Below are 56598 nucleotides of genomic sequence, written 5' to 3'. Positions count from 1 at the left end.
ATGACAATATTGAACTTGGTGGCCTTGGCCTGCATCGATAAACTCACGGATTTTCGCCGTTCTCCGGCGCTGCTCTGGTTCTGGTGACGCACTGTAAGCGGCAGACGACGCCAAAACCAGATGCGAGATTGGAAAACCGCTGCGGCGCGCCCAATTCTGAACGCGACGCAGGAACTCAAACAGGCCTGGACATGTTTGTCATCAATGGCGGCAGGTAGGAGGCAGACGAGTCATTTGGCGCCTGGGACTGGCTGCGCTGTCCGTCGAATACCCGCTGTCCCACCGCTGCAGGTGATTATTGGACCATGTACGGAGTTTAACTCGAAGATTTTTCTCGAATAGTTAAATTTGACCAAAAGCAAATAAAAACAAAAAACTATACGGTGAAGTTGAGGTCGTTCTCTCAGCTTTTTCGACTTTTTGGTGATTTTATAAATTTTACCAATTGATAAAAAATTAGTTTGTGGCAAGCTGAGGTCACAATAAACATATCTACAGGGAGTAGAGTGATGGCACAGGGCCAGATGGTCCCCGGTATTGTCGCCGGGCGGCTTTCCAGCGATGAGCTGACCTCGAATTTCACGGATCTGCATCCGCCGCTGGCCGCGCATGAGGCGGCTGTGGCGGCGGATCGGTGCTATTTCTGCTATGACGCGCCATGCGTTACCGCTTGTCCCACGGACATCGATATTCCGTTGTTCATGCGCCAGATTCAGGCCGGTCAGCCGGAAGCGGCAGGCCAGACCATTCTGGAACAGAACATTCTGGGTGGCATGTGCGCCCGGGTCTGTCCGACCGAAACATTGTGCGAGGAGGCCTGCGTACGCGAAACCGCCGAAGGGTCGCCGGTTGAGATTGGTCGACTGCAGCGTTACGCCACGGACAGCGTCATGGCGACCGGGGTGCATCCATTCGAAAGGGCGCCATCGACCGGCAAGACAATCGCCGTGGTTGGCGCGGGCCCTGCGGGACTGGCTTGTGCCCATCGTCTGGCCATGCATGGCCACGACGTGGTGATCCACGACGCCAGGCCCAAGCCGGGCGGGCTGAACGAATATGGTATCGCGGCCTACAAATCGACCAACAATTTTGCTCAGGCCGAGGTGGACTGGCTGCTGAAAATCGGCGGTATCGTAATCGAGACGGGTTCCGCACTGGGTGACACCATCTCGCTGGACGGGCTGCGCCAGAATTATGACGCGGTTTTCCTGTCGATCGGTCTGGCCGGGGTGAACGCACTTCGCGCACAAGGGCATGATCTGGACGGAGTGCGCAATGCGGTCGACTTCATCTCGGACGTGCGGCAGGCAGATTACCTTGCGCATCTGCCGGTAGGGCGCAACGTCGTGGTGATCGGTGGCGGCATGACTGCCGTGGATGCGGCAGTGAAATCCCGCCTTCTTGGCGCCGAACATGTGACCATCGCATATCGTCGCGGTCGCGAAGCGATGGGAGCCAGCCGGTATGAACAGGATCTGGCGGCCTCTCATGGTGTTCGAATTCTGTGCAACGTTCAGCCTGTGGCCATTCATGGAAATGGCTCCACCGCCGAGATCGAGCTTGAATATACCGAATCCCGCGAAGGCAAGCTGAGCGGAACCGGCGAAACCATTCGTGTTCCGGCGGATCAAGTCCTCAAGGCAATTGGTCAGACACTGGAAGGGGCACCTGAAGGTTTGGATCTGGACGGCAACAAGATCGTCGTTACGGACGCGGGCCGCACATCCATCGAAGGTGTCTGGGCCGGTGGCGACTGTGCAACCGGTGGCGAAGACCTGACCGTGACCGCGGTGGCCGAGGGCAGGGATGCCGCAATGGACATCCATGCAACGCTTGTTTCGTGATACAGTGAGGCATTGATCTTTCAATCGCATTGCTGAGGTGTTGCCATGTCCCGGATCGAAGAAGCCGTTGCCCGCCACTATACGACAGGTGAACTGACAGAACGCGTTCGCGATGCGCTACGGCAGAGCGGTATCGACCCGGACGCGGCCACGGTTGCCGATCTGAAAGCGGGCGACGAATTCCACACAGGCGGAGTTGCTGCGACGGATCATCTGTTTGCGCAACTTTCGCCGACCCACGCAACGCGGGTGCTGGATATCGGTTGCGGTATCGGTGGAACGTCGCGCTACATTGCGGACCGCTACACCTCGACCGTTACGGGCATCGATCTGACCCCTGAGTTCGTCGAGACGGCAACCGCCCTCAGTGCGATTGTCGGTCTTGAAAGCAAGGTGCGCTTTCTGACCGGAAGCGCTTTGGACATGCCGGTGCCGAACGCCAGCTTTGACCTTGCCGTCATGCTGCATGTCGGCATGAACATTCAGGACAAACAACGCCTGTTCGCCGAAGTGGCCAGGGTGCTGGCAAAAGGCGGCACCTTTGCGCTGTTTGACGTGATGGGCGGTGCGGTGGATGAACCGATGGTCTTCCCATTGCCCTGGTCGACGACGCCCGACACCTCGTTCGTGGACACGCCTGGTGCGTACAGGGACGCGGCCTCGGCTGTTGGATTTGAACTGATCACGGAAAACGACCGCTCGGAATTCGCGAAAGCGTTCTTTGAAGAGGTCTTTGCCCGCACGGCCGAAAGCGGCCCCGCACCGCTGGGGATCCATCTGATGATGGGTGATACTGCCCCTGAGAAGTTCAAAAACTATGTCGCAAACCTTGACGCCGGGCGCATTCGCCCGACCGAGATGATTTTCAAGAAAACCGGTTAACCCGGTAAGGAGAACCCATGGCCAATCTGACAACTGACTTTCTGGGAATTTCCAGCCCCAACCCTTACTGGCTGGCATCCGCGCCGCCGACGGACAAGGAATATAACGTACGACGCGCATTCGAGGCTGGATGGGGTGGTGTCGTGTGGAAAACGCTTGGTGCCGAAGGGCCGCCGGTCGTGAATGTGAATGGTCCGCGCTACGGGGCCATCTACGGCGCAGATCGTCGCCTGCTGGGCCTGAACAATATCGAACTGATCACCGACCGCCCGCTTGAAGTAAACCTCGAGGAGATGGCGCGGGTCAAAGCAGACTATCCTGACCGGGCGCTGATCGCCTCGATCATGGTACCGTGCGAGGAAGAGGCATGGAAAGCCATCCTGCCGCGCGTCGCAGAAACCGGAGCGGACGGGATCGAGCTGAACTTCGGTTGTCCACACGGGATGAGCGAGCGTGGAATGGGGTCGGCCGTCGGGCAGGTTCCGGAATATATCGAGATGGTTACCCGGTGGTGCAAAAAATACTATGACCGCCCGGTCATCGTGAAGCTGACACCGAATATCACCGATGTCCGCAAACCCGCTGCTGCGGCCAAGAACGGTGGTGCGGATGCCGTATCGCTGATCAATACGATCAACTCGATCACCAGCGTCAATCTGGACACGTTCAGCCCCGAACCCTCGATTGACGGTAAGGGCAGCCACGGTGGTTATTGCGGGCCGGCGGTCAAGCCGATTGCCTTGTCGATGGTGTCCGAGATTGCGCGCGCGGAGGCAACGCATGGCCTGCCGATTTCAGGCATCGGTGGCGTGACCACCTGGCGCGATGCTGCGGAATTCATGGCGCTGGGGTGCGGCACTGTTCAGGTCTGCACGGCGGCGATGACCTATGGGTTCAAGATCATCGATGAACTGACGGCCGGTCTGTCCAAATGGATGGATGAAAAGGGCTATTCCGACGTGTCTGAAATCGTTGGTCTGGCGGTGCCGAATGTCACGGACTGGCAATACCTGAACCTGAACTACGTGGCCAAGGCCAAGATCGATCAGGACCAGTGCATCAAGTGCGGCAGATGCTATGCCGCCTGCGAGGACACCAGCCATCAGGCGATTTCGATGTCCGCCGATCGCGTTTTTGAAGTGATGGATGATGAATGCGTGGCCTGTAACCTGTGCGTCGATGTCTGTCCGGTCGAAGGATGTATCTCGATGGAGCCGATGGCAGCAGGGGAGATCGACCCACGCACACAAAAGGTCGTTGAGCCCGGCTATGCGAACTGGACCACGCATCCGAACAACCCAATGGCGAAAGCGGCTGAATAATCCAGTATCTTTTGGACGAAAACCTGATCCGAGAAAACGCATCGAGTTTCTTCGGATCAGAAAATCGATCGGCCCTTTGTGACAGCTGAAGGTTCATTGGTTGGCGGTGCGGATAAGATGATATCCGCGCCGCTTTGTTTCATTTGGAAACCACACGCGGCCAGCTTTGCGTTTAATCCAGGGTTCCGGGTTGGGTCTGGTGCAAGAAGAAGACTCTTCCTTAAGTTTGTTAACTGCTTCTCAAGGGGTTAACAGTTTGCGGTACAAGGTTTCCATGAAGGGCGCTGCGCCTTCGAACGGGTCTTCCTCACCTAGAATTGCCCGGACCTGCACTTCAAAATCGGCGTAGTGCTGGGTCAGGGACCAGATGGAAAATATCAGATGATAGGGGTGAAGACGGGCAATTTTGCCCTGATCCATCCAGGTGGTCAAAACAGCAGTTTTTTGGTCGACCAGAGACTTCAGGTCATTGGACAGATTATCCCGGATACGAGGCGCGCCCTGAACCAGTTCATTGGCAAACAGGCGGCTTTCACGGGGTAACTCCTGGCTCATCTGGAGCTTGCGGTTGATGTAAGACAGGATCTCTTCCAGCGGATCGCCGTTTTCGTCCAGATCGTGAAGCGGAGCCAGCCACACGTCCAGAAGCCCGGACAGAAGGGCGGTGTGAATCGCCTCCTTCGAAGGGAAGTAATACAGAAGGTTCGGTTTGCTCAATCCGGCTTCGGCTGCGATTTGGTCCACCGTCGCACCGCGGAAACCGTGGGCTGAAAAAACGTTCAGCGCCGCCTCGAGAATCGCTGCGCGGTTCTTTTTCTGAATTCGGGTAGGCGCACGGTCTTTTGGCATTGATCCCAGTTACCCCAATTTTTGTCCGACGGGTGCTGATTATGCTTAAATTTCCGTCGACGCGATGCAATTTCTTGACTGATGTCGAACCCGTGATAGCGTGAGTTTGACCAGATGGTCAAATCAAGACACCAAAAGCGAGCCAAATCGCAAGCAACAGGGGAAAACAGATGGCAGCTCCGGCGCAGAATCTCAGAATTAATGGAGACAGGCTGTGGGATAGTCTGATGGAGATGGCAAAGATCGGCCCCGGCGTTGCGGGCGGCAATAACCGCCAGACATTGACGGACGAAGATGCCGAAGGGCGCGCGCTGTTCCAGAAATGGTGTAAGGAAGCCGGTTGCACCATGGGACTGGATCAGATGGGCAACATGTTCGCCCATCGCGAAGGCTCTGACCCTGATGCTCTGCCGGTCTATGTTGGGTCGCACCTGGATACGCAGCCGACCGGCGGGAAATACGACGGTGTGCTGGGTGTGCTGGGCGGGTTGGAGATCATCCGGACACTCAATGACCTGGGGATCAAGACGAAGCACCCGATCGTTGCGACCAACTGGACCAACGAGGAAGGCACCAGATATGCGCCGGCCATGTTGTCCTCGGGCGTGTTTGCGGGAATGCACACGCAGGACTGGGCCTATGACCGGGAAGACGCGGAAGGCAAGAAGTTTGGCGATGAGCTGAAACGCATTGGCTGGCGAGGAGACGAGGAAGTCGGTGCGCGAAAAATGCACGCCTTTTTTGAACTGCATATCGAACAGGGCCCCATCCTGGAGGCCGAGGAAAAGGACATCGGCGTTGTCACGCATGGCCAGGGCCTGAGCTGGACCCAGATCACGGTTACCGGCAAAGACGCCCATACCGGGTCGACCCCGATGCCGATGCGCAAGAATGCGGGTCTGGCCATGGCGCGCATCCTTGAGAAAGTGGACGAAATTGCGTGGTCCCACGCGCCCCACGCGGTTGGGGCGGCAGGGCATATCGACGTCTACCCCAATTCCCGAAATGTGATCCCGGGCAAGGTGGTGTTCACGGTCGATTTCCGGTCGCCCGAACTGGACGTGATCACCGACATGGAAAACCGGTTGCGTGTTGCTGCCGAGGATATCGTGGATGAAATGGGGCTTCAGATCGAATTTGAGAAAGTCGGCGGTTTTGACCCGGTGAAGTTCGACGAGACCTGCGTTGCAGCGGTTCGAAGCGCGGCTGATCGTTTGGGGTATTCCCATACAGATATCATATCCGGCGCCGGGCACGACGCCTGCTGGATTAATCGCGTTGCCCCGACGGCGATGGTGATGTGTCCGTGTGTAGATGGCCTGAGCCACAACGAGGCCGAAGAGATCAGCAAGGAATGGGCTGCTGCCGGGGCGGATGTTCTGTTTCACGCGGTCGTCGAAACTGCGGAGATTGTGGAGTAGGGGGCTCTGCCCCCGTCGCCCGCTGGGCGTCTCCCCCGGGATACTTTTGGCCAGATGAAGCAAGCGGCGCAGACCGCAACAGGGAGTTTGACATGAGCACTGTTATCAGGAACGGAACAATCGTCACCGCCGATTTGACGTACAAGGCTGACGTAAAGATCGAAGCCGGTGTAATCACGGAAATTGGCCCAGATTTGAAAGGCGACAAGGAACTGGATGCAACCGGGTGTTATGTCATGCCCGGTGGAATTGACCCGCATACGCATCTGGAAATGCCGTTTATGGGAACCTATTCCAGTGACGACTTCGAAAGCGGCACGCGGGCGGCGCTGGCCGGCGGGACCACCATGGTCGTCGATTTCGCATTGCCGAATCCAGGGGAAAGCCTGCTGGATGCCCTGAAACGCTGGGACAATAAATCGACGCGTGCAAACTGCGACTATTCCTTCCACATGGCAGTAACATGGTGGGGCGAGCAGGTCTTTGACGACATCAAGACCGTGATCGAGACGCGGGGTATCAACACGTTCAAGCACTTCATGGCCTACAAGGGCGCGCTGATGGTGAATGATGACGAGTTGTTTGCATCCTTCAGGCGTCTGGCCGAACTGGGCGGGACTGCGTTGGTGCATGCCGAAAACGGTGATGTAGTCGCGGAACTCAGCGCCAAACTGCTGGCTGAAGGAAATACCGGCCCCGAGGCGCACGCCTATTCCCGACCGCCTCAGGTCGAAGGCGAGGCGACCAACCGTGCCATCATGATCGCCGACATGGCGGGCGTGCCGCTCTATGTCGTGCACACCTCGTGTGAAGAGGCGCATGAGGCCATCCGCCGGGCCAGAATGCAGGGCAAGCGCGTCTGGGGCGAGCCGCTGATTCAGCATCTGACGCTGGATGAAAGCGAGTATTTCAACCAGGACTGGGATCATGCGGCGCGCAGAGTGATGAGCCCGCCGTTCCGCAACAAGCAGCATCAGGACAGTCTGTGGGCAGGCCTGCAATCAGGATCGCTAAGCGTGGTGGCAACTGACCATTGCGCCTTTACGACCGAGCAGAAGCGGTTCGGTGTCGGCGATTTCACCAAGATCCCTAATGGGACCGGCGGGTTGGAAGACCGGATGCCAATGCTTTGGACCCATGGTGTCGAAACAGGGCGGCTGACGCCGAACGAGTTTGTGGCGGTTACATCGACAAACATCGCCAAGATATTGAATTGCTATCCGAAAAAGGGCGCAGTTTTGGTGGGGGCGGATGCCGATCTGGTCGTCTGGGACCCCCAAAAGACCAAAACCATCAGCGCGGGCACGCAACAATCCTCGATCGACTACAACGTCTTTGAGGGCAAGAAGGTCAAGGGTCTGCCACGTTTCACGCTCAGCCGTGGGCAAGTCGCGGTGCATGATGGCGAGATCAAAACGCAGGAGGGGCACGGTCAGTTTGTTGCGCGTGAGGCCAATACCCATGTGAACAAGGCGCTGAGCACCTGGAAAGACCTGACTGCCCCACGACCGGTGGAACGCACGGGTATTCCGGCGACAGGTGTGTGATTTGCGCGGACTACTTTGTTCCATGGCTTCGTTGCTATGTAGCGGAACTGTCGCGTATGCGCAGTCAGGTTTTCCGGTATATGGCAACAACTCGGGATGCGACGTTCACTTTGAACGCAGCACCGCCGAGGCAACAGACATGGCCTTGTTGAAAGAAGGGCGGTTGCTGTTTTACGAAACCGCCTGCGATGTCTTGGTTGTTGGAAATCAAGATGGACAGATATCGACACTGACGGCGAAATGTATCGGTTATGAAGAAACCTATGACTTTACATGGGATTTCTACAGCGATGGGCACGAGGGGTTTGTCCTTGCAAACCCTGACCAGACCTACGCGACGGTTTTGAGCGTTTGTCGGTGAAAGGACAAATATGACAAGTAATGAACAGCCCGTCATTCAGGCAAAACAGCTGGACCTCACCTTCCAGACCAATGACGGGCCGATCCACGCATTGAAAGATGTAAACCTGTCGATCGACAAGGGCGATTTTGTCAGTTTCATCGGCCCCTCGGGCTGTGGCAAGACCACCTTCCTGCGCTGTATCGCGGCACTTGAAACCCCGACCGGGGGAACCCTGACAGTAAACGGCATGACCCCGGATGAAGCGCGGCGGAACCGGGCCTATGGCTATGTGTTTCAGGCGGCGGGGCTGTATCCCTGGCGGACCATCGCCAAGAACATCAAGCTGCCGCTTGAGATCATGGGGTACTCGGCGGCCGAGCAGGATGAGCGTGTGAAGAACGTTCTGGAACTTGTTGATCTTGAAGGGTTTGGTGGCAAGTTTCCTTGGCAGCTATCCGGTGGGATGCAGCAACGTGCCAGTATTGCCAGGGCGCTGGCTTTTGATGCCGATATCCTGCTGATGGACGAACCTTTCGGCGCTTTGGACGAAATCGTGCGCGACCACCTGAATGAACAGCTTCTTGCGCTGTGGGCGCGGACGGAAAAGACAATCGGGTTTGTGACCCACTCGATCCCCGAGGCGGTGTATCTGAGCACCAAGATCGTAGTGATGAGCCCGCGTCCGGGACGGATCACGGATGTGATCGACAGCCCGCTGCCCAAGGAACGGCCTTTGGACATCCGGGATTCTCCGGAATTCATTGAGGTGGCCCACCGCGTGCGCGAGGGGCTGCGTGCCGGTCACGGGGATGACGTCTGATGCCGGGTGAATCTATCAGACGGGCAGAGCGGGACGATGTCCCGGCCTGCGCACAAGTTATCTCGACTTGGATGAAGGCAACATGCTGGATGCCCGAAGAACTGCCCGTGGAAAAGCTTGCCGGATTGATCAATGAGGCCTTTCCGCAACGCGAAATCTGGGTCGTGGGCGACCCGGTAGACTGCTACATGTCCGTTGATCCCGTGGCGTGCAAGGTCGGCGCATTATACTGCCTGCGAACCGGCAAGGGGATTGGTAAGCGGTTGTTGGACAAGGCCAAGGAAAATCGCGATTTTCTGTGGCTGACAACACATGAGCCGAACAAGGCAGCGCAAAGGTTCTATCGCCGGGAAGGGTTTGTCGAGGCCGGAACGGAGCCGCCCGTGCCGCCCGAAACCCTGCCAGTGATCCGGATGGAGTGGCGTGCATGAAGCAGATTGTTGCCGTGTTGACAGTCGTGGCTGCTATCGTTGCCATTTGGTACGCCGCCTGTGTTCCGATGAACATCAAGGGTGTGCTGTCCGAGCTTGAGCGCGGCGGGGCCGAGGTTCAGCCACCGACCGCCAGCGCGCGCCGCGACATGGGAGAGGCCAGGCTGGTTTTGAGCAACAGCTTTGCGATCCCCGCCACGTGGGAGCAGAAAAAACCGCGCCTGCCATCCCCGCACCAGGTCGCGATCGAGCTGTGGGAGACCACGATAGGCAAGAATATCACCTCCAAGCGGTCGCTGGTGTATCATGGTTGGGTAACCTTAAGCGCCACGATTCTGGGTTTTGTCATTGGTACCGGGCTTGGCATTTTGCTGGCCGTTGGGATTGTCCATAGCCGGGTCATGGACCTGTCTGTTATGCCCTGGGCCATTGTCAGCCAAACGATCCCGATCATTGCGTTGGCACCGATGATCATCGTCGTTCTGTATTCGGTGGGTGTTCAGGGGATTATTCCCAAGGCGATCATCTCGGCCTACCTGAGCTTTTTCCCGGTTGTTGTCGGCATGGTCAAAGGCTTGCGCAGCCCGGATGCCATGCAACTTGACCTGCTGCGGACCTACAATGCCAACACGTCGCAGGGGTTCTGGAAACTGCGCCTGCCCGCATCGATGCCGTACCTGTTCGCTTCGCTAAAAATCGGCATCGCAGCGTCGCTGGTCGGCGCAATTGTCGGAGAACTGCCGACAGGTGCGGTTGCCGGTCTGGGCGCGCGGCTGCTGGCAGGCAGCTACTACGGTCAGACCGTTCAGATCTGGTCAGCCCTGTTCGCGGCGGCCATTCTGGCGGCTTGCCTGGTGGGTCTGTTGGATCTGATAGAACGGGCGGTACTGAAACGCATGGGGATGGCGCAATGATACTGGTTTTTGGTGCAGTCCTGTTGTGGGTGTTCGGCTGGTGGCTGAACAGCCGGCTGGCCAGTGGTCCCTGGGCGGACACGCGCATGGTCAGGTTTCTGGCCCCTCTGGTTTTCGGGCTGACGGTTGTTGGCATCTGGGAAATGCTGGTGCGTGGGCTGGATGTTCCTCTGGTCATTCTGCCCGCACCGTCGGTTATCGCGCTGCGGTTTGCGGACAGTTTGCCGATCCTCTGGGCCGATTTCGTGCAGACGATCATCAAAGGCGCCTTCAGCGGATATGTGATTGGTTGCGGCGCGGCGTTTCTGATGGCGATTGCCGTGGACCGGTGGGATTTCCTGCGCCTGGGTCTGCTGCCGGTTGGTAACTTCGTTGCTGCGCTGCCGATCGTGGGCACCGCACCCATTCTGGTGATGTGGTACGGGTTCGACTGGCATTCCAAGGCCGCCGTCGTGGTTGTGATGGTGTTCTTTCCCATGCTGGTCAACACCGTGGCTGGCCTGCGCGAAGCGACAACCATGCAGCGCGACCTGATGGAGACCTATGCGGCGACCTATTGGCAGAGCTTTGTGAAACTCCGCCTTCCTGCGGCGATGCCGTTCATTTTCAACGGACTAAAGATTTCTACCACCTTGGCCCTGATCGGCGCTATCGTGGCCGAGTTCTTTGGTTCGCCCATAGTCGGGATGGGCTTTCGAATTTCGACCAGCGTCGGACAATTGTCGCTGGATATGGTCTGGGCCGAGATTGTTGTGGCCGCGCTGGCCGGAACGGCTTTTTACGGGCTGGTGGCTATGATCGAAAAGGCGGTGACATTCTGGCATCCGTCACAACGAGGATAACGCAGGAAAGAATTCAACAGACCCCGAAAACGGGGCACCAATAGCAACTAGGAGAAATGAAGATGAATAAGCTACTCAGCGGGGCGGTTACAGCCTTCAGCCTGGCAGCCACTACGGCGCTGGCGGCGGACGAGGTAACGCTACAGTTGAAATGGGTCGGTCAGGCGCAGTTCGCGGGCTATTTCGTGGCCGAAGCAAAAGGCTATTATGACGAAGAAGGGCTGGATGTCACGATTAAGCCCGGCGGCCCTGATATCGCGCCGGAACAGGTCATCGCAGGGGGCGGGGCTGACGTCATCACCACATGGATGGCAGCCGGACTTGCGGCGCGTGAGCGGGGCGTACCCTTGGTCAACATCGCGCAGCCCTTCAAGACCGGCGGATTGCAGGTCAACTGTTTGAAGTCCACCGGCGTTGAATCTCCGGAAGATTTCCCGGGGCGGACGATGGGTGTCTGGTTCTTCGGGAACGAATACCCGTTCTATGCATGGATGGCATCTCTGGGAATCGAGACGGATGGTGCGGATGAAAACGGTGTTACGGTTCTGAAGCAGGCGTTTTCGGCAGATCCTCTGATTCAGGGGCAGGCTGATTGCATTTCGACCATGACTTACAACGAGTACCGCCAGATCCTGCAGGCCGGTATCACCCCGGAAGAACTGGTGACCTTCAACTACCTGCAGATGGGCTTTGGTATGCTCGAAGATGGTCTGTACGTCATGGAAGAAAACCTGGATGACCCGGCCTTTGTCGACAAGATGGAGCGCTTTGTTCGGGCTTCGATGAAAGGGTGGAAATACGCTGCCGAGAACCAGGAAGAAGCAGCCGAGATCGTGCTGGAGTTTGACGAAACCGGCGCACAGGAACTGGATCATCAGGTCTATATGATGGGTGAAATCGCAAAGCTGATCGAAGGATCGGATGGCGCGCTTGACCCCAGCGACTATGAGCAGACCGTGAAGACGCTTCTGTCGGCCGTGTCCGCGGAAAACCCTGCCATCACGAAGGAACCGGAAGGGGCATGGACTCATAAGATCACGGATGCAGCATTGAACTGACAACCGGATTACTTGAAACAACGAAACGCGGCTTGGAAACGGGCCGCGTTTTTGGTTTGAGGTGCCGCAAAAGTGTCTGTACTTACAATCATTTCCGATTAGTATTTCGTTGTGAATTGATGCAATTCGTACGAGTTGGCGTTCAAGTGGGATGAAATGCAGGATTTTGCATCAGAATTCAGCAAGGCGATGGCTCTGATCCTGAACGGGGATACAGAGCTTTGGTCGATTGTCCTGCTATCCCTGCGCGTTTCGATCTTTGCCGTGTTGATTTCAGCCGCCATCGGCATGCCCTTGGGTGCTGCTCTTGCCGTGGCTCGGTTTCCGGGACGCCGAGTGCTGATTGTTCTGATGAACGCCCTGATGGGTTTGCCGCCCGTGGTGGTCGGGTTGCTTGTCTATCTGATGTTGTCACGGTCAGGGCCATTGGGCGTCTTGCAGCTGCTTTACACACCAACCGCGATGATCATCGCGCAGGTGGTTCTGGTCACGCCCATCGTCGCAGCATTGACACGACAGGTGGTCGAGATGCTGGCCGAAGAGTATTCGGAGCAGTTGCGCTCGCTTGGCGTGTCGCGACTGGCCTCGGTTCCGGTCTTGTTGTGGGATGCCCGGCTGGCACTCGTCACGGCGTTGCTTGCGGGTTTCGGGCGCGCGATCGCCGAAGTTGGCGCGGTGATCATCGTGGGCGGCAATATCAATCACGTGACGCGGGTCATGACGACCACCATCGCGCTTGAGACATCCAAGGGCAATCTGGCGCTTGCGCTGGCCCTTGGGGCGATCCTGATCGGAATTGCGGTAGCGGTAAATGCCATGGTCAGCGCGCTGAGCCTCAGGGCCGAGCGGGAAGGATTACGCCATGCGTGATCTGTCCGGTGAAATGTATAGAAAACTGCAGGTGAAGGATCTCAGGATCGCGCGTGATGGCAAAGATCTGCTGAATGTGCGGGAACTGACTTTGGACGGGCCTGGCCCGACGTTGATCCTCGGGCCGAACGGGGCGGGTAAAAGCCTTCTTCTCAGGTGCCTGCATGGGTTGATCGCGCCGGACGGTGGTCGAGTGTTTCAGGACAATGTGCCGCTGAATGCCGAACACAAGGCACGTCAGGCGATGGTTTTTCAGCGGCCGGTTCTGTTGCGCCGCTCTGTTGCGGGCAATTTGGGCTTTGTGCTGAAACGACAGGGGCTGAACCAGGCTCAACGCAGGGACCGAATTGCAGAGCTGCTGACCGAGGGCGGGCTGGAAGCCAAGGCGCGTCAAGCGGCACGATCCCTTTCCGGAGGTGAGGCGCAGCAATTGGCCATTCTTCGGGCACTGGCTACAATGCCCGATACCTTGTTTCTGGACGAACCGACCAGCGCACTTGACCCAGGCGCGACGCAGAAAATCGAACAGATGATCTTGCGGGCTTCCATGCGGGGCGTCCGCATCGTGATGGTGACGCACGACATCGGTCAGGCCCGGCGATTGGCGGCAGATGTGGTCATGATGCAGGCCGGTCATGTGGTTGAACATGGCGCCGCCAATCAGGTACTTGAGGCGCCGACAAGCGAAGCCTCGCGACGTTACCTTGATGGCGGACTGGTCACTTGAAAACTCGACGGAGAACTGAATGATCCGAAACTTCATTCGGGCAGCGGTTGTAGCGTTTGGCCTGCAGCTTGCCCCCGCGCAGGCGGAAGCGCCGTTTATCATCGTTCAATCGACCACATCGACGCAGAACTCGGGCCTGTTGGATTACATCCTGCCGGGTTTTGAAGCGGAAACCGGAATTGATGTTCGGGTCGTGGCGGTCGGCACAGGGCAGGCGATCAGGAATGCGATCAATGGGGACGGCGATGTCCTTCTGGTGCACTCAAAGCTCGCCGAAGAGCAGTTCGTTGCTGACGGCTGGGGCGTCGAACGCTTTGACGTCATGTACAATGACTTTGTGCTTGTAGGCCCCAAGTCGGATCCGGCCGGTATTCGCGGCGGCTCCGATGTTCTGGCCGCCCTGTCTGCGGTGGCCGAGGCCGAGGCCCCCTTCGCCTCGCGCGGGGATGACAGCGGAACCCACAAGGCCGAAATGCGTCATTGGGCCAGTGCAGGGGTTGATCCGACCAAAGCGTCGGGGAGGTGGTACAGTGAAACGGGATCGGGAATGGGCGCCACGCTTAATGTGGCAAGCGGGTTGCAGGCCTATGCGCTGACGGATCGGGCCACCTGGCAGTCATTCGGAAACAAGGGCGATCTTGAAATTCTTGTCGAAGGTGATCCGCGCCTTTTCAACCAATACGGCATTATTCTGGTTAACCCGGAAAAGTACCCGGGTGTCAGGGCCGCTGCCGGACAACGTTTTATCGATTGGCTGACAGGGCCTGACGGACAGGCCGCCATCGAGTCCTACCAGTTGGACGGACAACAGCTGTTCTTCCCAAACGCCAGATGAAAGCAGGCGCTCAGCCACTGGCCCCGTTATGATGGACTGTTCCCATACGGGACAGATCGTATCCACCGAATTCGGCTGCTCTGGTGGCAAATCGTTCTGATCGCAGGAATTCCAACAGCTTCTGCAGGGGAGCGTCAAAATAAGCGCGTCGCCAGATTGCAAGGTCCAGCCTCTCGGTATGCGTCGGGACAAAACCAAGATTATACAGTCCGGCCAAGGCCCCCAATCCGAATCCGACCTCGGCTTTGGCATCGTGCAGGGCCACAGCCAGTTCTTCCTCGGTTCGGGCGCAGGATGGCAGCGCGTCCAGATCATCCCGAGTGAGGCCGCAGGTGGACAGTTGACCGTCGAACAGATGTTGGCTTGCCGCACTATCCTGACGGAGTATGACCCGCCGCGCTTTCAGGTCCCCAAATTCCCTGATGCCCGACACGCCTGGGGCCAGCAACAGCCCGCGCTGTCTTTGCGCGATCTCGATAAGGACAACCGGTGCTTCGCCGAAGGTGTTGCGCATCGCCTGGGTGTTGAACCCGTTTTCTTCGTGGATATGCAACACGGCAGCCTGCGCGCTGCGATCTTTCAGGCGGTTCAGGCCGTCGAAAGACCCGTCGTAATATGTTGCCAGCCCCGATCCGCTTTCCCGCAAGGCCCAGTCCAGTAGGGGATCGTGACTTCCTGCGACAATCGGCGGAAGGGGCGGTTCCGCGACCTGCGGCCCGGATCGCGACGCGTTCAGCCAGGCGATGACCTCGGCCCGGGGGAACAGCAGCTTGCCCATTGCGCGCACACAAGGCACCTCGCCCGAGGAGGCCAGATCATAGGCCTTCCGCTCACCAATGCGCAGCAGGTCGGCCAGTTCTTTTGTGGTAAGGTAGTGGGACATTCAGTCGAGGCGCACCGCGGAACCAGACCCTGCGTCCGCAGCACTGAACCCGGCCTGTTTCAGAGCATAAGGCGCGCTGACAGTGATAACGACCATCGCCGCAACGGCGGCAAGAAAGGCTTTCATGGTTCCCTCCGGCTCAGTTTTCCGGTGCGGTGGCGTGGCGCAGAAAGTCGATCAGATCCACTCTGTCCTGTGACCCGGCGATCCGCTGCATCGGCATCTTCGATCCCGGAATGTAATGGTCCGGACCCTGATCGAACAAGGCATTAATTGTGTCCTCATTCCAAACGATATCAGAGTCTTGCAGCGTGTCCGAGTAGAAATATCCGGGCAGGGTGCCCGCCTGCCGGCCAAAAACGCCGTGCAAAGTCGGTCCGGCCCGTCGTTCACTGTCGGGGGTCAAGCTGTGGCAGATCGAGCATTTTCGGGCAAACTGGCGTTCGCCATTGCTCATCTCATCGGGGTTTTTAAGGAAGCTGGGTTCGGCTGCCGCCATTTGTTCCTGATCCCCAAGGGCGGCGACGGGCCAGCTGTACATCGCCTCGTCAATGCCGCCGGCATGGAGGTTCTGACCGTCCGACGAGAAGGCCAATGCCCAAACCGGCCCGCGCAAGGTTGCACGGAAATCCTGCGCGATGCGCCATTCGACCGTGTCGATCACCATGATGTAGCCTTCGCCGTCGCCGACCGCCAAAAGTTTGCGATCGGGGCTAAGCGCCAGGGCAAGGATTGGACGGCGGTCGAGCGTAAAGTCGCGTTCTTCGTCGGTTGTCAGGTCCAGGATGCGCGTCACACCGTCCACGGCGCCATAGGCGATCCAGTTGTCAGTGGAGTTCAGAACCAGTTCGTTAATACCGAACCCGTGTTCGACCATCCGGTCAGTTTCCTGTCCACTGGCAACGTCCCAAACGCGCAATGTACCGTCCATGCCTGCCGAGTATAACGTGGCCCCATCCGGCGAAAAGGTGACGGCATTCACGCCGCTGCCCGCCTGAAGTGTCAGCGAGGCCGAACCATCTTCTGGCCAAATCCCGATGGTTCCGTCCCAACTGGCCGTGGCCACATGCGTCTTCGAGGCGGCAAGCCCAACGATCTTGCCTTTGTGTTGGCCAACGATCTCTCCGTCCGGCCAGCGACGCAGCGTGAAATCGTCTCCGGCGGAATAGACAGCACGGCCGTTGAAGGCGACGGAATTGACGGCGGCCTCGTGCCCTTCAAGCCATTCCGGCTTGCGGTCCGACCACAGCCCGACCGAGTTGTCGAAACTGGCAGTCGCAATCCGTCCGTCCGGCGCAGCGGCGATCCCCATGATCGGCCCGCCGTGACCCTTGAGCGTGAAAAACTCGGCCAAAGCCGGGAAGGGGATCAGGGCCAGTGCTATGACCAGCTTGCGCATCTATTCCGCGGGCGAGGCCGCTGCCTTGCCAGCCTCTTTTTCCTGGACGTCTTCCAGCCACAGCGAATGATGCTCGCGCGCCCATTGTTCCTCGACCTCGCCCGTGCCCATAGCGTCAAATGCGCCTTCCATCCCGACCGAGCCCAAGTAGATATGGGCGATGATGATGGCGATGAACACATACGCGACCATCACGTGCCAGACTTGGGCATACTGCATCTCTTCCTGCGGGGACATCTGCTCGGGCAGGGTCAGGCCCAGCATTTGCGGAAGCCCGGTCGCGTTGGCGACCGAGAAGGTCTTTGCGAACATCGGCAGTTCAAAGGGGAACAGAAGCGACAGACCGGACAAGCTGATCGAGACGCCAAGCAGGATACAGGCCCAGAAGATGATTTTTTGGCCCGCGTTGAACTTCCAGGCGGGCGGGTGACTTCCTTTGGTAAACAGACCTCCTCCGGCAGCGAGCCATTTCAGGTCGGTCCGGTTGGGGATATTGTGGGCGATCCAGTTCACCGTGACGATGATCAGGCCCAACATGAAAGCCCATGCGAGGTTGTTGTGCAGCCATTTGCACCCCTGAGCAATCGTTGCAAACCCTTCCTTGCCGACAAGCGGGATCAGGAAGTCGCGGCCATATAGAGTCAGCAGACCCGTAACGCCAAGGATCAGGAACGACCCGGCAAACAGCCAATGGCCAAACCTTTCAAAGCCACCAAAGCGGGTGACCGTGCGGCCGGTCTTTTCGCCGTCGATCCTGATCTTTCCACGGATCAGGAAGAATAGCAGAAGGACAACAAGCATTCCGCCGATGATGTAGCTGCCATATTCGCGCAGCGGACCGGTGCGGAAGTTCAGCCACCACATGCCGCCGTCCTGAATCAGCACCCCGGCTGCTGGACCTTTGGACGACACCGTCACGTCCGCTGACCCATAGCGCAAAGCGCGATAAACATCGCTGTCCGAGGCAACCCCGCGTGTACCCAACTGGCCCAGCAGGCCTTCGGCGTTGCTTTGCCCGGTGTTGTCCGAGCGATAGCTGTCGTCCACCTTTTCGCCGCGCTGACGCGCCAGGATATCTTCAAGTGTCGAAGCCCCCCCGGTCGCCGACCTGTCAGCAGGGGCGGGGGCATCGGCTTCACTTGATTGGGCGATGGCGGTCTGGGCCACCGAAAATGTCAGCAGCAATACGGTGAGTAAGCGGAACATCTGAACCTCGGTCAAAATCCCTGTTCAGGCGACCCACAATTGCGGGTCGCCTGCTTGGTTCACGAAAACGGGTTTATCCGTCTTTCTGGTCGTAAGCCGTGCCCCAGCCCCATGCGCCCGAGCCAAACCCGCGCGCCACGACGCGCTCGCGGTAGATGGCTGAGACCACATCGCCGTCACCGGCGAGCAGGGCTTTTGTGGAACACATCTCGGCGCAGATGGGCAGTTTGCCCTCGGCGATCCGGTTGCGACCATATTTTGCGAACTCTGCGGTCGAGTTGTTCTCTTCGGGACCGCCGGCGCAGAAGGTACATTTGTCCATCTTGCCGCGCGATCCGAAGTTGCCAGCCTGCGGGTATTGCGGCGCGCCGAACGGGCACGCGTAGAAGCAATAGCCGCAGCCGATGCACAGGTCCTTGGAGTGCAAGACGACGCCTTCCTCGTTCTGATAGAAGCAGTCGACCGGGCACACCGCCATACACGGTGCATCCGAACAATGCATGCAGGCAACCGAGATCGAGCGTTCACCCGGATTACCGTCATTGATCGTCACCACCCTTCGGCGGTTGATGCCCCACGGCACCTCGTGTTCGTTCTTGCACGCGGTCACGCAGGCGTTGCACTCGATGCAGCGTTCAGCGTCGCAGAGAAACTTTGCTCTAGCCATTATCGTCCTCCTTACGCTGCCCAGATCTTGCAGAGAGTACACTTGGTCTCCTGCATCTGGGTCACTGAATCATAGCCATAGGTCTGGGCGGTGTTGGAACTTTCACCCAAGACATAGGGATCGGCACCAGCAGGGTATTTCGCCCTGAGGTCTTCGCCCTGGAAATGGCCGCCGAAGTGGAACGGCATGAAGGCCACGCCGGCACCGACCCTGTTGGTCAGCATCGCCATTACCTTGACCTTGCCACCTTCGGGACCTTCGACCCAGACCTGCGACCCGTCACGAATACCAAGGTTGTTGGCATCGCGCGGATTGATCTCGACGAACATGTCCTGCTGCAGTTCAGCCAGCCACGGGTTCGACCGCGTCTCATCACCGCCGCCTTCATATTCGACAAGACGACCTGACGTCAGGATTATCGGGTAATCCTTTGAAAAGTCGTTCTTCTGGATCGAAGCATAAAGGGTGGGCAGGCGATAGGCATGCCGGTCCTCGTAGGTCGGATAGTCCTCCACCAGATCGCGCCGGTTCGTATAGAGCGGTTCGCGATGCAGTGGGATCGGATCCGGGAAGGTCCAGACGACTGCGCGGGCCTTGGCGTTCCCGAAGGGCGCACAGCCATGAGCGATCGCGACCCGCTGGATACCGCCGGACAGGTCGGTTTTCCAGTTGGTCTCTGGCCCCGCAACGGCGTCGATGGCCGCGCGTTCCTCGGCCGTCAGATCGCCATCCCAGCCGAGGTCCATCAGCATCTGCATCGTGAATTCGGGATAACCATCCTGAATTTCCGATCCAACGCTATAGACCCCTTCAGCCAGCAGGTTGTCGCCATCACGTTCCACGCCAAAACGGGCACGGAAGGTCAGGCCGCCTTCGGCCACCGGTTTGGACATATCATACAGGTTCGGTGTCCCCGTATGACCCATTTCCGGCGTTCCCCAGCAGGGCCAGGGCAGACCATAATATTCGCCGTCGTTGGGGCCACCAATGGCCTGCAGCGTGGTTCTGTCGAACGTGTGCTGGTTGGCCATATGGCTTTTCAGACGTTCCGGCGACTGACCGGTGTAGCCGATGGTCCAGAGGCCCGAGTTGAACTCACGCGTGATGCTTTCAACATTCGGGGTTTCGGGGTCTTCCATCTCGATATTGCGGAAGAACCGATCCGCCCAGCCGAACTTGTTGGCGAACTTGGCCATGATGACCTCGTCCGGAAGGCTTTCGAACAGCGGATCAACCACCTTGTCGCGCCACTGCAGCGAACGGTTCGACGCTGTGACCGAGCCACGGGTTTCGAACTGCGTGCAGGCGGGCAACAGGTAGACCCCATCGGTGCGGTCATGTAGAACGGCCGAGACGGTGGGATACGGGTCGATCACGACCAGCATGTCCAGCTTCTCCATCGCCGTTTTCATCTCCGGCCCTCGCGTTTGCGAGTTAGGAGCGTGACCCCACAGAACCATGGCACGGACGTTGTTGTCCTGATCCATGTTCGCCGGGTCTTCCAGGACACCGTCGATCCAGCGGGAGACCGGGATGCCACGTTCGTTCTGAAGTGGTTTGTCCTTGCCTTCCTTGTCCTTGATCGTGGCGAACTGACCAGCCAGCCATTCCGGTTCTTCACCCCAGACACGGGCCCAATGGCCCCAGGCACCTGCCGAAAGGCCATAGTAGCCGGGCAGGGTGTGTGACAGAACGCCCAGGTCCGTCGCGCCCTGCACGTTGTCATGGCCGCGGAAGATGTTGGTCCCACCACCCGAGGTGCCCATGTTGCCCAAGGCAAGCTGCAACACGCAGTATGCGCGTGTGTTGTTGTTGCCGTTGGTGTGCTGCGTACCGCCCATGCACCAGATCACGGTGCCGGGACGGTTGTTGGCCATGGTGCGCGCAACGCGCTTCAACTGCGAGCCCGGAGTACCGGTGACGCGCTCGACCTCATCCGGGCTCCACTTGGCAACCTCTTCACGGATCTGGTCCATGCCCCAGACACGGGTGCGGATGAACTCTTTGTCCTCCCAGCCGTTGTCGAAGATGTGCCACAGGATGCCCCAGATCAGCGCAACGTCTGTGCCGGGGCGGAAGCGGACATATTCATCCGCATGCGCCGCGGTGCGCGTAAAGCGCGGGTCGCAGACAATCAGCGGCGCGTTGTTCTGCTCTTTCGCGCGCAGAACGTGCAGCAGCGAGACGGGGTGCGCCTCGGCCGGGTTGCCGCCGATGATGAAGATGGCCCGGGAATTATGGATGTCGTTATACGAATTGGTCATGGCGCCGTAGCCCCATGTATTCGCAACACCCGCAACAGTGGTTGAGTGGCAGATACGGGCCTGATGGTCCACGTTGTTCGTGCCCCAGTAGGCGGCGAACTTGCGGAACAGATAGGCCTGTTCGTTGTTATGCTTCGCGGACCCCAGCCAGTACACGCTGTCCGGTCCGGATTCTTCGCGGATGCTCATCATGCCGTCGCCGATCTCGTTGATCGCCTCTTCCCAGCTGATGCGCTTCCACTCGCCGCCTTCCTTTTTCATCGGATATTTGAGGCGGCGTTCGCCATGGGCATGCTCGCGGACCGAGGCCCCCTTGGCGCAGTGCGCACCCAAGTTGAACGGGCTGTCCCAACCGGGTTCTTGCCCGATCCAGACACCGTTCTGCACTTCGGCGACGACTGTACAGCCGACCGAACAGTGTGTGCATACGGATTTGATATTCTCAACGGCCTGGTTTGCCGCTGTCTGGGCGCTGGCTGGCGTCACGGTTCCACCCGTGGCGCTGATCGCGGCAAGGCCGCCGATCGTCAGGCCCGAGCCACGCAGGAATGCGCGGCGATCGACGGTTTTTTCGCCGACCTGGGACAGGATACTTGTCCGCTGGGGGCGTCTCGCAACCCCGTTGGTCTTTTTCCTAAGCATTGTTTTCCTCCCTTGCTGGCCATGTGAGCCATGGCTGGCTTGGTACTGCTGAAGCCGACGTCAGGGCCAATCGCAACCGTCAGTCGGGTGTGACGTCGTCCGGATCAGACCCGGGCGCTGTCGTCGCGGCTCAGAAGCGCGCGCTTTTCAAGTATGCGCGTGTATGCGCTGTGTTCTGAATCCGGGTCTCGTCCGTCGGCAGCTCGGCTGCCTCGGCTTTCCCGGTCAGGCTGGCGGCGGCAACGGCAGCGGGTGCTGCGGTTCCAGCCAGTTTCAGGAAATCGCGGCGTGTGGCGCCGTCTTCCTTGGTCTTGCTCATGGGCTCCTCCTTCCCAATTGCGATTTAGCGCCGTTTAGGGCGCTGGCGAATGGCAGCAAGTTACGCTGCCGTCATCCGGAAAGCCTCCCGCTCGATCTCCATGAAAACCCGACCGGCTGTCCCGACCGAGGCATAGAGAACCGAAGCTTCGGCGGCTTCGAGATCCGAATAGAAATGCATGGCCCATGGGCCGATGTGCTTGTTCCAGAACACCTTCTGGTCCTCCAGCGTGGCAGGCGCGCCAAAGCGCCCGACGATCATGCCCGCCATCATCTCCATCAGCGACGCGATGTTGTCTTCGGGTTCAAACACGTTTTGCGCCCGGGTAATCCCACGCGCTGCCATGTCGTTGCGCAAATGGGCCAGTGGTTTCTCGTTCAGGAAACCTGTCAGATAGAAGCTGGCATAAGGCAGCAACTCGCCCCGACCCAGCCCTATGAACAGCGCATTGAACTCCCGTTCCGCCGCTGCACGTTTGGTGACTTTGGCAACCCTTGCCATGGCCTGAATGGCCTTGCCCAGTTCAGTGTCGTCGCCACCCAATCCGGCCATCTGATCCAGCAGCAACTGATCCGGCGGGCCCGCCAACAGCAAACCAAGGAAGTTGTAGAAATCCGCGCGCAGTCGGTCTTCGGCCGAGACATCCAGGTTTTGCGCGTTGCTTGCGGTCATTGGGTTATCCTTCGAATTCAAACTTCATACGGCGCGGGGCAGGGGTTAGTTCGGTATCGTCAGGCGTATCGCTTTCTGCGACCTGTACAGGTTCCGGTCGCGTGTCCTCAACGAGTGCCGGTTCGTCCCGGACTTCGGTGATCACCTCGTCCTCGCCTTCGGGTGGACGTTCTTCTTCATCATCTTCGGCGGCCAGCGCCTCGACATGGGCCAGCATACCTTTGCCGACCTGATAGGCCGTCTGAATGTTCTCGATGACGCATGCGGCGTCCGTATAGTCCTCACCGTAGTCGACCAGCCCGTCCACATTGGCCAGAACCGGATTCAATCGCCACAGGCGTCGCAATGCACGTCGGCGGAGGCGGTCGGGGACGGCCTGGGCCATGAACCCTGAAATGTCGTCACCGGGTTTCAGATCATCCGGGTCCGGCAGATCGAATGCGGCAAGAATCTCCGCATCTGACTTCTCTTCCAGCTCTGCCTGCTGTTCTGCCACTTTCTGCGCTTCGGAGGAGGTGCGTTCAGCCTCGGCTTCCGCCTGAACGGCAGCCTTGCGGCGGGACCAGAAATCGCGCACTTCCGTCATTGCACGATCCTCCGCGGCGCGCGATACACGTCCGAGGCCTGCCGAATGCGCGCATCCCCTTTTCCATCTTCCACCAGATCGGTCCGTTTCTTGTCACGGCGGCGTTTGACGAACACCTCATCCCGGTGATGTTGCAGGGTAAAGTCGCGCACCCACGCAATCAGACCTTCGCTCATGGGGATTTTTTCGACGATCTCTTCTCCGGTATCTGCATAGTCCTGACCTTCAAAAGGAGAAGCCGTGATTAGAACCGCATTCAACGGATGATCTCCGTCAAGCTCGTCCCGCAAGACCAGATAGACGGACGGCTGAATGTCAGCGAGGTTCACCATGTAGGCTTCGGTTTCGTCTGCCCAGAGTGTCAGCGGAAGGGTGGCTGCGTGGTACTCCACGGCTTCCCCCTCGCGGCGCAATTCCTTCCAATCTGCAGGTCCTGCTCCGGGCAAAGCCGCCACTGCACGCCAGCTCCACCGCGCCCAACGGGTCACACCCGGTGTTTTGCGCACAACAACGCCAACCGGCATTTCGATCTGATTTGCGGCCCTGGCCACCTAATCCTCCCCGAAAGGCTCTCCCCTGCCTTCCTTGGTGTCCACTATGGTACACAATACGGCTTTTCGCCAAGCATCTTATTAGAGCGAAACATGACAATTGATCACCACAAGTTTATTTTTTAACCAATTGGTAATGAATTTTGGTGCCCGGGCGAGGGTTATGCGGGGTCGATCCGGCGAATAAACCCTTCTTTGGTGCCGTGGACATTGCCTCACTGCGCATACGGCTTAATGTGCTGAGGGTGGGGAAAGCGATGGGGATGGATATGGCCATAAAGATGCTGCTTTGCGATTGCGCAGGAACCCAATCGCTGGATGCGGACAAGGTGGCCTCGGCCTGCGACGTGGCGTGTTCCAAAATTCACAGCGCGCTGTGCACGCGGGAACTGGAAGCCGCCGCCGCTGCGCTGAAAGGCGAGGATACGACAATCATAGCCTGCGGGCAGGAGCAGGACGTGTTTCGTGACCTTGCCGACGATCTGGGTGTTGAAACGCCCGGCTTTGTCGATCTGCGCGACCGCGCAGGTTGGTCCGAACAGGGGCAGGATGCGGCACCCAAGATGGCTGCGCTGGCCGCCGAAGCACTGCTGCCGCAACCGATCACTCCCAGCGTCGATGTCGTTAGCGAAGGGACCTGCTTTATCATTGGGCCGGGCGAGGCCGCTTTTGCGCTGGCCGGGCGCTTGTCAGATACTTTGGCGATCACGGTTTTGGCCACGGATGACGCTGTACCGGTCTCCAGATCGTTTGACGTCGTGCATGGGGAACTGCGCACGCTGAATGGGGCGCTTGGTGCGTTCTCGCTGAAGCTGGACAGGTTGAGGCAGTTGAAACCCGGCGGGCGGGGCGCGTTCGGTTGGACCGACGCAAAGGATGGCGCGCGATCGGTCTGCGACATTGTGATCGACCTGACCGGCGGCACCCCATTTGTTCAGGCCCCGGCCAAGCGCGAAGGCTACCTGCGCACCGATCCGCGCGATGCGCTGGCCGTCGAAAGGGTGGCGTTTGATGCGGCGCAATTGGTTGGAACGTTCGAAAAGCCGCTCTATGTTCGTCTCGATGAAACCCTTTGCGCCCATTCCCGGGCGGAACAGGTGGCTTGCACGAATTGTCTGGACATTTGTCCGACGGGTGCAATTACTCCGGCCGGAGAACACGTCGCAATAGATCCGATGATCTGCGCCGGATGCGGCGAATGTTCATCGGTTTGCCCGTCGACGGCGATCACCTACGAGGATCCGCCCCTGGCCGCTTTGCTGTCCCGGATGCATGTCCTGGCGCGCACCTACCGAAGGGCCGGAGGCATCGCTCCGCGTTTGCTGGTTCACGATGCCCATGGGGCCGAGATGATCCGGCTTGCTGCCCGGTTCGGTCGGGGCTTGCCTGCGGATGTGATCCCGCTGGAACTGAGCGTGATCTCGGGCTTTGGTCATGCGGAAATGCTGGCCGGTCTGGCCCACGGATTTGCACGAGTCGATGTCCTGCTTTCGCCAACGACCGAAAAGGACGCGCTGGACAAGGAACTGATGCTGGCGCAGGCAATTGCCGATCCCGAGTGTCTTGGTGTGATTGATGAAACTGACCCGGATGCACTGTCTGACCGTCTTTACGATCAGCATGTCCCGCAGGCTTTGACCGATCCGGTCCTCCCCTTGGGAAATCGTCGGCAGGTCGCGCGACTGGCAGCGCAGGCGCTGAACCCTGGCGCCCATGAGCCGATCACTTTGCCACAGGGCGCGCCATATGGGGCCATTGCTGTTGATACGGATGCCTGCACGCTGTGTTTGAGCTGCGTGTCGCTGTGCCCGTCCGGCGCATTGGTCGACAACCCGGATATGCCGCAACTGAATTTCCAGCAGGACGCGTGTTTGCAATGTGGCCTGTGTCGGACGATCTGCCCCGAAAAAGCGATTGCTCTGGTCCCGCAGCTGGACCTGAGTGACAAAGCCCTGTCTCAGCAGGTGTTGAACGAGGAAGAACCCTTTGCCTGCGTCGAGTGTGGAGCGTTGTTCGGTGTGAAGTCCACGGTCGAGCGCATTATGGACAAACTGTCGGGAAGCCATCCGATGTTTGCCTCATCCGAACAGGCGCGGATGATCCAGATGTGCGACAATTGCCGTGTAAATGCGCAGTTTCAGCACCAGGACAATCCTTTTCAATCCAGCCCAAGGCCGCGTGTTGTCACCACCGAGGACTACTTCTCGAAGCGAAAGGATCACTGATGCTGCAGTGGCGCGCCCAGATCGGCCGCGCGGATGTTCGATACGAAGGCGAGGATGGCCTCCAAGTCCTCCAGCGTGATTTCGACCGGGTGAATAGGCGAGGGCCGGGTCGGATCGAACGGCGGTGTCAGCCCCGCGATTTGCGTGAACGAAGGGTGCGGGTTCAGCGCAAAGAAGGCTTCGAACCGCTCCGACCAGTCGGGCATGGCGCGCAGAACCGCAAAGGAAGGGGTCGAGCCCAGACCGTTCATGCGGTTGCGCGGACCAATAACATGACACCTTCCGCAATGGGTAAACGACAGCTCGCGCCCGATCTCAGTGTTCGCGTTCGTTGCCGTTTCTTCTGCAGTTTCAACGGTGTCAAACTGCGTATCGAAAGGAGGGCCCTGATCCGGCACAAAGCTTTCGATCGTGCGCTTTCCAATGTCCGACAGCATCCAGTCCTCAAACCGGACCTGGCGGGGGTCATCCTGAATACGAAGATGGTAGGTGACGCCATCCCGGGCAAAGACGGGCTTACCCGGCGGGGAGGCCGCCACAGACATTATCCCGTTTTCATCGGCGATAACCCGGATTCCGGTCTTGAGGGAAAAGCGCGGAAGAATATGTTGCAGTAGACCCGAGTCCCTCACCTGATCCGGAGCCGCAAGCCCAAGCGCCTCCTGCGATAACGAAGGGGTGGCAGACAGCGACAGGCTCAGGCACAAAAGGATGGCACGCATTCCCCAAGCCTAGCGGCGATAGGCGGATAGCGTCAAATAAACTGAAAAAGACGGAGACACATGCAATGACAGGCGATACCCACACTATGGGGCGGAACAAGGAAACAGATGCATGAGTGTTCGTGACGCGGTTCTGGCGAATCTGAAAAAGATCACCGACCCGGTTTCGGGTCAGGACATCGTCAGTGCAGGTGTGGTGCGCGCCCTGAATGTCGAAGGTGAAACCGTTCGTTTCGTGCTGGAGATCGACCCGAAACAGGCCGAGCGGATGGAGCCGGTGCGTGCCGCCGCCGAACAGGCCGCGAAAATGGTCGAGGGCGTTGAAAAGGTATCCGCGATGATGACCGCGCATTCCGAAAAGGCGCCGCCGGATCTGAAGCCGAAACCCAAGCCTTCGCAAACGGGGCCACAGCCGGTTGCGGGTGTTGACCGGATCATCGCAGTGGCATCTGGCAAGGGCGGGGTCGGTAAATCGACTGTTTCCGCCAATCTGGCCTGCGCACTGGCCGCCGAAGGTCGCCGTGTTGGACTGTTGGATGCGGATGTTTACGGGCCATCGCAGCCGCGTATGCTGGGGGTTTCCGGACGACCGGCAAGCCCTGACGGAAAAACGATCCTGCCGTTGCGCAATCACGGTGTCACCATGATGTCGATGGGCCTGATGACCAACGAAGGGCAGGCGGTTGTATGGCGTGGCCCAATGCTGATGGGTGCGCTGCAGCAGATGATGAACCAGGTGCAATGGGGTGCACTGGATGTGCTGATCGTCGATCTGCCGCCCGGCACCGGCGACGTGCAACTGACGCTGAGCCAGAAATTCCGGGTGGATGGCGCCATCGTCGTGTCAACTCCGCAGGATGTGGCGCTGATCGACGCCCGCAAAGGCATCGACATGTTCAATCAGCTCAAAACGCCCATCGTGGGGATGATCGAGAACATGTCGACCCATATCTGTTCGAATTGCGGACATGAGGAGCATGTATTCGGACACGGCGGAGTGGCCTCCGAAGCCGCTGCGCTGGGCGTTCCGCTGCTGGGGGAAATTCCGCTGCATTTGGACATTCGCGTCGCAGCCGATGCCGGTGCGCCGATCGTGGTCAGCAAGCCAGACAGTCCGCAGGCCGAGGCGTTCCGCAAGATCGCCCGCGACATGATCGCCAAGGGCCAGGCATGATCGAGCCGGTCTTCCCCCCATTGCTGACCGGACATCCGGTTCAGGGCGGGGAAGACCCGTTTGACCGCGCGCAGGCCATGGCTGCGCTGGGCTGTGACGCGGGCGCGGTCGTTTACAATATTCAGGCAGACCGTCTGCGGGTTGCGATTGTCTTCGCGCCCGAGGTGCCGCTGCAGGACGCAATGGCAATGCTTCCGTTGTGCGCGGTGGGTTTTCAGAACGCTTTGGGCGCGCTGGCCCCGCCCGAGGTTGCCGTACATCTGGGCTGGGACGGTTTGGTCTGCGTGAACGGTGCTCGGTGTGGGCAGTTTCGGGCCGCTGCTTCCGCCACTAGTTTGGAAGAAATCCCTGACTGGTTGGTCATCGGGTGGGAACTGGCCTTGTTGCAGACAAGCGATGCACCCGGGGAAAATCCTGATGTCACCGCGCTGTATGACGAAGGCTGTGCCGAAGTCGGCCCGGTGCAGTTGGTCGAAAGCTGGTCGCGTCACATGCTGACATGGCTCAATCGCTGGCAAGAGGACGGCAACGGCCCGTTGCACGCAGAATGGATGGGACTTCTGCGCGGCGTGGGTGAGCCGATTGAAGAACAGGGCGTCTTCCTTGGCACGGATGAAAGGTTCGGTATGCTGATCCGCAAGGGTTCGGACACCCAACTGCGCCCACTGACTGAATTACTGGAGGCATCCTGATGAAATTGGCCCGTGCCATTCACTTTGACGAAAGTGACATGAATGTCTTTCAGTCGCCTGCGCGCACCGGTGAATGGTGTATTTCGGGCGGGTTCGAGTTTTCGAACTGGGGGTCGGCTGATCTGGCAGGCAAGGCGCGGCAGGCCTTTGCCAACGGCTGGCTGGGGCTTGAGACATTCGGACGGGTGACATTCGTCGCCGTTACCAAGGTCGAACCATCCGAACTTGACCAGATCGCGCAGAGCCTCGCGGATCATTTCGTCCGTTTCTACGGAGCCCCGTCAATCGATGCAGCCCTGGGCGTTGCACAGGCCGAAATTGACCATATGTCCGGCCTGTGTGAAGAACACGCGCCCAACACGCTGCTGACCGTTGCTCGCGAGTTGACCGATTCAGGTGTTCATGAAGCGTTTCGCGTCATCGTTCCCCAAGATGCTGAACTTGAGGCGCTTGCCGTCCATGGGTCACTGGACGAATAGCGTTCAGATCGTATCGACAAAACCACCGAACTGACCGCGTTTGAAAATCAGGCCCTGACCGGTCCGGTACATCGCGGTTTCGACGCGGCCCACCAAGATCAGGTGATCGCCCGCTTCGTGCCGGTCGTGCAGATGGCAATCGAACCGCGCCAGGCAGCCGTCCAGTTGAGGGCGACCGGCATGATCCGCGCGCCAGTCTGCATGCGAGAAATCAAAGCCGTTTCGGGCAAACTTCAATGCCTGATCCTGCTGCTCCTGCGCCATGACGTGGATCGAATAGTCCGTGCATGCGCTGAAGGCGTCAAAGCGGTTGGAATCCTTGGCAAGGCACCACAGAACCAGCGGGGGATCCAGCGACACCGAGGAAAAGGAATTCACGGTAATGGCGCGCGGTCCGGCGGCCGTGTTGGTCGTGATGACCGTCACACCTGTGCCGAAACAGCCCAACGCCTGGCGAAAGGCGTTGCTGTGATCCGGGCCGGGGGTGAAGGTTCTATCCGTCATTGCGCGCTCGTGTTTTAGACGCGCATCAGGTGCCATGAGCGGTCGGGTTTGTCCATGGAAAGGTGAAAATGGCGTGAATATTTACGCGTCAGTTCAGATCTTCCAGCAATCGCCCATGTTTGCGTGTTTCGACCAGAACATCGCCAAATGTCACCATCCCGCGTGCCCGAAGCATGGGCAGCATCTTGACCAGAGCCTCGGCCGTCGCGACGGCATCGCCCAATGCCGTATGGCGCAGCGCCTCCGGGATTGTGATGTCCAGTCGCTCGCATAGTGCATCCAGAGTGTGTGTGTCGCTGGCACCGAACAGCACTGCCGACAGCAGGACCGTGTCCAAAATCAGGTGGTTCCATTCCACACCCATGCGTTTCTCATGCCGGCGCATAAACGCCATATCGAACGGGGCGTTGTGGGCCACAATGACCGCATCATGAGCGAACTGATGAAAAACACGCCCAGCCTGGGCAATGTCCGGAGCCCCCTGGACCATGTGGTCGCTGACCTTGTGCACCTTGGTCGAAGCCGGAGGGATCGGAATTCCGGGGTTGACCAGCAAATCCAGATGCTCACCTTCGACGATCCGGCCCTTGACCACCCGGACTGCGCCGATCTGCACAACTTCATCCTTGTGCGGCAGCAGGCCCGTGGTCTCGGTATCGAACACCACGAAACACAGGTCGGTCAGGGCGCGATGTTCGAATTCTACATCGGTGGCTCCGTCCAGCAGATCGAAATTGTAAACCAGCGGGCGGGCGGCCTCGGGCGGGATATTGGCGGCGCTGTCATCGAAGATCAGCATATAGCCGGGCGCATGGCCCAGGGGTTTCATACGCGCGGCATAGCTTTGGTTGCCATCAATGCTGATCAGCGTACATGCGACCTCGAGCCCGGTTTTGCACATCTTCTCATACGCCGCTGTCAGCGGGTTCGGCTGCAGATACTCGAAAAGAGAGGCGTTCAGCCTAGGATGGGAAATCTGGGCCAAAACCTCGGCGGCCTGCGCGTCGTAGAGAACGATTTTATGGGTCGGACCAGCCAGCAGCATTGCCACCGGAATTTCCGTCAACAGCGCCGTAAGCTTCCGCTTTTCAGCCGCGAGATGAGCAGTTTCCGCAGCGACGGCTTCGGCGATATCAAGGGTCTTGTCAGTGAGCCGATCCGCAAGCCCTGCCGCTGCCGGGGCCAGATCCCCCAAATACCGAGCGGCCTGAAGGTCAAGGTCGCTGCTAACACCGGCATGCGCACGGGCGCGCAGTTCAGCCGACAAGCGCTCGATCGGTTTCGCGACATTGTCGTCAAACAACAGCCAGACTCCGACACTTAGCGCCAAAAGGCCAAAGGCGATAAGAATACCGGCAAAAACAAACGCATTGGCCAGGTCCGGGTTGCCCGTTCGTGCGTATCCGACCCACAGGGCTGCAATGCAGACGGTCAATCCGCCAAGTGCCAGCAGACAGAAGAACAGGAATACTCTCAGGCGCAGGCTCAGCCGGGTCAGCATGATCAGACCTCGCAGGTGGCTTCTATGACCGGGTCTCCGGAACCCGCCGCGATCCAGGTGGCATTCAGCAGCCGTCCGTCATCGGCGAATTCTGCACCATCTGCCAGGTTAGCGCGGCTGTTTTCGGCGCAATTGACTGCAACGGGCAGTTTCGAAACCGGGGCCCAGCGACCGAAGAAGTATAAATCCACCAGGCGTTGCTCGGGAACCTGCGCGTTGGTGCGTACCGATACGGTATCGATCGCGGCAAAACGATCCACGAAGGGCACGGCATAGGTCCAAGGTCGATAGAAGGCGCGGCTTTCGACCTCCTGCACGATCTCCATTCCTTCAGGCAAGGTTTCAAGCTGGCGCCCATACCACGAATATTCGCTGGCGATGGTCACTCCGATCATCCCGGCACCGGCGGCAACCGGCGCGGTCCAGCGGGGCAGACGGCCACCGGAAAGCTTGTTCAACAGCATTGCGATGCCTGCAAAAGCAAAACCTGCAAAAACCGTACCGATCAATTCAAGAAACATGGCCAACCTTTCTGACTCAGGCGCGTCTCGCCTCTTCTTCTTGTTCCAAATACGGTCGCCGAAAGCGATCCCATCGTACTCGTCAAGCTACACTTAACCCAACATGCCCTTGCCGTGGCCTACCGCCGACTGCATCGTTTTTACCACGACAAAGGCATCGCGCAGATGACTTCGCTCAAAGTCGGACAAATCCGACGGGGGCAGGTAATTGTCGGGATCTTTCGCAGCCTTGATCTGCCGAACCTGATGTTCCAGCCGGGTTTCGGCAATCAGATCGTAGGCGTCCAGTAGATCCCGCGCGCCAGCTGGGCTCAGCACGCCGCCGGCCTCGGCGGCTTTCAGGCGTGCACGTGTGTTGGCTTCGGTGAATTGCCCCTGCAGACTGTAAATCCGGGCCAGATCCACCACAGGCACGACTCCGTTGTGTTTCAGATCCAGCGTGTTTCGATGCTCGCCCGAACGGATCGTCGCAAAGCCGCGGAGCAAGCCCAATGGCGGCGTGTGCTTGAGCGAGTTGGAAATCATGTGGGCGACAAAGATTGAATTTGCACTGGCCGCGCCAAGCGTGCCTGCCTGAAGATCCGAGAACAGCTCGAACGCGCCGCCGATGGGGCGCAGGTCGAACATAACCGAGGCCAACATCTGTGCCTCGGGGTTGGGTTTGGCGATCCAGCCCTTGAAATAGTCGCGCCAGACGCGGACCGGCTGACACCAGCGCGGATTGGTGGCCATCATGTCGCCGGGGCAATAGAAATACCCGCAGGTGTCCAGCCCGTCCGAAACAAATTTGGCCAGATCAGCAAAATAGGGCATCTGGGCGTCCGTCACCTTATCGTCCAGCATCAGGCAGTTGTCCTGATCTGAAACACCCGTCTGTTCCTGCCGCCCTTGCGAACCGCACGCCAGCCACAGATAGGGAACGGGTGGCGGCCCAAGTTTGCCTTCGGCCAATACCAGCAAGCGCCGGGTGGCAGTATCGGCAATGTCGGTGATCAGACGAGTCACGATCTCATGCCGGTTCCCTCCGGCAACCAACTGCACCAGCAGCTGAGGGATTTCGGCCGTCACCAGCGCCATCTCCTCGGCGGATTGGGCGCGGGCGATCCGACGCACGAGTTCGGCGGAATTGACGGCCTGATAGTGGGTCAGGTCCGTTTGCGTGACGATGCCGACAAGACGTCCGCCTTCAGAAATGGGAATGTGGCCGATGCCGCGCTCCATCATCACATGCAGAACGTCCGAGCCGATATCCGAGGGCGAAAGTGTGACCGGATTTACTGTCATGATCGACGATACCGGCGTTGTTGCGGACATTCCGTCTGCCACGAACTTGCTTGCGATGTCCCTCAGCGTAGCAATGCCCAGAAGGGTCCCGCCTTCGGTTACGCAAAGCGACGAGATATGCCTTTCTCGCATCAACTGCGCCGCCTTCTGAACCGGGGTGGAAGGTGGGCAAGTCGCAGGATCGCGTGCCATCAACACGTCAATAGCGGTGGTTGCCAGACTTTGCGGAGTGGAGCGGTTGCCCCGGGTTCGGTTGAAGAATCTCGAGACCACATCATGATCGTCGATCAGTTGGCGCACCAGAGCGGGCGGCAGCAGAATCAGAACAGACGGCGTGTCCGCGCGCGCATGCGTTGCTGCCTTGCCGTCTTTCAGTAGCCCCCGCTCGCCAAAGGAGTTGCGTAGACCAAGGTGGGATACGACCGCTCCGTTTTCATCTGTGATTTCGACCTGTCCTTCGTAGATTACGAAAACACCAGGCAGGGGGCCGCCCAACGCGTAAACCGGGCTATTCGCTTCGACCTCGTGAACCTCGATCTGCCGGGCAACGGCGTCCAGCGTATCCGAGGGCAGGGCGTCATAGGGGTGAACGGATTTCAGAAACCGGGTGATCTCATCATGGGACAGGGGCATAGGGTCGTCCTTGGCTTCTGAATGAAAAGCCCCGCCCGGTGGGATGCCGGGCGGGTACAGTGGATCGAAAGATGTGGTCAGCCATGGAGGGTACCGACCACATCAGGCTCATTTGTTCTGAGCTGCGCCCGCACCACGGGGAATGCGCACGCTTTCGACCAATTCGACGATCTCCGGCGGAGTCTCTTTGGTCATACCGGCGACGACGTAAGCAACGCCGAAGTTGATCATTGCACCAATAGCGCCGAACGAAGTCGACTTGATCGGACCCAAAAGCGGGTCAGCATCGGTAAACGAGTTGGTGTCCGGAATGAACAGCCAGCCCTTGTGCAGGAAGATGTAGACCAAGGTCACGGTCAGACCTGCCAGCATACCAGCAACTGCGCCAGTGTTGTTGATGCGGGTCGAGAAGATCCCCATCATCAGTGCCGGGAAGATTGAGGCCGCCGCCAGACCGAAGGCAAGTGCCACGGTTTGCGCCGCAAAGCCCGGTGGGTTCAGACCCAGGTAGGTTGCAACGACGATGGCCACGGCCATGGCGATACGAGCCGCCAGTAGTTCTCCTTTTTCAGAGATCTGCGGGTTGATCGCACCTTTGACAAGGTCGTGGGACACCGCCGACGAGATCGCCAGCAACAGACCCGCAGCGGTCGACAGGGCAGCCGCAAGACCACCGGCCGCGACCAGACCGATCACCCAACCCGGCAGGTTGGCGATTTCGGGGTTGGCCAGAACCAGGATGTCGCGGTTGAACTTGGTCAGTTCGTTACCAACCCAGCCTTTTTCTTCCGCAATAGCCTGCATGTCGGCATTCGCGTCATTGTAGTACTGGATCTTGCCGTCGCCGTTCTTGTCTTCCCAGTCCAGCAGACCGGTTTTCTGCCACGTCTGCATCCAGTCGTAACGTGGATCGGTGTCGATGTCTTCAACCGAAACAGCGCCACCTTCGATGCCACCGTTGGGCCACATCATGTCGGTGATGTTCAGTCGCGCCATTGCGCCAACCGCAGGGGCAGTCAGGTACAGCAGAGCGATGAAGACCAGCGTCCAGCCAGCCGACCAGCGGGCGTCAGACACTTTCGGCACGGTGAAGAAGCGCATGATCACGTGCGGCAGACCTGCAGTGCCGATCATCAGCGACAGTGTAAACAGTACCATGTTCAGCGTGTTCGAGTGGTGGGCGGTATATTCGTTGAAGCCCAACTCGGTCACGATCGCGTCCAGCTTGCTCAGCAGAGGCTCTCCGCCTGCGGTGTCGCCGAACAGTCCCAGCGCCGGGATCGGAGTGCCGGTCAGCTGCAGCGAGATGAAGATCGCCGGGATCGTGTAGGCGGTGATCAGCACGCAGTACTGAGCGACCTGAGTGTAGGTCACACCTTTCATCCCACCGAAAACTGCGTAGGCAAACACGACACAGGCACCGATCAGCAGACCGGATGTGTTCGACACTTCAAGGAAGCGGCCGAAGGCCACGCCAACGCCGGTCATCTGGCCGATAACATAGGTCACCGAAGCCACGATCAGACAGATCACCGCAACGATACGGGCGGTCTGGCTGTAGAAGCGGTCACCGATGAATTCCGATACGGTGAACTTGCCGAACTTACGCAGGTAAGGTGCAAGCAGCAGTGCCAGCAGCACGTAGCCACCGGTCCAACCCATCAGGAAGGTCGAGTTGTCATAGCCGGTAAAGGCAATCAGGCCCGCCATCGAGATGAATGAGGCCGCGGACATCCAGTCCGCCGCTGTCGCCATACCGTTGGTGACCGGGTGAACGCCGCGACCGGCGGCGTAGAATTCGGATGTGGATCCCGCACGGGCCCAGATCGCGATGCCGATGTACAGTGCGAACGACGCGCCGACAAACAGCAGGTTGATGGTAAACTGGTCCATGGGGGTTACTCCTCATCCACGCCGTATTCGGCGTCCAGCTTGTTCATGCGCCAGGCGTAGTTGAAGATCAGCACCAGAAAGACCAGAATCGATCCCTGCTGAGCGAACCAAAAGCCCAGGTCGGTGCCGCCAACAGCGATACCCGACAGCAGCGGACGCAGCAGGATGCCGAATCCGAAAGACACCAGCGCCCAGATCACGAGGCTGATGTAGATGAGGCGCAGGTTGGCCTGCCAATAGCCCTTATCGGCCTCGGCAGCCTGCGCGGAGTTTGTAGATTGATCCGCCATCGCGGGTTCCTCCTTCGCTTCGTCGTTGAGCGGCCCCTTGCCCAACTCCTCCAGTGCGTTGGGCCGCCTCTCGAATGCGCCGAACGCCGGGTGGCGTTTGGCAAAACTCCTCCGGTCCGCCAAGGCGGGTCCGTTGAAGTATTCTTTTGTTGGATCAGAGCCCCAAATTGGGCTTCACTTATCCCCTTAACTCATCGCGTCGCCGACGATCTGTTCCAGATCACTGGCGATGTCTTCGATCCGGCCCATAGCGTTGGTCCGTTTCAAAACCTCATGACTGTCGTAGTAGTCGATCAGCGGAGCGGTCTGCGCATGGTAGGCTTCCAGCCGGGACGCAACGGTTACCGCATTATCATCTGCGCGGCGCTTGAACTCCGTGTGACCGCATTTGTCACATTTTCCTTCGACCGCCGGTTTCTTGAACTGATCGTGGTACCCCTCACCGCAGCCAGCACAGGTATAGCGGCCCGAGATGCGGGTGATCATCTCGGCATCCTCCACCTCAAGGCTGATCGCGGCGCTGATCTTCTGACCGTTTTCGGCCAACAGTCCATCCAACGCTTCGGCCTGAACAGTAGTCCGCGGGAATCCGTCCAGAATGACACCCTTGGCGCAATCCGGTTCCGCCATCCGGTCGCGCAGGATGGCTATGACGATCTCGTCACCGACAAGATCGCCGGCTTCCATCACGGCCTTCGCGGCCTTGCCCGCTTCGGTTCCGGCAGCAACGGCGGCCCGAAGCAGATCGCCGGTGCTCAGTTGAACCAGCCCGAACTTTTCTTCAAGCATGCGGGCCTGTGTGCCCTTCCCGGCGCCCGGAGGGCCAAGAAGGATCAGAACGGCGGGTGTGGTGATCGTGGCAGCGTCCATCACATCCTCACTTGTTCGCACGGTTTTCGATCAGGTCTTCGACGACCGACGGATCAGCCAGTGTCGAAGTATCACCCAAGCTGCCAAAGTCGTTTTCGGCAATCTTGCGCAGGATACGGCGCATGATCTTGCCCGAGCGTGTCTTGGGCAGGCCAGGCGCCCACTGGATCACATCCGGGCTGGCGATCGGGCCGATTTCGGTCCGCACCCAGGTGCGCAGTTCTTTCAGCAGTTCGTCGCTGGGCTCACGATCATTCATCAGGGTGACATAGCAATAGATGCCTTGCCCCTTGATTTCATGGGGGTAGCCAACGACAGCGGCTTCGGCGACGGCGGCATGCGCGACCAGTGCGCTTTCCACCTCGGCCGTGCCCATACGGTGCCCGGATACGTTGATCACATCGTCAACGCGACCAGTGATCCAGTAATCGCCATCTTCATCACGGCGGCAGCCGTCACCAGTGAAGTAATAGCCCTTGTAGTCCGAGAAATAGGTCTTTTCGAACCGCTCGTGATCGCCCCAGACGGTGCGCATCTGGCCCGGCCAGCTGTCCTTGATGCACAGAACGCCTTCGACCCCATTGCCCTCAATCTCAACACCGGATTGCGGGTCCAGAACCACCGGCACAATGCCGAAGAACGGTTTCATGGCCGAGCCGGGTTTCATCGCGTGTGCGCCGGGCAGGGGGGTCATCAAGTGACCGCCGGTTTCGGTTTGCCACCAGGTATCAACGATGGGGCATTTCCCTTTGCCGACAACTTCGTTGTACCAGTTCCAGGCTTCGGGGTTGATGGGCTCGCCCACTGTGCCCAGAACGCGCAGGTCGCTCAGGTCGCATTTGTCGACGAATTCATTGCCTTGTCCCATCAGGGCACGGATTGCGGTCGGCGCGGTGTAGAACTGGTTCACCTTGTGCTTTTCGCAGACCTGCCAGAACCGCGAGGCGTCCGGAAATGTCGGCACACCCTCGAACATCAGCGTGGTCGCGCCGTTGGCCAGTGGGCCGTAGACGATATAGCTGTGGCCCGTGACCCAACCCACATCTGCGGTGCACCAGTACACGTCACCATCGTGATAATCGAAAGTGATCTCATGCGTCATGGCTGCATAGACCAGATAGCCGCCGGTGGTATGCACCACGCCTTTGGGCTGACCGGTTGAGCCAGAGGTATAAAGGATGAACAGCGGGTCTTCCGCGCTCATCTCGGCGGGCGCGCAGTAGTCATCCGCCTCAAGCGCCATTTCGTTGTAGTCGTGGTCACGCCCATCCACCCATGTGGTTTGGCCACCGGTCCGCTTGACCACCAGACATTTCACGGTGTCCTTGCAGTGCAGCAAAGCCGCATCGGCATTCGATTTCAGTGGCGTCTTGCGGCCACCGCGCGGGGCTTCGTCGGCAGTAATCAGGACCTTGGCGTCGCAGCCATTGACCCGCGCTGCCAGGGCGTCCGGGGAAAAACCTGCGAAAACAATCGAATGGATCGCCCCAATCCGGGCGCAGGCCAGCATGGCATAGGCGGCTTCGGGGATCATCGGCAGATAGATCACGACCCGGTCGCCCTTGCGCACGCCCATTGATTCCAGAATGTTGGCCATCCGGCAGGTGCGGCGGTGCAACTCGGCATAGGTGATGTGCTGCGCTGCGTCGTTTGGATCATCCGGCTCCCAAATGATCGCGGTTTGATCGCCGCGTGTCGCCAGGTGACGGTCCAGACAGTTTGCCGAAACATTCAGCGTGCCATCGGCATACCAGTTGATCTTCACCGAGCCAAAGCTGTAGTCCACATCCTTGACCTGAGTATAAGGCTTGATCCAGTCGACGCGCTTGCCCTGTTCATCCCAGAAGACATCAGGATCACTGACAGAGGCTGCATACATTGCCGCGTATTTGTCAGCATCGATATGCGCACGGGACACGATTTCTGCGGATGGCGGATATGTTTTGGCATCTGCCTGGGCAGCGGTTGTCATACTGAGGCTCCTCCCTCTAGGACTGGATATTTATGAACCGATTTTGCCCGTCAAACAGGCAATGTCGACCCGTTTCCTCCCGATTGCGAATATACGGGGTTCTGAAAACAAATAAATAAATTGCCGTAGTTCCACGATTTGTTTGTAAACAAATTTCGTTATCTGGTTAAAAAGTGTAAAGAAATACGAAAAGTATAAAAAAAATGTAAAAATAACAATGCCTACCGTGTAACTGTTTTCGAACTGCAGTTTTCCGGAATTTCCCGGATGCCTTTTGGATTCCCAATTCTTCTTTCGATTGTACCGGCAGGTCGCGCCCTGAAGGCGGCAACTCATAAGCGTCTGCGGGGTTGGCACATCCGGATGTTGGCGCTAGCTTTATGTCCAAGCGCTCTGACCAAGGGGCGCATCACAGGGAGAGATCACTATGAACAGGATGTTAAGCGCCGCCGCCGTCGCGGCCATTGGCGTGGCCTTTGCAGGCGAAGCCGTTGCGACCGAATGGAACGCCTCGGTCTGGGGCAAGCGCCGCGCATTTACAGAGCATGTTGAAAAGCTGTCCGAACTGGTTGCCGAAAAGACCGGCGGCGAGTTCACGATCAACGTCAGCTATGGCGGTTTGTCAAAACCCAGGGAAAACCTGGACGGGATCGAGATCGGCGCATTTGAAATGGCGCAGTTCTGTGCGGGCTATCATCGGGACAAGAACCGGGCGATCACCGTTCTCGAACTTCCGTTTCTGGGCGTGAACAATCTGGACGAGGAAGTGGCGGTCAGCCACGCGGTTTATGACCACCCGGCCGTCAAAGAAGAAATGGCGCAGTGGAACGCCCGGATCATCATGACGTCGCCCATGCCGCAGTATAACCTTGTCGGCACGGGCGAGCCGCGCGACACCCTTGCCGCTTTTGATGGAATGCGCGTGCGCGCGACCGGTGGGTTGGGCAAAGCGTTTGAAGCCGTAGGGGGCGTGCCAACATCAGTGCCCGCCACCGAAGCGTTCAACGCGATGGAATCCGGCGTTGTCGATACTGTGGCATTTGCCCAGCACGCACACCTGTCCTTCGGCACCATCAACGAAGCCGACTGGTGGACGGCCAACCTGAACCCTGGCACCGTAAACTGCCCGGTCGTGGTGAACATCGACGCCTATGAGGCGCTTCCGGCAGAGCATCGCGAGGCACTGGACAGTTCGATTGACGAGGCGATCGATCATTATCTGGCCAATTACGGGGCCCTGCTTGAAAAGTGGGACGGTGTTCTTGAGGAAAAAGGCGTTCAGAAAGTCATGATTGACGACGCCGTCCTTCAGGAGTTCCGCGCCAAGGCGGCCGATCCGATCCGCGAACAGTGGATTGCCGACATGACCGATCAGGGTCTGCCTGCGCAGGACCTGTACGATCTTGTTCAGTCGACACTGCAGCAGCAACGCGGCGGAAACTGATGTTATGAACCGGATGCCATCGGGCGTCCGGTTCTCTTCAACGACAAGGAAAAAGCAGGATGGCGGGACAGGCCACCGTGCTGGAGGATGGCAGTCGTCTCAGCCGTCTGGACCAGCATCTTCTTCGGGCAGAAAGACTGCTGGCCCTGATCAGCGGTCTGGCGGTTTTCTCACTGATGGTTCTTGCCGTTGTATCGGTGAGCGGCCGGAATGCGCTTAACGCACCATTGCCGGGCTATGTCGACTGGATTGAACAGGCGATGCCGCTGATCGCATTCCTGGGCGTTTCCTACGTGCAGCGAGATGGCGGGCATATTCGCATGGACATCGTCATCGCGCGTCTTCGCGGCCGGGCGCTTTGGTTCTTCGAGACGATTTCCGTCGTCTTGATCCTTGTCTTGATGATGGCCCTTGTCTGGGGCAGCTGGTCCCATTTCGAGCGGTCGTTTGATTTTGCCGCGCCGATGTGGAGCAGGGACAGTTCCATCGACATTGGTATCCCTCTGTGGCCGGCCAAACTGTTGGCTCCGGTGGCGTTCTCCGTTCTGTGCCTGCGTCTTGTTCTGCAGATCTGGGGCTATGGGCGCGCGTTTGTTCTGGGGCTGGATCACCCGGTCGCTGTGCCTCTTATCCAGGACGCGGCCGCGCAGGCCGCCGCCGAGGCCGATCAGTTCGAAGGACAAGGCTGACTCATGGACACGATTGATATCGGATTGTGGGTCACAGGCGGCCTGTTGTTTTTGGTGGTCACAGGAATGCGCGTCGCCTTTGCGGCGGGGCTGGCAGGTCTTGTTGGGCTGGTATGGATTTTCTGGGCCAAGTTCGGATATGACCCCGATCGCTTTGGCAAGGCGCTGACGGTGGCAGTGAAAACGGCCGGACAGGTGCCGCATTCCAAGGTGGCCTCGCACACGCTCAGCCTGATCCCGACATTCATACTCATCGGCTATCTGGCCTACTATGCCGGGCTGACCCGCGCCTTGTTCGAGGCGGCAAAACGCTGGATTGCCTGGGTTCCGGGTGGTTTGGCGGTGTCGACCGTATTCGCCACCGCAGGCTTTGCCGCCGTTTCGGGCGCGTCCGTCGCCACGTCTGCCGTTTTCGCCCGTGTTGCAATCCCCGAGATGCTGGAGGTCGGGTACAACAAGCGATTTGCAGCAGGCGTTGTCGCCGCCGGCGGGACATTGGCTTCCTTGATCCCACCGTCCGCCATCCTTGTGATCTATGCGATCATCGTCGAGCAGGATGTTGGCAAGCTTTTGCTGGCCGGGTTTATTCCCGGCGCGTTCTCGGCGGTCATTTATGGGGGCCTGATTGTCGGTATCGCCGTTGTGTTCAAATCAGTCGGCCCGCCGGTAACAGGCTTTACCTGGAAGCAGCGTTTCGCATCGCTGCCCGGGGCAATGCCAATCGTCGCGGTGATCCTGATCATTATCTGTTTTGTCTACAACCCATTTGGCGAAAAAGCCTGGGGCACGCCGACCGAGGGTGGGGCAATCGGAGCCTTTATCGTGTTCTGCTTTGCCCTTTATCACGGCATGCGCTGGGGTGAATTGAAGTCGGCGCTGCTGGAAACCGCCAAGCTGACGGCGATGATTTTTTCGATCATCTGGGGCGTTCTGATCTACGTCCGTTTTCTGGGTTTCGCCGATCTACCCGGAGCGTTCTCCGACTGGATCACGTCGCTTGAAATGTCGCCCATGCTGATCCTGATCTGCATCCTGTTGGCCTATGCCGTGCTTGGCATGTTCATGGACGCGATCGGCATGCTGTTGTTGACATTGCCTGTTGTATACCCTGCGGTAATGGCACTGAACGGCGGCGAAGCTGTCAGCGCTGCCGAGAGTGCTTTTGGAATGTCCGGCCCGATGTGTGCGATCTGGTTTGGAATTCTGGTGGTCAAAATGGCCGAATTTTGCCTGATCACGCCGCCAATCGGGCTGAATTGCTTTGTTGTGGCTGGAGTGCGTCCGGATCTTAGTGTTCAGGATGTCTTCAAAGGCGTGACACCGTTCTTTGTGGCCGACGCCGTTACCATCGCCCTGCTCGTGGCCTTTCCGGGTATCGTACTCTATCTGCCGTCCCTGGCTGGTTGACCTGGGTTTTTGCGAGGCTCTGCCTCGCGCTCCGGGATATTTTTGGCCAGATGAAGTAACGGATCTTTAATCAAATTGTCGGATACGGGATTGGCGGTACAGGCAGGGATGCCGATGACCGCGCCAGGTGAAGCTCTCCGGACCAATGGTCGGAGAGCGGATCCCTTGTTCATCTGGCCAACAATATCCCGGGGGAGTCGCTCGAAGGGCGGCGGGGGCAGCGCCCCCTTGACCATTGAAACCCCCAGCTGGTTTCAGGTTTCGGCGCGCATCAACATGCCATAGAGGTCACGTGGATCGTCGGGGTCCGCCAGCATGTCCAACGGCTCGAAGAAGTCTGTCTCTTCGATGGCGCGTTTGATGTAACGAAGGGCAGAAAAATCCTCGATCGCAAAACCGACACTGTCGAATAGTGTAATCGCCCGTTCATCCGTGCGCCCCTTGGCCTGGCCTGTCATCACCTGCCAGATTTCAGTCACGGGGTGGTCTGAGTCCAGGGCCTGAATTTCGCCTTCGATCCGCGTTTGCTCGGGGTATTCAACAAATATTTCCGAACGCAGCAGGATATCCTTGTGCAACTCGGTCTTGCCCGGGCAATCACCGCCGATTGCGTTTATGTGAACGCCGGGACCGACCATGTTGTCCGTCAGAATGGTGGCGTATTTCTTGTCAGCTGTACAAGTGGTGATGATCTGGGCGCCTTCGATGGCGTCTTCTGCCGTTTTGCAGGAAACAACAGTCAGACCCTTGCCTTGCAGGTTTGCCGCGCATTTGGCCGTTGCATTCGTGTCGGTGTCATACAGCCGTACAGTGTCGATGCCGCACATTGCCTTAAACGCCAGGCACTGGAACTCGGATTGAGCGCCATTGCCGATCATGGCCATCGTCGTTGCGGATTTCGGTGCCAGATAGCTGCCGACCAAGGCAGAGGTTGCTGCTGTTCTCAGGGCCGTCAGCATGGTCATTTCAGTCAAGAGGGTGGGATAGCCCGTGTAAACATCCGCCAGCAACCCGAACGCGGTCACGGTCTGCAGACCCTCGGACGTGTTTTTTGGATGCCCGTTCACATACTTGAAACCGTATGCCTCACCATCCGAAGTTGGCATCAATTCAATCACGCCATGGGGGGAATGGGCGGGGATTCGGGGCGTTTTGTCGAAGCTTTCCCATCGCTTGAAGTCAGATTCGATCTGCGCGGCAATCTGCGTGATCATCTTTTCAAGGCCGACATGATGGACGAGGCGCATCATGTTGTCGACAGAAACAAAGGGCACAAGCGCCTTGTCAGAAGGTTGCATCAGGATCTCCTATCGGCGGGACAGGTGAATGCCTGCGATCATGCAGCGCACGGATCCACCCGCTGTTTCAATTGTGGGAACCGAAAGCGGCAGTGGTTTTGCACTGGCTTCGATTATGGAAATCTGTTCGGGCGTCAGCGCTTCCAGCGCCCGGCTGGACAAAGCCAGGACCAGACCGTCTTGGCCAGCCAGCTCAATGGCGTTGCCCGCGAATTCCGCGATCTGATCGTGGGCCAGGTCGATGACTGCACGACCGGTTTCCTCCAGCCTGGCTTTGACTGTCGCGCGTCGCTCGGGGTCGGTGATCATGTCCAGGCAGATCAGTGCGTATTCGGTGCCGATACCCATCAGAACGTTGGTGTGATAGACATCGCGCCCCAGGGCATCTTTCGCTTCGAAAACAATAGGCTCATAGTTGAAGTGAGTACAGAACCGTTCCAGCAGAACGGGGTCGGCGCGGTTTGATTTTACCGTGTAAGCCACCCGACCAATGTGATCCAGGACCATCGCGCCGGTGCCTTCCAGCGCCAGCTTGTCCTGTTCCAGTCCGGAATAGTCGATCACGTCCTGAACCCGGTATTCCTGTTTCAGCATCTCGATGACGTCGGAACGACGTTCGCGCCGCCTGGAAGGAACGTACATCGGATAGATCGCGACATGCCCACCGGGATGGGTCGAAAACCAGTTGTTCGGGAACACACTGTCGGGTGTGTCCAGTTCTCCGTGATCGTCAAAGACGTGAACCCTGACACCTGCGGCCCGCAGTTGCGCGACTGCCTGATCATGTTCATCGCGCGCCGTAGATGAGGTTGCGGTCGCCGAACGGCTGGCAAGTGTCTGGAACGCATTGTCCCCGTGCGTTTCCGGGTTCGAGGCAAATGCATGCGGCCGGATCATCACGACGGCCGAAGGGGCTTGCAGCGACTGCATCAGAAACTCCGGGTGGGGCGGTCGAATATGCGGCGACCGAGTAACGAGGCGGCCAGATCGACCATCAGTTTTGCGGTTCGGCCGCGTTCATCCAGAAACGGGTTCAACTCTACCAGATCCAGCGAGCGTACGAGGCCGCTTTCATGCAGTAGTTCCATCACCAGATGCGCTTCCCGTTCGGTCGCGCCGCCGGGAACGGTGGTGCCCACGGCAGGTGCGATGGCGGGGTCAAGAAAGTCGACGTCCAGCGAGACGTGCAGGATACCGTTTTCTGCGCGGACGCGGTCCAGAAAGGCCATCAGCGGTGCTTTGATGCCATTTTCGTCAATGCTGCGCATATCGGCCAGCATGGCGCGGTCCTGTTCCAGCGCGGCCCGTTCCGCGGGATCGACCGAGCGCAGGCCGATCATGCCGACGCGGTTGGTGGGCACAGGTGCCGTGAGCGGCGGAAAAGCGTCAAACCCGTGGCGACCGGTGAAATAGGCGACCGGGGTGCCGTGCAAATTGCCGCTGCCGGTGCTGTCGGGCGTGTGAAAGTCGCTATGCGCATCCAGCCACAGAACAAAGAGGGGCCGTCCGATGCTGTGAGCGTGGGTTGCCATTCCTGCGACCGTACCCATCGACAGCGCGTGATCACCCCCCATGAAGATGGGCAAACCTTGGCGGGCGCTTTCTTGCGCCGCACGGCTCAGCGCCTGGGTCCAACCGACACATTCGGGCAAGGCGAACAGGTGAGGATGCTCGGCGGATTGGACGTCGTCAGGGCGGACATCACCGAGGTCCGATACGCTGTGGCCCAGATCCATCAGGGCCTTCTGCAAACCCGCGACGCGATAGGCATCAGGACCCATGCGGCATCCCTGCCGACGTTTTCCGGCGTCCATTGGGGCGCCGACAAGTATTATGTTTTCATTAGCCATGTGTTTGTCTAACCTTTCAACACGGCATCCCGGAAGATAGCAAAGTGCTCAAAAAGAAACCCGGATAAACATACTGGTAAGCGACGATGGACGATTTGGATAGCAGGCTGCTGAACGCATTGCACCGGGATGCGCGCGCCTCGCTGTCGGAGCTGGCGCAGATTCTGGGCGTGACGCGAACAACCGTCCGCAGTCGACTGCATCGTTTGAAACAGTCCGGAGAGATCGTCGGCTTTACCGTTCTGACGCGGCGCGATGTTGCGCAAAGCCCGGTTCGAGGACTAATGATGTTGGAAATCGAAGGCCGGGGAACCGAGCGGACCATGGCAAGGATCGCCGCCATGCGGCAGGTTAGAGCGGTTCATACGACCAATGGCAGCTGGGACCTGATTGCCGAGATCGGGGCCGAAACGCTGGCGGAACTGGACGAGGTTCTGTTTCAGATCCGGCGGATGGAAGGGATCACGCGGTCCGAAACCAACCTGCTGCTTTCAACGCGGAAGGGGCGCGTCTGACAGGGTGGAGGACTTGCTGCCTGTAGCGCTTTGAATGGTAAGGAAATTGTGCCAAACTCCGCCTGGGCGGTCGGGCAGGCTTTAGCGGCTTTAGTTCCGTATACGCGATTGGTTTGAAGCAGGGAATGTCGTGATGACCGTACAGGAAACAAGTGACGATTCCCGGGTTTTGCGGATGGCCGAGAAGGCTGCGGCCATGCTGGAAAGACCCTGGGTTCGTATCGCGGTTCCGATCCTTATCACGATCATTGCGTTGACCGTCCTGCACGAGTTGTCTTCGCATGTGAAATGGTCCGACGTTCAGACCGATATTGCGGGTACGTCCTGGAAGCTCATGTTTTTCGCGCTGTGCTGGACCGCATTCAGTTTTCTGTCGCTGTCCTTTTACGATGTGTTTGCGGTTAAAAGCTTGGCTGAAGACAAGGTTCCGCTGCCGGTCGCCGGAATGGCCGGGGCCAGTGGCTATGCTGTGTCAAACTGTCTGGGGTTTTCCTACATCACGGGAACCGCGATCCGGTATCGGATCTATGCGTCGCTTGGGCTGGATCTGGCCCGTGTGGCCGGGGTTATCGCGACCTCGTGGGTGGCCTTCTGGATGGGTATGGTCCTGATCCTTGGCATCTTGCTGACGTTGCATCCGGACGGGATATCTCAGGTTCTTCCGATCAGTGAAACGACCGAAACCGTAATCGGCCTGTGCCTGCTGGCCGGGTTGGCGGCTCTGTTTGTCTGGCTTGCCAGCGGCGGGCGCCGTCTGGCGTATGGTGGGTTTGGCTTCAACCTGCCCGGAGGAAAGCTGGCCAGCCTTTTGACGGTGGCGGCAGTAGGGGATCTTTTTGGCGCATCAATGACACTGTATGTTTTGATGCCGAACGATCTGGGCGTCGGGTTTCCCTATTTCTTTGCCATCTACGTGGCGGCAATTGCCGTCGGTATCCTCAGCCACGCACCCGGCGGGATCGGTGTGTTCGAGGCTACACTGATCGCGGGTCTCGGCGCCTCTGGCCGATCGGATGTGATCGCAGCCTTGTTGCTGTATCGCGTGGTTTACACGTTTCTGCCCTTCGTCATCGCCAGCCTGTCCATTGCAGTGGCCTATGCGCTGACACAGCGCGACAGGATTGGCGGAGCAGCCAGCTGGGTCTATCGCGCTTTTCGCCCGATTGTTCCAATGGTTGCAGCTGGCGTTTCTGCAGTGGCGGGCGTTGTATTACTGGTGTCCGGCGCGCTGCCGTCCAATTCCCAAAGCCTTGGCGCGTTACGCGAGGTATTGCCGCTTTCGTTCGTCGAAGCCTCGCATCTGGCGGGCAGTGTGGTTGGGGTTCTGCTGATCCTCGTATCACGCGGCTTGTTCCGTAAGCTCTATCGCGCCTGGGTCGTCGCGATGGTTCTTATGGTGGCCGGGTTCATCGCTTCGCTCACCCGCGGCCTGGATATCCATGAAGCGCTGAGTATGGTGGTGACCATTGCCGTTCTTGCCGTGTTTCGCGGCGCGTTTTATCGGGTCAGCGGCGCGTCGGTCTTCCGTCTGAATATTCCATGGCTGGTCAGTGTGCTGGCACTGATGGCGGTGATTTTTTGGATCGGTTTGTTCGCGTATTCGCACGTTGAGTATCAAAACGCCCTGTGGTGGGAGTTCGCCTGGAACGGCGATGCCTCGCGTTTTCTCAGGTCCAGTCTGGTGGTTGCGGTTATCCTTGGGGTGGTGGCTGTAAATTCCCTGTTCGGGCGCGAAATCCCGGTTCCTGTGCGAACCGAAATACCGGAGGCGGTGGAACGGCTTGCGTTGCAAAGCGAAGACACCGAAGCCCAGATTTCATTGACTGGCGACAAGCAGTTCCTGATTTCGCCGGATGAAACCGCGTTTCTTGCCTATGCCGACACCGGAAACGCGCTGATCACCAAGGGAGAGCCTGTGGGCGATGAGACCGCGGGTCAGCAGCTGATCTGGCAACTGCGCGAACGGGCGGACCGCGAGGGCAAGCTGTGTGCTTTCTACAGTGTTTCGACCAAATACCTGCCAACCTTTCTGGATCTGGGCCTTTCGATCCTGAAAATCGGCGAAGTCGCGCGGGTTCCGCTGCAAGGGTTTTCGCTGGACGGCAAGTCACGCAAACGGTTTCGGCAGGCCAAGAACAGGGCCATACGTGATGGCTATGTGTTCGAGATCATTCCGAAGGAAGACCTGAAACCGGTCTTGCCGGAATTGCGTGAAATCTCGGATCACTGGCTGGCCGGTAAGGCAGGCGAAGAGAAGGGCTTTGCCTTGGGAGGTTTCGACGACGATTACCTTTCGTATTTCGATCACGCCGTTTTGCGCAATGTCGAGACGGGCAGGATCGTGGCCTTCGCCAATCTGTTTCAGGGCGGGAACAAGTCTGAACTGTCGTTGGACCTGATGCGTTACGAGCCTGACAGCGCCAGTTTTGTCATGGATGCGCTGTTTGCCGAGATGATGGTGTGGGGGTCCGAGCAGGGGTTCCACTGGTTTTCGCTCGGGGCTGCGCCGTTCTCAGGGATCGAGAACCGGCAACTGGCTTCGCTCTGGAACCGGATCGGGGGGTTTGTTTACGAACACGGCGAGCAGTTCTATCACTTCGAAGGCCTGCGCGCGTTCAAACAGAAATTCGACCCCGAGTGGAGCCCGAACTATCTGGCAAGCCCCGGCGGTCTGGCGGCGCCACGCATCCTCTACGAGGTGAATATCCTGATCTCTGGCGGGTTGCGGGGGCTGACAAAATAGAACCTAGTTCAGGCTGACACCGGTCGGGGTCTTTTCCAGCAGATCACCCCAGTCGGTGCGGTATGCCATTTCGGCCAGAACGGTACCGGGCAAGAACTCCTGATTCTGCCGGATCTGCCATCCACCGCCCAAACCTTTGTAAATGGCGACTAGATTGCTGGACACTTGTTGACGTGCGCTGATCAGGTTGGCTTGCGACCGCAACAGGGCGGTTTGCGTGTTTAAAATCCGCGAATAGCTGGCGATGCCATCACGGTATTGGCTGATTGCAATCTCGGCGGCCCGGCGCGAGGCCGTAACGCTGTTCTGATAGAATTCGACCTGCTTGCGGGCCTGCGCATAGGCGACCATGGCGCTTTCAACTTCGGAATAGGCGGTCAGGACCGTGTTCTGATAGTTGGCGATCAGGGCCTGATACGCGGCGTCTTGCGCCCGCACGTTATTCTTGATCCGACCATAGTTGAGTACGTTCCAGACGACACCCGCGCTGGCCAGCCCGGTGGTGCTGTTGGCGTTGAACAGGTCGCGCCCGCCCGATGCCTGCAGACCGATTGAACCCGAAAGGATGAACTGCGGATAAAGATCGGCCATCGCAATCCCGACCTGCGCGGATTGCGTTGCCGCTGCCAGTTCAGCGGCCCGCACATCCGGGCGACGGCGCAACAATTCGGCAGGGACACCGACCGCGACATTGGACCGTGCCGAGGGGATGCGGCCAGAATTTCCAAGCAGGCTGGTCAAGCGCGATGGCGGCTGCCCCAGCAAGACGGCCAACGCATTCTTGGCTTGCTGCAAGTCGCTTTGCAGTTCAGGAACCAGCGCTTTTGTATTGTTCAACAAGGCGGTGGATTCCTGCACATCCAACTCGGTCGTGACGCCGTTGTTGAACCGCAGCTGCGTCAGATCCGCAGATTCCTGCTGAAGTCGGATATTCTCCTGTGCAACGATCAGGGATTCCTGCAATGCGCGGATATTGACGTAAAGGGCGGCAACATCACCCGTCAGCGTCACAAGGGCATCGTCATAGTTGGCAACCTGCAACGCCAGATTGGACCGTGCAGCCTGAACGCCGCGCCGCTGCGCGCCCCAGACATCCAGTTCCCATTGCGCGTCGAACCCGACCTGCGAAGTCGAGAACTCCGTGTCCAGCGGGATGATGCGGTTGATATCGGACACTGGATTGAGGTTGTCGCTGATCTGCCGCCTTTCAAGCGAGGCACCGACTGCCTGCGATTGCGGATAAAGCTCTCCAAACGCGATGCCCAACTGCGCCCGCGCCTGCAGCACACGCGCCCCGGCCACCTGCAAGGTCAGATTTTGCGCGTAGGCCTCGGCGATCAGTCTGTTCAGGGTGGGGTCGTTGAACGTTTCCCACCATTTTACCACGGGCGCGCTGCGCGAGGTCAGTCCGCTTTGCCCCGTGTTGGGATTGTTCACTTCGATCCATTGTTTGACGACCGGAGAGTTCGGGCGCACAAAGTCCGGGCCAACCGGAGTGCAGGCTGCAAAGGTCACGACACAAAGCGCGCTGCCCATCAATCTGCGGAAGGTTCTGGCCCGTATCATGATGCGCGTCCTCAAATATCCAGCGGTCGGATGAAGTTGGCGAAGGAATAAAGGCGGATGTTGATGCGCCTGAGAAACTCGAAGCTCTTGCCCTGACCGGTATAAATCGCCACTGCCGCGTGACCGCCCGCAGGGAAGGTGTGCCCCTCAGGGATATCGACCGAAATCTGCACGGCGATCCGTCCGGGTAATTTGGGCAGCTCAAAGCCGGGCAGGCGGCCTGAAGGCAGGTATTGACCTTGCCGGGTGGCCCACCAGATCGCCTCGACCTTGCCGGTCAGGATTTCGCCGGGATACAGGTCCAGCGCCACCTCAACCGGCTGACCGGGTTCGACGAATTTCAGGTTCTGTTGACGGTAGGTGGCCAGGACATAGGGATTGTCCTTTGTTACAAAGCTTGCGATTGCACCCAGACGGATATCCCCGACAACCAGGCCAGGTCGGGCCTGCTGGGAAACGATCATGCCGTCTTCGGGCGCATAGATCGTCGTGTTATCAAGGAAGTACTTGGCTTCGTCCAACTGTGACTGGGCCTGCAGGATACCGGTATTGACGCCATCAATCTGCGAGGCTTGCGCCAGTTTTGCTTTTTCAAGATTGGCTTCGGCTTCGTGCACCTGTGCCTGATCCTCAGTGACCTGTTCGTTCCATCGGTCAAGCTCATCCTGACGGGCGCCGCCTGCAGGAACAAGATTCTCGTATCGGGCCTGTTGCGTCTTCGCATAGGCCAACTGCGCATTTGCACGCTCAATTGCCTCGGACGCGGCTATGACATCCTGTTCAAGAATCTTCGCATTCTGCTCAGCGGCAACAAGCTGGGCTGTCGCGTTGTCCACCGCAAGCGAGAACACCGTATCGTCAAAACGATAAAGCGGGTCGCCCTTTTTGACCTCGGTGTTGGGTTCAACCAGAACCTCGGTCAAAACCGTTGGTTGCGTCAAACGGGGAACAATCTGGATAGTTGACCTGACAACATGACTGTCGATCGAGAATGGCTGAAAAAACCGCAAGGCGACCAGAAAGATCAGCAGCAAATGTGCGCCAACCCAGAACGAGACGATGCCCCAGACGATATTGAATTTCAGCCATTGCGCCTTGAAGAAAATGAACCAGACGAAAATGATGTAAAACAGCGTGATGCCAAGGGCGACGAACATGTGTTTTGACTTCCTTTGGCCTTAGCTTTTCTGCGCGTCGTCTGTATCAAGCGCGTCGCGGTATTCCGGTTTCACGACGCCGCCCAACCGTTTTATTTCATTCCGGATGGCATCTTTTTCTTCATCTGGTCCGCGGCGAAAATCAACGGTTACACCGTCGTGGAAAGCCCAGATAAAGGCGTGAACCCAGGGAACGATGGCCAAAAAACCCATCCAGCCCATGATCTTGACGGCCTCGGCATGCGGGTGATTGCGCTTGATCGCGATGCGACCGGGCAACCCCATGATGAACAGGAACAAGCCCATGACCGCCGCAAGCAGCAATATCAGCGCGACAAATGTCAGGTAGTCATAAAATTCCAGCGGCTGACCCAGTAACCCCATGCTCGTGCCTCCATTTTGGGAAGGTACCCCATCCTCAGGCGTAGGTGCCCGGTACGTCAATCGAATTGTCTCTGCCCGGCGGGATCAGGCCCAAATCAAGTGACCCCAAAGGCAAGAACAACCGTAAATTGTCCCGATACTGGCAGGCGATTGGATATGTGGCAAGGAATGGGGCAATGAAACCGGCAGAAATGTAATCCGCACCGCAGGTTAAAGGCAGAGCTTCACCTGAGTCTCCCATTCCTCACATTTAGCGTCCAGATCATGTGGCAAAGCGTGGTCCGTGAAGAACATCCCGATATCGGCCAGCGATGCGATTCGCGCCGGGGCGGTGCGTTGAAACTTGGACTGATCCGCCACAAGAAACGTCTGCCGTGCCTGTGCGATGATCGTCTGGCTGACCTGAACCTCCTGAAAGTCGAAATCCAGAAGATCGCCATCGGCATCCAGTGCCGAACATCCGATGATCGCGTAATCGACCTTGAATTGCCGGATGGTCGAGGCCGTCAAATCTCCGATCAGGCCGCCGTCAGAGCGGCGCAGGACCCCACCCGCCACTACGACCCGGCACTCGGGGTTTTCAACCAGTATGTTGGCAACATTCATGTTGTTGGTCACGACCATCAGATTCTTGTGGTCCAGCAGACGCCGGGCGACGGCTTCGGTCGAGGTACCTATGTTCATGAATACCGATGCCCCGTCCGGAATGCTGGCTGCGCATATTTCGCCAATACGGGACTTGGCCTCTTCATTCAGGCCCCGGCGGTCTTCGTAGCCGATATTTGAAACGCCCGAGTGCAAAACGGCGCCGCCGTGGACCCGGTCGAGTTTCCCCATGTCAGCCAGTTCCGCCAGATCCCTGCGAATGGTCTGCACCGTCACGCTGAACTGTTCCGCCAGCCCTTCGACAGTCACTCGCCCTTGTTGGCGAGCGATTTCCAGTATGTCGGACTGACGGAAGGAAAGAGACATGCAAACTCCTGTCTTCTAAGGTGTATTCGTTTTTGTTCTCTTTTTTCGATTTTTTCAAGAGGAATGGATTTTTAAGTCAATTCGCGACGTAATTTTCGTAAAAGCGAAAGAAAACGAAAATTATAATTGACGAAGCGAAGGCGATTACGGTTAATGCGCATAGTTTTTCCAGACAGAGAATCGACCAGCTATGGAAGCGCAGGAAAACCCGATCACCGACCTTTTCATCATCGGCGGGGGGATCAACGGATGTGGAATCGCGCGGGACGCCGCCGGGCGGGGTCTTTCGGTTAGCCTGGCTGAAATGAACGATCTGGCCTCGGCCACGTCGTCGGCATCGACAAAGCTTTTTCACGGAGGGTTGCGGTATCTCGAATACTTCGAGTTTCGCCTAGTCCGAGAGGCCTTGATCGAACGTGAAACCCTGCTGCGAGCCATGCCGCATATCAGTTGGCCAATGCGCTTTGTGCTGCCCTATCACAAGGACATGCGATTTGACGCGGAAACGCCGACTTCGCGGCTGCTCAGCACAGTGATGCCATGGATGCGGGGCAGGCGTCCGGCCTGGCTGATCCGGTTGGGTCTATTTCTCTATGACCATCTCGGCGGGCGCAAAATCCTGCCGGGCACATCGTCGCTGAACCTGCGATCGGTGCCGGAAGGCAGGCCTTTGCAGGGTAAATTCGAAACCGCCTATGAGTATTCCGACTGCTGGATCGAGGATTCGCGCCTAGTCGTCCTGAACGCCCGCGATGCGCAGGCACGCGGGGCCGAGATCATGGTTCGCACCGAAGTCATGTCTGCAGATCGCGTTGACGGGCTGTGGCGTGTGACGGTTCGAGACCGGGACAGCGGAACCCAACGTGTCATTTGTGCAAAGATGCTGATCAATGCCGGCGGCCCCTGGGTCGGCGACATTATTCAGACCAGGATCCGCATGAATTCGCGCGATGGCGTGCGGTTGGTTCGCGGCAGTCATATCGTGACGCGCAGGCTGTACGATCACGACAAATGCTATTTCTTTCAGGGCGAAGACGGCCGGATCATTTTTGCAATTCCTTATGAGCAGGATTTCACCTTGATCGGAACCACCGATCAGGATCATCCTGATCCGTCCCAGCTGCCGGTCTGCACCGAGGACGAGCAGGACTATCTGTGTGCGTTCGCCTCGAAGTACTTTGATCAACCCGTATCGCGCGAGGATGTCGTATGGACCTATTCCGGCGTACGCCCGCTTTATGATGACGGGGCCAGCAGTGCTACGGCCGCGACGCGGGATTATACGCTCAAGGTCGATGCACAGGGCGGTGCGCCTGTTCTGAATGTCTTCGGCGGAAAAATCACGACCTATCGTCGGCTGGCCGAGAGCGCGATGGAAAAGGTTGCGGAACATTTCCCGGCTCTGTACGGGCCGTGGACCGCTGGTGTCGCGTTGCCGGGGGGTGATTTTCCGGTCGACGGAGTAGAGGATCTGGTTCAAGGCTTACGATCGGATTACGGTTTTCTGGACGAAAAATGGGCGCGCCGTCTGATCCGGGCCTATGGAACCGAAGCGCGCCTGATGCTGGGCGAGGCCCAAAACGCAGAAGATCTGGGGGAGGGGTTTGGAGCTTCGTTCACGGCTCGTGAACTGGCGTGGCTGATGGACCGGGAATTCGCGCGTAATGCCGAGGATGCAATTTGGCGGCGGAACAAATTGGGTCTGCGCCTGAGCAGTGAACAGATCGCGCGCATTCAGCAGTGGATGGATGAGCGGAAAAGATCAGGCGTAGCCGTATCCGCCTGATGGACAGAAAAAAGCCCCGCGGAAAACGCAGGGCTTCTTTGTTCTGTTTTATGCAGTCTCTTTCGGTGGAGCCGGATCATTCCGGGTGCCCTTGACCCATTCCCGCAGGCTTTGCATCAGAGCGTACAGGACAGGCACAAGAATGACGCCGACCAGCGTTGCCGCCAGCATTCCGCCAAATACAGCCACTCCGATGGCCTTCTGGCTGGCCGCGCCCGCGCCATTGGCTGCAAGCAATGGCACAACGCCCAGCAGGAACGAAAGTGCGGTCATCATCACGGCGCGGAAACGCTGGAATGCGGCCTCGGCCGCCGCGTCTCGGATCGACAGGCCATTGGCGCGTTGTTCCATCGCGAATTCGACAATCAGAATGCCGTTCTTCGAGGCAAGCCCCACAAGCATGATCATCCCGATCTGCGTGTAAAGATTGATGTCACTTCCCACGATGGCCACTGCAGCGACGGCGCCGAACAGGGCGACGATAACAGACAGCAGGATCGAGACAGGCAAAGTCCAGCTTTCATATTGTCCAACAAGGAACAGGTAGCCGAACAGAATCGCCAGTCCCAGGATCACTATAACCAGACTGCCCGATGCCAATTGCTGCTGCGCGGTCCCTGTCCATTCGAATGCGTAGCCGGGGGGCAGGGCATTTGCCGATTCCTCGGTCATCACAGTGATCGCGTCGCCGCTGGACAGCCCCGGTGCGGGTACTGCTGTCACGGTCGCGGATCGGAACAGGTTGTGACGTTTCAGCAGGACCGGCCCCAGCACGTTCTCGACGTCGATCAAAGTGCCGAGTGGCACCATCTCACCCTTGGTGGACCGCACATACAGGTTGGAGATGTCTTCGACATTGTCGCGATAGGTGCCGTCCGCCTGTATCATCACGCGATAGACCCGGCCAAACAGGTTGAAGTCGTTGACATAGTACGACCCCAACTGCGCCTGCATGGTCTGAAAGATCTCGGCCACTGACACTTGCAGTGTCTTGGCCTTCTCGCGGTCCAGATCGACAAACAGCTGCGGGACATTCGCGCGGAAAGTGGTATAGGCCTGACCGATTTCGGGGCGCTGATTGGCTGCGTACACGAACGATCCTACCGCCGAGGCCAGATCCTGGGGCGTACCGCCACCGGTTTGCTGAACCTCCATCTCGACACCGGCGGACATGCCAAGCCCCTGAATGGGCGGTGGGTTGAACGCCACGATCGATGCAGCGGACTCGCCGTTTGCGATTGCCAGAACTTTGGCAAGGATGGCATTTGCGCTCAGGTCGTCCTCTTGCCGATCATCCCAATTGTCGAGGTTTACGAAGATCGCAGCGCCGTTGGTGATCGTTCCGTTCAGCAAAGAAAACCCGTTGACCAGAACCGTGCTTGCGACACCGGGGATTTCCTGAATCTGCGCATCCACACGGCGCGTGACGGCTTCGGTCCGTTCCAATGTGGCGGCGTCCGGCAATTGAACGTCGACAAACAGATAGCCGTTGTCTTCGAGCGGGATAAAGCCGCTGGACGTGTTCGACATGATCGTGCCGGTACCCATGGCAAGGGCAACGATGACACCCAGCGCGATGACCGGCAGGATCAGAAGTTTGCGCACAATGGCGACATACCCGCCGCGTACCGTGCCAATGAACTTCTCAAACACGGCAAGCAGGCCTTTGGGCGGGCCAGAGCGTTCCTTCAGCACAAGGCCGCACAAAGCGGGCGAAAGCGTCAGCGCGTTGATCGACGAAATCACCACCGCGGTCGAGATTGTGACGGCAAACTGTGAATACAATCGTCCCGAGATACCGGGCATGAAGGTCACGGGCACAAAGACGGCCAGCAGAACCAGAGTGGTCGCAATGACCGGCCCGGTGATCTGACCCATCGCCTTGCGGGTTGCCTCGGCCGGGGGCAGGCCCTCGTCCGCGATGATCCGTTCGACATTTTCAACGACAACGATGGCGTCGTCCACAACGATCCCGATGGCCAACACCAATGCAAACAGAGAGATCGTGTTCAGCGACATCCCGAAAAGCAGTAGAAAGGCGAACGTCCCGATCAGTGACACAGGAATCGCCACAGCCGGAATAATCGTTGCGCGCCAACTGCCAAGGAAGACGAACACAACCGAGATCACCAG

General features: G+C 58.6%; 53 protein-coding genes (2 of these 53 cut by a window edge). 24 read left to right on the top strand and 29 right to left on the bottom strand.

All coding sequences use genetic code 11. The features are described 5' to 3' along the window. On the bottom strand, positions 1-35 hold the 5' portion of the coding sequence (locus ACR0MI_RS15410) for a hypothetical protein (protein ID WP_170817271.1). 961 nt of this gene lie to the left of the window's left edge; the window shows 35 of its 996 coding nt (coding positions 1-35); its start codon is at positions 33-35; its stop codon lies off the left edge, out of view. 474 nt (positions 36-509) lie between these two features. Here ACR0MI_RS15410 and ACR0MI_RS15405 point away from each other — a divergent pair, with 474 nt between their 5' ends. The 3 genes from ACR0MI_RS15405 to preA are packed head-to-tail and all read left to right on the top strand — an operon-like array spanning position 510 to position 4048. Continuing rightward, positions 510-1844 carry an NAD(P)-dependent oxidoreductase gene (locus ACR0MI_RS15405; RefSeq protein WP_170616152.1) on the top strand — a complete coding sequence of 445 codons (1335 nt, stop codon included), beginning with the start codon at positions 510-512 and terminating at the stop codon, positions 1842-1844. Between the two features lie 45 nt (positions 1845-1889). After that, positions 1890-2726, top strand: a complete 837-nt coding sequence (locus ACR0MI_RS15400) for a methyltransferase domain-containing protein (protein WP_170616154.1) — start codon at positions 1890-1892, stop codon at positions 2724-2726. Positions 2727-2743: 17 nt separating this feature from the next. After that, positions 2744-4048: an NAD-dependent dihydropyrimidine dehydrogenase subunit PreA gene (preA, locus tag ACR0MI_RS15395; RefSeq protein WP_170616156.1), complete on the top strand. Its 1305-nt coding sequence runs from the start codon at positions 2744-2746 to the stop codon at positions 4046-4048. Between the two features lie 240 nt (positions 4049-4288). Here the strand turns inward: preA and ACR0MI_RS15390 are convergent, their stop codons facing one another. Next, the gene (locus tag ACR0MI_RS15390; RefSeq protein WP_170616158.1) at positions 4289-4897 is read right to left on the bottom strand and encodes a TetR family transcriptional regulator C-terminal domain-containing protein; all 609 of its coding nucleotides are present in this window, start codon (positions 4895-4897) and stop codon (positions 4289-4291) included. Between the two features lie 170 nt (positions 4898-5067). Here ACR0MI_RS15390 and ACR0MI_RS15385 point away from each other — a divergent pair, with 170 nt between their 5' ends. From ACR0MI_RS15385 to ACR0MI_RS15335, 11 genes are all read left to right on the top strand, one after another. Further along, positions 5068-6318: a Zn-dependent hydrolase gene (locus ACR0MI_RS15385; RefSeq protein WP_170616160.1), complete on the top strand. Its 1251-nt coding sequence runs from the start codon at positions 5068-5070 to the stop codon at positions 6316-6318. A gap of 92 nt (positions 6319-6410) precedes the next feature. Next, positions 6411-7865, top strand: a complete 1455-nt coding sequence (gene hydA / locus ACR0MI_RS15380) for a dihydropyrimidinase (RefSeq protein ID WP_170616162.1) — start codon at positions 6411-6413, stop codon at positions 7863-7865. Between the two features lie 22 nt (positions 7866-7887). Then, entirely contained in the window at positions 7888-8226 is a 339-nt protein-coding gene (locus tag ACR0MI_RS15375; protein WP_170616164.1) for a hypothetical protein, read from the top strand. A 10-nt stretch (positions 8227-8236) separates the two neighbouring features. Beyond that, a complete protein-coding gene (locus ACR0MI_RS15370) occupies positions 8237-9028 on the top strand; it encodes an ABC transporter ATP-binding protein (protein WP_170616166.1) in 792 nt (263 codons plus the stop codon). Next, on the top strand, positions 9028-9459 hold the full coding sequence (locus tag ACR0MI_RS15365) for a GNAT family N-acetyltransferase (protein WP_170616168.1): 432 nt from the start codon (positions 9028-9030) through the stop codon (positions 9457-9459). Before ACR0MI_RS15370 ends, ACR0MI_RS15365 begins: the two co-directional genes overlap by 1 nt. Next, positions 9456-10373: an ABC transporter permease gene (locus tag ACR0MI_RS15360; RefSeq protein WP_170616170.1), complete on the top strand. Its 918-nt coding sequence runs from the start codon at positions 9456-9458 to the stop codon at positions 10371-10373. Before ACR0MI_RS15365 ends, ACR0MI_RS15360 begins: the two co-directional genes overlap by 4 nt. Further along, positions 10370-11215 (top strand): ABC transporter permease, encoded by an 846-nt coding sequence (locus tag ACR0MI_RS15355; protein ID WP_170616172.1) that lies wholly within the window; start codon positions 10370-10372, stop codon positions 11213-11215. Before ACR0MI_RS15360 ends, ACR0MI_RS15355 begins: the two co-directional genes overlap by 4 nt. 62 nt (positions 11216-11277) lie before the next feature. Then, a complete protein-coding gene (locus ACR0MI_RS15350) occupies positions 11278-12273 on the top strand; it encodes an ABC transporter substrate-binding protein (RefSeq protein WP_170616174.1) in 996 nt (331 codons plus the stop codon). A gap of 156 nt (positions 12274-12429) precedes the next feature. Then, positions 12430-13143: an ABC transporter permease gene (locus tag ACR0MI_RS15345; protein WP_170616176.1), complete on the top strand. Its 714-nt coding sequence runs from the start codon at positions 12430-12432 to the stop codon at positions 13141-13143. Then, positions 13136-13870 (top strand): ATP-binding cassette domain-containing protein, encoded by a 735-nt coding sequence (locus ACR0MI_RS15340; RefSeq protein WP_170616178.1) that lies wholly within the window; start codon positions 13136-13138, stop codon positions 13868-13870. Before ACR0MI_RS15345 ends, ACR0MI_RS15340 begins: the two co-directional genes overlap by 8 nt. Before the next feature lie 19 nt (positions 13871-13889). Then, a complete protein-coding gene (locus ACR0MI_RS15335) occupies positions 13890-14705 on the top strand; it encodes a substrate-binding domain-containing protein (RefSeq protein WP_170616180.1) in 816 nt (271 codons plus the stop codon). 10 nt (positions 14706-14715) lie between these two features. Here the strand turns inward: ACR0MI_RS15335 and ACR0MI_RS15330 are convergent, their stop codons facing one another. The 10 genes from ACR0MI_RS15330 to ACR0MI_RS15285 form a co-directional block, all read right to left on the bottom strand. After that, the gene (locus ACR0MI_RS15330; RefSeq protein ID WP_170616182.1) at positions 14716-15588 is read right to left on the bottom strand and encodes a helix-turn-helix transcriptional regulator; all 873 of its coding nucleotides are present in this window, start codon (positions 15586-15588) and stop codon (positions 14716-14718) included. Continuing rightward, positions 15589-15714, bottom strand: coding sequence for a hypothetical protein (locus ACR0MI_RS15325; RefSeq protein WP_321253456.1), 126 nt, complete (start codon positions 15712-15714; stop codon positions 15589-15591). It abuts the gene before it with no gap. A gap of 13 nt (positions 15715-15727) precedes the next feature. Then, positions 15728-16987 (bottom strand): c-type cytochrome, encoded by a 1260-nt coding sequence (locus ACR0MI_RS15320; protein ID WP_170616184.1) that lies wholly within the window; start codon positions 16985-16987, stop codon positions 15728-15730. Continuing rightward, positions 16988-18193 (bottom strand): formate dehydrogenase subunit gamma, encoded by a 1206-nt coding sequence (locus tag ACR0MI_RS15315; RefSeq protein WP_170616186.1) that lies wholly within the window; start codon positions 18191-18193, stop codon positions 16988-16990. Between the two features lie 73 nt (positions 18194-18266). Further along, positions 18267-18860 carry a formate dehydrogenase FDH3 subunit beta gene (fdh3B, locus tag ACR0MI_RS15310; protein WP_058273836.1) on the bottom strand — a complete coding sequence of 198 codons (594 nt, stop codon included), beginning with the start codon at positions 18858-18860 and terminating at the stop codon, positions 18267-18269. Between the two features lie 11 nt (positions 18861-18871). After that, positions 18872-21766, bottom strand: coding sequence for a formate dehydrogenase subunit alpha (locus ACR0MI_RS15305; RefSeq protein WP_170616188.1), 2895 nt, complete (start codon positions 21764-21766; stop codon positions 18872-18874). A gap of 130 nt (positions 21767-21896) precedes the next feature. Beyond that, complete coding sequence (locus ACR0MI_RS15300; protein ID WP_170616190.1) at positions 21897-22085, bottom strand: ubiquinol-cytochrome c reductase iron-sulfur subunit N-terminal domain-containing protein; 189 nt, start codon at positions 22083-22085, stop codon at positions 21897-21899. Between the two features lie 60 nt (positions 22086-22145). Beyond that, complete coding sequence (locus tag ACR0MI_RS15295; RefSeq protein WP_170616192.1) at positions 22146-22757, bottom strand: molecular chaperone TorD family protein; 612 nt, start codon at positions 22755-22757, stop codon at positions 22146-22148. Between the two features lie 4 nt (positions 22758-22761). Continuing rightward, positions 22762-23343 (bottom strand): DUF3306 domain-containing protein, encoded by a 582-nt coding sequence (locus ACR0MI_RS15290; protein ID WP_170817261.1) that lies wholly within the window; start codon positions 23341-23343, stop codon positions 22762-22764. Beyond that, positions 23340-23894, bottom strand: coding sequence for a DUF3305 domain-containing protein (locus tag ACR0MI_RS15285; RefSeq protein WP_170616196.1), 555 nt, complete (start codon positions 23892-23894; stop codon positions 23340-23342). The genes ACR0MI_RS15290 and ACR0MI_RS15285 overlap by 4 nt, the downstream gene beginning before the upstream one ends. Positions 23895-24163: 269 nt before the next feature. Here ACR0MI_RS15285 and ACR0MI_RS15280 point away from each other — a divergent pair, with 269 nt between their 5' ends. Beyond that, complete coding sequence (locus ACR0MI_RS15280; protein WP_170616198.1) at positions 24164-26119, top strand: 4Fe-4S binding protein; 1956 nt, start codon at positions 24164-24166, stop codon at positions 26117-26119. On the opposite strand, the gene ACR0MI_RS15275 is transcribed toward ACR0MI_RS15280, so the two are convergent. Beyond that, the gene (locus ACR0MI_RS15275) at positions 26113-26841 is read right to left on the bottom strand and encodes a cytochrome c family protein (RefSeq protein WP_170616200.1); all 729 of its coding nucleotides are present in this window, start codon (positions 26839-26841) and stop codon (positions 26113-26115) included. The two genes, ACR0MI_RS15280 and ACR0MI_RS15275, sit on opposite strands and share 7 nt — an antisense overlap. 112 nt (positions 26842-26953) lie before the next feature. Here ACR0MI_RS15275 and ACR0MI_RS15270 point away from each other — a divergent pair, with 112 nt between their 5' ends. The 3 genes from ACR0MI_RS15270 to ACR0MI_RS15260 are packed head-to-tail and all read left to right on the top strand — an operon-like array spanning position 26954 to position 29186. Next, positions 26954-28015, top strand: a complete 1062-nt coding sequence (locus tag ACR0MI_RS15270; protein ID WP_170616202.1) for an Mrp/NBP35 family ATP-binding protein — start codon at positions 26954-26956, stop codon at positions 28013-28015. Beyond that, a complete protein-coding gene (locus tag ACR0MI_RS15265) occupies positions 28012-28707 on the top strand; it encodes a biotin/lipoate--protein ligase family protein (RefSeq protein WP_170616204.1) in 696 nt (231 codons plus the stop codon). The genes ACR0MI_RS15270 and ACR0MI_RS15265 overlap by 4 nt, the downstream gene beginning before the upstream one ends. Continuing rightward, on the top strand, positions 28707-29186 hold the full coding sequence (locus tag ACR0MI_RS15260) for a DUF6505 family protein (RefSeq protein ID WP_170616206.1): 480 nt from the start codon (positions 28707-28709) through the stop codon (positions 29184-29186). Before ACR0MI_RS15265 ends, ACR0MI_RS15260 begins: the two co-directional genes overlap by 1 nt. 3 nt (positions 29187-29189) lie before the next feature. Here ACR0MI_RS15260 and ACR0MI_RS15255 read toward each other — a convergent pair whose 3' ends face one another. From ACR0MI_RS15255 to acs, 8 genes are all read right to left on the bottom strand, one after another. Then, on the bottom strand, positions 29190-29690 hold the full coding sequence (locus ACR0MI_RS15255) for a flavin reductase family protein (protein WP_170616208.1): 501 nt from the start codon (positions 29688-29690) through the stop codon (positions 29190-29192). A gap of 88 nt (positions 29691-29778) precedes the next feature. Then, positions 29779-31191: an exonuclease domain-containing protein gene (locus ACR0MI_RS15250; protein ID WP_170616210.1), complete on the bottom strand. Its 1413-nt coding sequence runs from the start codon at positions 31189-31191 to the stop codon at positions 29779-29781. A gap of 2 nt (positions 31192-31193) precedes the next feature. Beyond that, positions 31194-31712 carry a hypothetical protein gene (locus tag ACR0MI_RS15245; RefSeq protein ID WP_170616212.1) on the bottom strand — a complete coding sequence of 173 codons (519 nt, stop codon included), beginning with the start codon at positions 31710-31712 and terminating at the stop codon, positions 31194-31196. Positions 31713-31805: 93 nt separating this feature from the next. Continuing rightward, positions 31806-33629 carry a DUF294 nucleotidyltransferase-like domain-containing protein gene (locus ACR0MI_RS15240; protein WP_170616214.1) on the bottom strand — a complete coding sequence of 608 codons (1824 nt, stop codon included), beginning with the start codon at positions 33627-33629 and terminating at the stop codon, positions 31806-31808. Between the two features lie 108 nt (positions 33630-33737). Then, positions 33738-35522: a sodium:solute symporter family protein gene (locus ACR0MI_RS15235; protein ID WP_170616216.1), complete on the bottom strand. Its 1785-nt coding sequence runs from the start codon at positions 35520-35522 to the stop codon at positions 33738-33740. 5 nt (positions 35523-35527) lie between these two features. Continuing rightward, a complete protein-coding gene (locus ACR0MI_RS15230; protein ID WP_170348424.1) occupies positions 35528-35812 on the bottom strand; it encodes a DUF4212 domain-containing protein in 285 nt (94 codons plus the stop codon). Positions 35813-35998: 186 nt separating this feature from the next. Beyond that, entirely contained in the window at positions 35999-36682 is a 684-nt protein-coding gene (locus tag ACR0MI_RS15225; protein ID WP_480854793.1) for an adenylate kinase, read from the bottom strand. A 7-nt stretch (positions 36683-36689) separates the two neighbouring features. Next, positions 36690-38654: an acetate--CoA ligase gene (gene acs / locus ACR0MI_RS15220; protein WP_170616223.1), complete on the bottom strand. Its 1965-nt coding sequence runs from the start codon at positions 38652-38654 to the stop codon at positions 36690-36692. Positions 38655-39081: 427 nt separating this feature from the next. Here acs and ACR0MI_RS15215 point away from each other — a divergent pair, with 427 nt between their 5' ends. From ACR0MI_RS15215 to ACR0MI_RS15205, 3 genes are read left to right on the top strand one after another with little or no spacing between them, the layout of a single operon-like run. Continuing rightward, on the top strand, positions 39082-40098 hold the full coding sequence (locus ACR0MI_RS15215; RefSeq protein ID WP_170616225.1) for a C4-dicarboxylate TRAP transporter substrate-binding protein: 1017 nt from the start codon (positions 39082-39084) through the stop codon (positions 40096-40098). 59 nt (positions 40099-40157) lie between these two features. Further along, positions 40158-40787, top strand: a complete 630-nt coding sequence (locus ACR0MI_RS15210; protein ID WP_170616227.1) for a TRAP transporter small permease — start codon at positions 40158-40160, stop codon at positions 40785-40787. A 3-nt stretch (positions 40788-40790) separates the two neighbouring features. After that, entirely contained in the window at positions 40791-42194 is a 1404-nt protein-coding gene (locus ACR0MI_RS15205) for a TRAP transporter large permease (protein WP_170616230.1), read from the top strand. Between the two features lie 254 nt (positions 42195-42448). On the opposite strand, the gene ACR0MI_RS15200 is transcribed toward ACR0MI_RS15205, so the two are convergent. The 3 genes from ACR0MI_RS15200 to rocF are packed head-to-tail and all read right to left on the bottom strand — an operon-like array spanning position 42449 to position 45342. Then, entirely contained in the window at positions 42449-43495 is a 1047-nt protein-coding gene (locus tag ACR0MI_RS15200) for an ornithine cyclodeaminase (protein ID WP_170616383.1), read from the bottom strand. Between the two features lie 6 nt (positions 43496-43501). Beyond that, positions 43502-44422, bottom strand: a complete 921-nt coding sequence (gene ctlX / locus ACR0MI_RS15195; RefSeq protein ID WP_170817262.1) for a citrulline utilization hydrolase CtlX — start codon at positions 44420-44422, stop codon at positions 43502-43504. Beyond that, positions 44422-45342 (bottom strand): arginase, encoded by a 921-nt coding sequence (gene rocF, locus ACR0MI_RS15190; protein ID WP_170616235.1) that lies wholly within the window; start codon positions 45340-45342, stop codon positions 44422-44424. Before rocF ends, ctlX begins: the two co-directional genes overlap by 1 nt. An 86-nt stretch (positions 45343-45428) precedes the next feature. Here rocF and ACR0MI_RS15185 point away from each other — a divergent pair, with 86 nt between their 5' ends. Beyond that, entirely contained in the window at positions 45429-45857 is a 429-nt protein-coding gene (locus ACR0MI_RS15185; RefSeq protein WP_170616238.1) for an Lrp/AsnC family transcriptional regulator, read from the top strand. Positions 45858-45990: 133 nt separating this feature from the next. Then, complete coding sequence (mprF, locus tag ACR0MI_RS15180; RefSeq protein WP_170817263.1) at positions 45991-48600, top strand: bifunctional lysylphosphatidylglycerol flippase/synthetase MprF; 2610 nt, start codon at positions 45991-45993, stop codon at positions 48598-48600. A 3-nt stretch (positions 48601-48603) separates the two neighbouring features. Here the strand turns inward: mprF and ACR0MI_RS15175 are convergent, their stop codons facing one another. The 4 genes from ACR0MI_RS15175 to ACR0MI_RS15160 all read right to left on the bottom strand — a co-directional run bounded on the left by ACR0MI_RS15175 (position 48604) and on the right by ACR0MI_RS15160 (position 52679). Further along, complete coding sequence (locus ACR0MI_RS15175) at positions 48604-50166, bottom strand: efflux transporter outer membrane subunit (RefSeq protein ID WP_170616243.1); 1563 nt, start codon at positions 50164-50166, stop codon at positions 48604-48606. 11 nt (positions 50167-50177) lie between these two features. Next, positions 50178-51323 (bottom strand): HlyD family secretion protein, encoded by a 1146-nt coding sequence (locus tag ACR0MI_RS15170; protein WP_170616245.1) that lies wholly within the window; start codon positions 51321-51323, stop codon positions 50178-50180. A gap of 21 nt (positions 51324-51344) precedes the next feature. Continuing rightward, complete coding sequence (locus ACR0MI_RS15165; RefSeq protein WP_170616246.1) at positions 51345-51707, bottom strand: DUF3302 domain-containing protein; 363 nt, start codon at positions 51705-51707, stop codon at positions 51345-51347. A 210-nt stretch (positions 51708-51917) separates the two neighbouring features. Next, positions 51918-52679 carry a DeoR/GlpR family DNA-binding transcription regulator gene (locus tag ACR0MI_RS15160; RefSeq protein WP_170616248.1) on the bottom strand — a complete coding sequence of 254 codons (762 nt, stop codon included), beginning with the start codon at positions 52677-52679 and terminating at the stop codon, positions 51918-51920. Positions 52680-52869: 190 nt separating this feature from the next. Between ACR0MI_RS15160 and glpD the strand changes: the two genes are divergently transcribed. Further along, positions 52870-54465 carry a glycerol-3-phosphate dehydrogenase gene (gene glpD / locus ACR0MI_RS15155; RefSeq protein ID WP_170616250.1) on the top strand — a complete coding sequence of 532 codons (1596 nt, stop codon included), beginning with the start codon at positions 52870-52872 and terminating at the stop codon, positions 54463-54465. A 48-nt stretch (positions 54466-54513) separates the two neighbouring features. Here glpD and ACR0MI_RS15150 read toward each other — a convergent pair whose 3' ends face one another. Next, a protein-coding gene (locus ACR0MI_RS15150; RefSeq protein WP_170616252.1) for an efflux RND transporter permease subunit crosses the window boundary here: on the bottom strand, positions 54514-56598 show its 3' portion. Its footprint extends 1053 nt past the window's final position; only the last 2085 of its 3138 coding nucleotides appear in the window; its start codon lies beyond the right edge, outside the window; the stop codon is at positions 54514-54516.

It is taken from the genome of Ruegeria sp. D4 (assembly GCF_056534475.1).
Note: the sequence above shows the minus strand (reverse complement) of the source record. Positions and strands in the feature narration are given on the sequence as shown.

What these genes read in the sequence shown, in the direction of transcription:
- ACR0MI_RS15405 (WP_170616152.1), top strand. Translation starts at nt 510, where the DNA reads ATGGCACAGGGCCAGATGGTCCCCGGTATTGTCGCCGGGCGGCTTTCC.
- ACR0MI_RS15400 (WP_170616154.1), top strand. Translation starts at nt 1,890, where the DNA reads ATGTCCCGGATCGAAGAAGCCGTTGCCCGCCACTATACGACAGGTGAA.
- preA (WP_170616156.1), top strand. Translation starts at nt 2,744, where the DNA reads ATGGCCAATCTGACAACTGACTTTCTGGGAATTTCCAGCCCCAACCCT.
- ACR0MI_RS15390 (WP_170616158.1), bottom strand. Translation starts at nt 4,897, where the DNA reads ATGCCAAAAGACCGTGCGCCTACCCGAATTCAGAAAAAGAACCGCGCA.
- ACR0MI_RS15385 (WP_170616160.1), top strand. Translation starts at nt 5,068, where the DNA reads ATGGCAGCTCCGGCGCAGAATCTCAGAATTAATGGAGACAGGCTGTGG.
- hydA (WP_170616162.1), top strand. Translation starts at nt 6,411, where the DNA reads ATGAGCACTGTTATCAGGAACGGAACAATCGTCACCGCCGATTTGACG.
- ACR0MI_RS15375 (WP_170616164.1), top strand. Translation starts at nt 7,888, where the DNA reads ATGGCTTCGTTGCTATGTAGCGGAACTGTCGCGTATGCGCAGTCAGGT.
- ACR0MI_RS15370 (WP_170616166.1), top strand. Translation starts at nt 8,237, where the DNA reads ATGACAAGTAATGAACAGCCCGTCATTCAGGCAAAACAGCTGGACCTC.
- ACR0MI_RS15365 (WP_170616168.1), top strand. Translation starts at nt 9,028, where the DNA reads ATGCCGGGTGAATCTATCAGACGGGCAGAGCGGGACGATGTCCCGGCC.
- ACR0MI_RS15360 (WP_170616170.1), top strand. Translation starts at nt 9,456, where the DNA reads ATGAAGCAGATTGTTGCCGTGTTGACAGTCGTGGCTGCTATCGTTGCC.
- ACR0MI_RS15355 (WP_170616172.1), top strand. Translation starts at nt 10,370, where the DNA reads ATGATACTGGTTTTTGGTGCAGTCCTGTTGTGGGTGTTCGGCTGGTGG.
- ACR0MI_RS15350 (WP_170616174.1), top strand. Translation starts at nt 11,278, where the DNA reads ATGAATAAGCTACTCAGCGGGGCGGTTACAGCCTTCAGCCTGGCAGCC.
- ACR0MI_RS15345 (WP_170616176.1), top strand. Translation starts at nt 12,430, where the DNA reads ATGCAGGATTTTGCATCAGAATTCAGCAAGGCGATGGCTCTGATCCTG.
- ACR0MI_RS15340 (WP_170616178.1), top strand. Translation starts at nt 13,136, where the DNA reads ATGCGTGATCTGTCCGGTGAAATGTATAGAAAACTGCAGGTGAAGGAT.
- ACR0MI_RS15335 (WP_170616180.1), top strand. Translation starts at nt 13,890, where the DNA reads ATGATCCGAAACTTCATTCGGGCAGCGGTTGTAGCGTTTGGCCTGCAG.
- ACR0MI_RS15330 (WP_170616182.1), bottom strand. Translation starts at nt 15,588, where the DNA reads ATGTCCCACTACCTTACCACAAAAGAACTGGCCGACCTGCTGCGCATT.
- ACR0MI_RS15325 (WP_321253456.1), bottom strand. Translation starts at nt 15,714, where the DNA reads ATGAAAGCCTTTCTTGCCGCCGTTGCGGCGATGGTCGTTATCACTGTC.
- ACR0MI_RS15320 (WP_170616184.1), bottom strand. Translation starts at nt 16,987, where the DNA reads ATGCGCAAGCTGGTCATAGCACTGGCCCTGATCCCCTTCCCGGCTTTG.
- ACR0MI_RS15315 (WP_170616186.1), bottom strand. Translation starts at nt 18,193, where the DNA reads ATGTTCCGCTTACTCACCGTATTGCTGCTGACATTTTCGGTGGCCCAG.
- fdh3B (WP_058273836.1), bottom strand. Translation starts at nt 18,860, where the DNA reads ATGGCTAGAGCAAAGTTTCTCTGCGACGCTGAACGCTGCATCGAGTGC.
- ACR0MI_RS15305 (WP_170616188.1), bottom strand. Translation starts at nt 21,766, where the DNA reads ATGCTTAGGAAAAAGACCAACGGGGTTGCGAGACGCCCCCAGCGGACA.
- ACR0MI_RS15300 (WP_170616190.1), bottom strand. Translation starts at nt 22,085, where the DNA reads ATGAGCAAGACCAAGGAAGACGGCGCCACACGCCGCGATTTCCTGAAA.
- ACR0MI_RS15295 (WP_170616192.1), bottom strand. Translation starts at nt 22,757, where the DNA reads ATGACCGCAAGCAACGCGCAAAACCTGGATGTCTCGGCCGAAGACCGA.
- ACR0MI_RS15290 (WP_170817261.1), bottom strand. Translation starts at nt 23,343, where the DNA reads ATGACGGAAGTGCGCGATTTCTGGTCCCGCCGCAAGGCTGCCGTTCAG.
- ACR0MI_RS15280 (WP_170616198.1), top strand. Translation starts at nt 24,164, where the DNA reads ATGGCCATAAAGATGCTGCTTTGCGATTGCGCAGGAACCCAATCGCTG.
- ACR0MI_RS15275 (WP_170616200.1), bottom strand. Translation starts at nt 26,841, where the DNA reads ATGCGTGCCATCCTTTTGTGCCTGAGCCTGTCGCTGTCTGCCACCCCT.
- ACR0MI_RS15270 (WP_170616202.1), top strand. Translation starts at nt 26,954, where the DNA reads ATGAGTGTTCGTGACGCGGTTCTGGCGAATCTGAAAAAGATCACCGAC.
- ACR0MI_RS15265 (WP_170616204.1), top strand. Translation starts at nt 28,012, where the DNA reads ATGATCGAGCCGGTCTTCCCCCCATTGCTGACCGGACATCCGGTTCAG.
- ACR0MI_RS15260 (WP_170616206.1), top strand. Translation starts at nt 28,707, where the DNA reads ATGAAATTGGCCCGTGCCATTCACTTTGACGAAAGTGACATGAATGTC.
- ACR0MI_RS15255 (WP_170616208.1), bottom strand. Translation starts at nt 29,690, where the DNA reads ATGACGGATAGAACCTTCACCCCCGGCCCGGATCACAGCAACGCCTTT.
- ACR0MI_RS15250 (WP_170616210.1), bottom strand. Translation starts at nt 31,191, where the DNA reads ATGCTGACCCGGCTGAGCCTGCGCCTGAGAGTATTCCTGTTCTTCTGT.
- ACR0MI_RS15245 (WP_170616212.1), bottom strand. Translation starts at nt 31,712, where the DNA reads ATGTTTCTTGAATTGATCGGTACGGTTTTTGCAGGTTTTGCTTTTGCA.
- ACR0MI_RS15240 (WP_170616214.1), bottom strand. Translation starts at nt 33,629, where the DNA reads ATGCCCCTGTCCCATGATGAGATCACCCGGTTTCTGAAATCCGTTCAC.
- ACR0MI_RS15235 (WP_170616216.1), bottom strand. Translation starts at nt 35,522, where the DNA reads ATGGACCAGTTTACCATCAACCTGCTGTTTGTCGGCGCGTCGTTCGCA.
- ACR0MI_RS15230 (WP_170348424.1), bottom strand. Translation starts at nt 35,812, where the DNA reads ATGGCGGATCAATCTACAAACTCCGCGCAGGCTGCCGAGGCCGATAAG.
- ACR0MI_RS15225 (WP_480854793.1), bottom strand. Translation starts at nt 36,682, where the DNA reads ATGGACGCTGCCACGATCACCACACCCGCCGTTCTGATCCTTCTTGGC.
- acs (WP_170616223.1), bottom strand. Translation starts at nt 38,654, where the DNA reads ATGACAACCGCTGCCCAGGCAGATGCCAAAACATATCCGCCATCCGCA.
- ACR0MI_RS15215 (WP_170616225.1), top strand. Translation starts at nt 39,082, where the DNA reads ATGAACAGGATGTTAAGCGCCGCCGCCGTCGCGGCCATTGGCGTGGCC.
- ACR0MI_RS15210 (WP_170616227.1), top strand. Translation starts at nt 40,158, where the DNA reads ATGGCGGGACAGGCCACCGTGCTGGAGGATGGCAGTCGTCTCAGCCGT.
- ACR0MI_RS15205 (WP_170616230.1), top strand. Translation starts at nt 40,791, where the DNA reads ATGGACACGATTGATATCGGATTGTGGGTCACAGGCGGCCTGTTGTTT.
- ctlX (WP_170817262.1), bottom strand. Translation starts at nt 44,422, where the DNA reads ATGCAGTCGCTGCAAGCCCCTTCGGCCGTCGTGATGATCCGGCCGCAT.
- rocF (WP_170616235.1), bottom strand. Translation starts at nt 45,342, where the DNA reads ATGGCTAATGAAAACATAATACTTGTCGGCGCCCCAATGGACGCCGGA.
- ACR0MI_RS15185 (WP_170616238.1), top strand. Translation starts at nt 45,429, where the DNA reads ATGGACGATTTGGATAGCAGGCTGCTGAACGCATTGCACCGGGATGCG.
- mprF (WP_170817263.1), top strand. Translation starts at nt 45,991, where the DNA reads ATGACCGTACAGGAAACAAGTGACGATTCCCGGGTTTTGCGGATGGCC.
- ACR0MI_RS15175 (WP_170616243.1), bottom strand. Translation starts at nt 50,166, where the DNA reads ATGATACGGGCCAGAACCTTCCGCAGATTGATGGGCAGCGCGCTTTGT.
- ACR0MI_RS15170 (WP_170616245.1), bottom strand. Translation starts at nt 51,323, where the DNA reads ATGTTCGTCGCCCTTGGCATCACGCTGTTTTACATCATTTTCGTCTGG.
- ACR0MI_RS15165 (WP_170616246.1), bottom strand. Translation starts at nt 51,707, where the DNA reads ATGGGGTTACTGGGTCAGCCGCTGGAATTTTATGACTACCTGACATTT.
- ACR0MI_RS15160 (WP_170616248.1), bottom strand. Translation starts at nt 52,679, where the DNA reads ATGTCTCTTTCCTTCCGTCAGTCCGACATACTGGAAATCGCTCGCCAA.
- glpD (WP_170616250.1), top strand. Translation starts at nt 52,870, where the DNA reads ATGGAAGCGCAGGAAAACCCGATCACCGACCTTTTCATCATCGGCGGG.